This is a genomic window from Pseudomonas sp. GW821-FHT01E10, from assembly GCF_059422365.1.
The window spans coordinates 1-56310 of the sequence record NZ_JBWKWT010000011.1; the positions used below are offsets into that span (position 1 = coordinate 1).

Here is a 56310-nt window from a genome sequence, read left to right on the forward strand (position 1 = left end):
TGGTGTCCACTTACAATAGGTGTCCACCATCGCCCTAAGCGTTGGGATCAGAAAGGTGTGTTGGCCGGACGCTTACGGTGAGTAGGGTTATGAACGTCAGAAATGCGCATTTCATTTTAGGCTCCTGGCGACCCAACGATGCCGTGAGCTGCTTAGGGGCGCTAAGTGAGAGCGTAGCAGGAGGCGAATGGTGATGGGCGAGAGGACTTCAAGTAGCGAATCCCGACACTGGGCCGGACTGCTTTCTCATGCGTGCTGGATCAGCTTGATCCGCCGCTGGACTGCGGTAAGCGACTCGCCAGCCTCCTTGACGGCTGATCTTATCTCATTCTTGGAATCCACAATTTTTTTGTGCCCAGTACTTAAGCTCGCTACCGTCCTTAACGTGAACTCTGACCTCGTCTGTGCCGCAAATGTGTTTGCGCTGCTCCATAGGGCTCTCCGTGTCTTGTTCATGATGTGAGGCGATTAAAGGATTTTAGGTATTCGGCGCGAGTACGCGCCGCTTAGCTATCCAGTCGTGCAGATATGCAGAAAAAGCGGCCCATTTGGGGCGCTGGAGTTTTAGCGATTGACTGCTTCTGGCCGATTCTGTTGAAGAAGTCGGCCATGGTTTGCGTATCAGAAAAGTACGCGTCCGAGATTGAAATCTTTACTTTTTGCAGTGGCTTCCGGACTCAGATTTCACGTAGCAGCGTGCAAAAAAGGTGTTTTCACCAGTCAATGATCAGGCAGTTTGGGCAGACCGACTTTTTCAACAGAATCGGTCGTTTACTGCCCTTGGCGACAGGCAACAATCGGCCCAACAGCAGCCAGTCAATGAAGCAGTAGCCTGCGACCGCGATCAATCACAATTCAATGCGGCTGAGACAACTCAAAAGCTTGCTCAAGGAGCACCAAAGCGGACGAGCGCAGCCTCGATAAATCGTCGGAGTTTGGCTGTTCTCTGACGATTGGCCGTGTAGAGCAAATGCATTTGTCGGCTCGGTGCTTCGTAATCAGCTAACAGTCGAACCAACTCACCGCTGCGCAACGCGGGCTCAAGAAAGTCTTCGGGACCAAGGACAATCCCGAACCCGTCCAGCGCTGCCGACAGCAGTGCTTTGCTCTCGTTGACCTGCAATCGACTGACGACTTGTACCCGTTCAACTGCGGAGCCTTTGCAGAATACCCATTCGTGGTCGGCCGGCCGGGACCAATAGGCATACCCCAGACACTCATGGTTCTTCAGATCATCCGGTATTTGTGGCACTCCGCGGTCGGTCAGGTAGCTCGGTGCTGCACAGGCTACCAACCGATAAGGTGCCAACGGCCTGGCGGTCAAACTGGACGCGGTCAGCGGGCCAATTCTGAAAGTCACTTCATAACCCTCCTCCACCAGATCGACGAAGCGATCGGTCAAATGCAAATCGATTTCGACTTCCGGGTGTTGACGCAAAAACTCCGTCACAAAAGGCATGAGGCTATAGGAGCCGAACGTGACGGGAGCGCTGATTTTCAGTTTACCGCGCGGGGTGTCGTTCATGATCTGCGCCAGGGAGTCGGCAGCCTGAGCTTCGCTCAAAATGTGCTTACAGCGTTCGTAGTAAGCGCTGCCCAACTCAGTCAGGCTCTGGCGTCGGGTGGTCCGGTTCAGCAGCCGCGCACCTAGCCTCTGCTCAAGCGTGGCAACATGCTTGGCCACCATCTGCGCCGACAGGCCCAATCGCTCGGCAGCACTGGCATAGGAGCCGGATTCCGCCGCCATCACAAACGCTCCCATGCTCGTCAGACGGTCCATCATTCAACACTCCTGGTAACGAGACTAAGTAGCCGATGATTATTTATCTGCTGTTGGTTGGCAATCATCATGGCTTCTTCTTACTTAACCAGCGGAGCAAGGACATGCGTATCGGCATTATTGGGGCAGGCTTCATCGGACGTGCAGTGGCGCAATTGGTCATCGCCGCGGGACACGAGGCGATGCTCAGCAATTCACGTGGGCCACAGACCATGAGCAGCGTGCGCAGTGGCATTCCTGGCAGTCAGGTCGGCACTATCGAGGACGCAGCACAATTTGGCGAAGTTGTACTCGTGGCAATTCCTCTTGAGCATTACCGAAGCGTGCCAGCCAAGTGGCTAGAGGGCAAAACCGTGCTGGATGCCAATAACTACTACCCGGAGCGCGACGGTCACATTGCCGCTCTCGACCGATTCGAAACCACCACCAGCCGCTTGCTCGCCGAGCACCTGCCCCACTCCAGCGTGGTCAAGGTGTTCAATGCAATCCTCGCCCAGGACCTGGTGCAGGACGCGCGCCCGAAAGCAGCGCCCGACCGACGCGCACTGCCGATCGCGGCGGATGATCCGGCGGCGAAAGCGCTGGTGATCAAGTTACTGGACGAGATTGGATTCGACGCGGTAGATGCGGGCAGTCTTGATGAAAGCTGGCGATTCGAACGGGCTAAACCCGCCTACTGCATACCGCTGGATAAAGAGGGGTTGAAGGTTGCCTTGGCGGCGGCCCATCGGCAGGTCGAATTGCCCGAGGGATCGTGGCGTCGCTGAATAGCCCACAACCTGCTGGATCGAGAGAAGACTCGAAGCTGACTGCGGACAGTGTCAGCTTTAGGTCGACTCCGACCTATGGAGGCCGGCAACAGTCGACCCAATAGGGTTGTCCACAACGCCCCATCAATTGGGCCGCAAGCGGCCGCCCTTAACGATGTGGGTGTACAGTCAAAGACACCAGTTTGAGCACAATGGGGCGAACGACGAGTATGCACAGGAATGCCACTGGCATGGCCAATTTATAGGCGTGCAGCGCATTACTTAGGTAATCATTCTCAATACCGGAATTTGCCGCGGTGATCACGAATGACATCAAGAGCGCCATGATGGTGGCCATATACAGTGCGAAAACATAAGGCGTAGCGCGAACCGAGAGCTTGCGTTGGTTGAAAAATAGAGCTTTAGAGGATGTTTTTGGATTCATATCAGACCTTTTTGATCTTCGATTGGTAGGTGATGAACACCATAGCAAGATCAAAAATTAGCAACTAGACGGCTAGCAGTGGTTGCTTTATAAACAAAATCTTATGAATGACTCTTCTCGCTGGAACAAAGATGAACCTGTTAGGGGCGATTGCTAGCTTTATCAAGGTGGTTGAAGCGGGCTCCATCGTGGGCGCGGCCAAAACCCTGGGCGTCAGTGCGGCAGCCATTAGCCAGACCCTAAATCGCTTGGAAACCCACCTGGGTACGCGCCTTCTCCAGCGCACCACGCGTAGCATGGCGTTAACCGAAAGCGGCATGGTGTACTACGAAAAAGTGAAACGTATAGCGCGTGATCTCGAATCGGCGCAAAGCGCGATCACCAGCGCGCAGACTCAACTCCAAGGGCGACTGTGCATCGCTTCTACCTCCGCTTTCGGGCGGCATGTGTTGGCGCCACTAATCGCCGGCTTCGCTGCACGTTACCCACGCCTGATACTTGAACTCTCAACCACAGATCGCAAAATTAATCATATTCAAGAAGGCATTGATCTGAGCCTGCGGATAAAACCACAACTAGAAGAGGGGATCGTCGCTCGCAAGATCGTTTCAGTCCCTTTTATCATCTGCGCGTCACCCATCTATTTGGAACGAGCCGGCTGGCCACGCGATCCTGAAGAACTCCAGCACCATGCCTGTCTACCGTTTCGCTACCCACTAGACGGACGCTTTCTACGTTGGGGTTTTATCCGGGATGGCCAACGTTACGACGCTACTCTCAATGCGACCGCAATCAGCGACGATGTTGACGCTCTAGCCCAAATGGCCGTCCGTGGCGCGGGAATAACCCGTTTGGCGGAGTTCGTGGCGGCGCCCTTTATCGAAAGTGGCCAACTCGTTCCTCTGTTTGAACATCGCCACGCTTCAACTTATGCCTACGCTGAACCGCTCGATATTTATGTATGCGTCCAGGAACGCGCCGCCATCACACCCAAGGTCAAAGCTTTTATGAATTATTTGACTGAACATCTGGAAATGCGCTGGCCGATGGAAAATACCTTTACGGCGTCCTGATACGGTGCTTTGCCGCCTTTATAAATTCAATGGCCAAACTTTGCATCGGATAACAGTTACGAACTGCTGCTTGCCGGTGACTGCGGCCGATTGCAGCCTGATTCAACGGGCAGCTTCGGGTCGTATGCCGCCCTTCGCAATAAACCGCAATAGCCCAAAAGCAGTCAATTTCGCTCCATTTCGGCTACCCTCACAAAGCGCCACGCAGCAATCACCTTGTGCCAGGCGCCTCGACATTCTTTCGTAAATGCACCGGAGATGTTCCATGCTCAAGCGTACCCTGGCACTGGCCGTCGGCTTGTCCTTGTCTTTTTGCACCCTGCTGGCGCAAGCCGCCGAGACCCTGAAAGTCAGCGCGATTCCTGATGAGGCCCCGACCGAACTGCTGCGCAAGTTCAAGCCGCTTGGCGCCTATCTGGAACAACAATTGGGCATGAAGGTCGAGTTCGTGCCCGTGAGTGACTATCCGGCGGTGGTCGAGGCGCTGGCTACCGATCGCATCGATCTGGCCTGGCTGGGCGGCTTTACGTTCGTGCAGGCACGCCTGAAAACCGGCAATGCCATTCCGTTGGTGCAGCGTGAACAGGACGCCCAATTCACCAGCAAATTCATCACCGCCGACCCAGCCGTCAAGTCCCTCGCCGATCTCAAGGGCAAGACCTTTGCCTTCGGCTCGGTGTCCTCGACTTCCGGCAGTCTCATGCCGCGCTACTTCATGCTCAAGGAGGGCATCAAGCCGGAAACGTACTTTAGCCGCGTGGGGTACTCCGGTGCCCATGACGCCACCGTTGCCTGGGTCCAGGCTGGCAAGGTCGACGCCGGGGTGCTCAACGCCAGCGTGTGGGAAAAACTGGTCGCCGCCGGCAAGGTCGATACCACCAAGGTCAAAGTGTTTTCGACCACCCCTGCGTACTTCGACTACAACTGGACGGTGCGCGGAACCCTCGACCCGGCGCTGGCGGCCAAGATAAAGGCTGCGTTCCTGGCGCTCGATCCGGCGAACCCGAGGGACAAGGAGATTCTGGACCTGCAGGCCGCCAGCCGCTTCATCGAAACCAAGCCTGAGAACTACAAGGGCATCGAGGAAGCCGCACGCGCCGCCGAACTGCTCAAATGACATTGCATCTGACCCAGGTCAGCCTTACCCACGCCAACGGTGTCCAGGCGCTGCGTGGCGTGGATTTGCACATCGGTGCACGCGAACAGGTCGCGATCATCGGCCCGTCCGGCGCGGGTAAGTCGAGCCTGCTCAACCTGTTGGCCACCGCCCTGCGACCGGGCAACGGCGAGCTGCAGGTGCTCGGCGAGCGTGTCTGGCAGCTTTCTGCCCGTCAGCGTCAGCGGCTGCGCGCGCGTATCGGTCTGATTCATCAGGCGCCTCCCCTGCCCCCCCGCCAGCGCGTGGTCACCGCAGTTCTGGCCGGCAAGCTGGGTCAGTGGGGTCTGGGCAAGAGCCTGCTGAACCTGCTGCATCCGCTGGATGTTCCAGGCGCACGCGCGGCATTGGCCAGGCTGGACCTGAGTGACAAGTTGTTCGCGCATTGCCAGCAACTGTCCGGCGGACAGCTACAGCGCGTGGGCATTGCCCGCGTGTTATATCAAGCGCCCGAGGTGTTGCTGGCCGATGAGCCGGTATCGGCCATGGACCCGGTGTTGGCCCAGCACACGCTTTCGGTGCTGTGCCGCCATGCCCGGGAGCAGAACGTCACCCTGGTCGCCAGCCTGCACGCGGTGGAGCTGGCCCTGGCGCACTTTTCGCGCATCATCGGCTTGCGTGATGGACAGATCCTGTTCGACCTTGCGGCCAGCGCCGTCGACCGCGAGCTGCTCGACAAGCTCTACGCCAATGAGCAGTTGCAGTCCTCGCCGATTCCTCCGGCTCCCTTGAGTGTGCAGATCCCCCGATGCTGACGTCTGACACCCGCGATCCGGCCGCCCTGCCCCGTCTGCTGCTCACCCTGCTGGCCCTTGCCTTGCTGTGGCCCGGCATCCGCTTCAGCGAGTTGGACCTCCGTGTGCTGGTGGCGAGTGACAGTCAGAGCGAGATGGGCCGGTTCGTGTCCGCCTTCTGGCCACCGGCCCATGGCGACGAGTTCATCCAGCTGTTGTTGCAAGCCACCCTGCAGACCCTGGCCATCGCCACGGCCGGCATGGCCCTGGCGTTGCTGTTGGCTGTTCCCGCCGGCCTGCTCGCCAGTCGTGCCCTGTCGCTGTCTGCTGCCTCCCGCGCTGGCCACCCGAGCTATTGGGGCCAACTGCTGCGTTGGCCCATACGCGGCTTGCTGATCTTCCTGCGCAGCGTGCCGGAAATCGTCTGGGCCCTGCTGTTCGTGCGCGCCGTCGGCCTCGGTCCGACGGCCGGGGTACTGGCCATTGCCATCACCTACAGCGGCATGTTGGGCAAGGTCTATGCGGAAATTTTCGAGTCGGTCGACCAGCGCCCGGTACACGCGCTACTGCAGTCCGGCAGTGGTCGGCTCGCAGCCTTTTGCTACGGAATCCTGCCCAATGTCGCTGCGGAACTGCTGTCGTACACGGTGTACCGCTGGGAATGCGCAATCCGCGCCTCGGTGGTGATGGGCTTCGTCGGAGCCGGCGGCCTGGGCCAGCAAATGGATTTGTCGTTGCGCATGTTCGCCGGTGGTGAAGTGGCCAGTCTGTTACTGACGTTCCTCGTCCTGGTGCTGCTCGCCGATCAACTCAGCCGCCTGCTGCGCTGGAGGCTGACATGAATCGCCTGTTCAACCTGGCACTGCTCCTGTGCATCGGCGCAGCGGTCATCGCCTCGTTCAACTACCTGGGCATCGACCTCGGCGAGCTCGGCGGCGCCGGCAACCTGAAGCAGATGGGCGCGTATGCGCAGCGTTTTCTCAGCCCGGACCTGAGCCCGGGCCATCTGCAAGCCATCGGCCACGGCGCCCTGGAAACCCTGGCCATGTCGGCCCTTGGCACCCTGCTCGCGGCGGTGTTCGGCCTGTTACTGGCATTGCCCGCAGCCGGGCGCTACGGCTGGCCTTTGCAGAGCGCGTCACGCCTGGTGCTCAACGCCTTGCGCGCGGTGCCGGAACTGGTATGGGCCGCGCTGATGGTCCTGGCCGCCGGGCTCGGCCCCAACGCCGGCACCCTGGCCTTGGCCCTGCACACCACCGGCGTGCTCGGCCGGTTGTTCGCCGAAGCACTGGAAAACACCCCACCAGAACCGGCCGACGCCATCCGTTTGCAGGGCGCCAATACCGTATGGGCGTTCTGTTACGGCACGCTGCCCAACCTGTTGCCACAGCTACTGGCCTACATCCTGTACCGCTGGGAAAACAACATCCGCATGGCCAGCGTGCTCGGCTTCGTCGGCGCCGGTGGTTTGGGGCAAATGCTCTATGTCAGCCTCAGCCTGTTCCAGGAAGCTCAAGCCAGCACGGTTATTCTGGCGATGCTGTTATTGGTCTTGGCCGTCGATACATTGAGTAGCTGGAGCCGTCAGCGTTGGGTCAAGGCTTGAGCCAGGAAAGTCGGCGCCCTTAACCCACACTTTGTTACCGCATACCCCAGCCCGGTGTAAAAACCTGCTTAGGTAACAGCCCCGCGGGCTGCCTCCCCCCAGCGTTCACCTGCCTGCCAAGCCCATCCCAGAGCGCCGTAAGCGCTTTCTCAAACGCCCGATCGGCGAATTGGCCGGGTGATTGCATATGCTTGTCTGTACAAGTACTTGCGTGTGCATAGGACATTTCGCAACGCAGTACACGCGCTCTTGCGGCACAAGCGCTTTCGATGGTCCCTGGGAATAAAATAATGAAAAAAGCATTTCTCACTCTTTCTGCATTGGCTTTGTGTGTGGCTGCCGGTTCTGCGCTGGCCAAGGAGTACAAGGAGTTGCGCTTTGGCGTCGACCCCTCTTATGCGCCGTTCGAATCCAAGGCCGCCGACGGCGGCCTGGTGGGCTTCGACATCGACCTGGGCAACGCGATCTGCGCGGAGCTGAAGGTCAAGTGCAAGTGGGTTGAAAGCGACTTCGACGGCATGATTCCCGGCCTCAAGGCCAACAAGTTCGATGGCGTGATCTCTTCCATGACCGTCACGCCGGCGCGTGAGAAAGTCATCGATTTCTCGAACGAGCTGTTCTCTGGCCCGACCGCGCTGGTATTCAAGAAAGGCGCGGCCATCGGCACCGATCCGGCCTCCCTCAAGGGCAAGAAAATCGGCTACGAGCAAGGCTCCATCCAGGAAGCCTACGCCAAGGCCGTGCTGGACAAGGCCGGGGTAGAGACCCAGGCCTACGCCAACCAGGACCAGGTGTACGCTGACTTGATCTCCGGACGCCTCGATGCCTCGATCCAGGACATGCTGCAAGCCGAACTGGGCTTCCTGAAGTCGCCACCAGGCGCCGACTTCCAAGTCAGCGAGCCGGTCGAAAATCCCCTCCTTCCAGCCAAGACCGCCGTGGGTCTCACCAAAGGCAACGTCGAGCTCCAGGCCTTGCTGAACAAAGCTATCAAGGCACTGCACGACAATGGCACCTATGTGGCCGTCCAGCAGAAGCACTTTGGCGATCTGAATCTCTACAGCGACAAATAATGACCCTGCGCCCATTTCCGGATGGGCTCTTCTTTGATTGACGTAGGGCTGCTCAATGTTAGAAAACCTATTGCAGATTCTTGGGCTGTCAGACTTTAGCCTCAAGGGTTTCGGCCCGCTGTTGCTGCAAGGCTCCTGGATGACGGTCAAATTATCCTTTCTGTGCTTGCTGGTGAGCGTTGGCCTGGGCCTGATCGGCGCCAGCGCCAAGCTTTCGAAATCGGCACTACTGCGTGTCCCTGCGCAGGCCTACACCACGCTGATTCGCGGGGTGCCGGACCTGGTGCTGATGCTGCTGATCTTCTACAGCCTGCAAACCTGGCTGTCCTCGTTTACCGACTTCATGGAATGGGAATACGTCGAGATCAACCCCTTTAGCGCCGGGGTCATTACCCTGGGCTTCATCTACGGGGCTTATTTCACCGAAACCTTCCGTGGCGCCATCCTTGCCGTACCGCGAGGGCAGATGGAAGCGGCTACCGCCTACGGCCTGACCCGCGCCCAGCGCTTCCGCCTGGTGGTCTTCCCGCAAATGATGCGTTTTGCCCTGCCGGGCATCGGTAATAACTGGATGGTGATCCTCAAGGCCACCGCGCTGGTGTCGATCATCGGCCTGGCCGATCTGGTCAAGGTGGCCCAGGACGCGGGCAAGAGCACCTATCAGTTGTTCTTCTTCCTGATTCTGGCCGCCTTGATCTATCTGGTGATCACCACCGTTTCGAACTACGTCTTGCGCCGGATGGAAATCTTCTACGCCGCAGGCACCCGGGAGGCCGTGCGATGATCGAGCTACTGCAGGAATACTGGAAACCTTTCCTGTTCCAGGACGGCAATCACATCACCGGGCTGGCCATGACCCTTTGGCTGCTCAGTGCTTCGATCTTCTTCGGCTTCGTGATGTCGATCCCGCTGTCGATTGCCCGGGTCTCGAGCAATGTCTGGGTGCGCTGGCCGGTGCAGTTCTACACCTACCTGTTTCGCGGTACGCCGCTCTATATTCAGCTGCTGATCTGTTACACCGGCATTTACAGCCTGGCCGCGGTGCGGGCTCAGCCAGTACTGGATGCGTTCTTTCGCGACGCGATGAACTGCACCATCCTCGCCTTCGCCCTGAACACCTGCGCCTACACCACGGAGATCTTCGCCGGGGCGATTCGCAGCATGAACCACGGTGAAGTCGAAGCGGCCAAAGCCTACGGGCTGACCGGCTGGAAGCTGTACACCTACGTGATCATGCCGTCCGCCCTGCGTCGCTCGCTGCCTTACTACAGCAACGAAGTGATTCTGATGCTGCACTCGACCACCGTAGCCTTCACCGCGACCATCCCGGACATCCTGAAAGTCGCGCGGGACGCCAACTCGGCGACCTTCCTGACCTTCCAATCGTTCGGCCTCGCCGCGTTGATCTACCTGGCAGTCACGTTCTCCCTGGTCGGCCTGTTCCGCCTGGCTGAACGCCGTTGGTTGTCTTTCCTCGGCCCGGCTCACTAATTCAGGATGCTTGTTCATGTACAAACTGACCGTTGAAAACCTGCACAAAAGTTACGGCAACCATGAAGTCCTCAAGGGCGTTTCGCTGAACGCCAGGACCGGCGATGTGATCAGCCTGATCGGCGCCAGTGGTTCGGGCAAGAGCACCTTTCTGCGTTGCATCAACTTCCTGGAAACACCCAACGACGGCGCCATGAGTCTGGACAACCAGCCGATTCGAATGGTCCATGACCGCCACGGCATGCGCGTGGCCGATGCCAACGAACTGCAACGCATCCGCACTCGCCTGGCGATGGTATTCCAGCACTTCAACCTGTGGAGCCACATGACGGTGCTGGAAAACATCACCATGGCTCCACGCCGGGTGCTGGGTGTCAGCAAGAAGGACGCAGAGGATCGCGCCCGGCGCTACCTGGACAAGGTCGGTTTGCCGGCACGGGTTGCTGATCAATACCCGGCGTTTCTCTCGGGTGGTCAGCAGCAACGGGTCGCCATTGCCCGTGCCCTGAGCATGGAACCGGAGATCATGCTGTTCGACGAGCCGACGTCAGCCCTGGACCCGGAACTGGTGGGCGAAGTGCTCAAGGTGATCCAGGGGCTGGCCGAAGAAGGCCGCACCATGATCATGGTGACCCACGAAATGAGCTTTGCGCGAAAAGTGTCGAACCAGGTGCTGTTCCTGCACCAGGGGCGGGTCGAAGAGCAAGGTGCGCCCGAGGACGTATTGGGCAACCCCAAGAGCGAGCGCCTGCAGCAATTCCTCAGCGGCAACCTGAAGTAACCGGAGCGCCTTCGAGCGACCGCTGGGTTGCTCGAAGGCGCTGGCTCAACCTGATAATCCATCCCTCCCGCCCTCTACTGAGCAGCTGAACTCATTCTTCCTGCAGCCCTGCCATACTGTTCAGCATGACCCGTGCAACTTTCCGCTTCTACGAGGAGCTCAACGATTTCCTGCCGGCCGAGCGACGGCGGCAGTCCTTTACTTGCGAGTGCGCGCGAGGGGCGACGGTCAAGCACATGATCGAGGCGCTCGGGATACCGCACACCGAGGTCGAGATGGTGCTGCTCAATGGCGAGTCGGTGGGCTTCGAGCGGGTGATCTTCGACGGTGACCGGTTGGCGGTGTATCCCAAGTTCGAAGCGCTGGACATCAGTCCGTTGCTCAAGGTTCGTACGCAACCTTTACGGGTGCTGCGCTTCGTCGCTGATGCGCACCTTGGCGGATTGGCCAGTCTGCTGCGCATGAGCGGCTTCGACACCCTCTACGACAATGGCTTCGACGATGCCGAGATCGCCGAAATCGCCGCGCAGCAAGGACGCATCGTGCTAACCCGCGACCGCGAACTGCTCAAGCGGCGGATCATCAGCCACGGCTGTTACGTGCATGCCCTGAAACCGTCGCTGCAGCTGCGCGAATTGTACGAGCGCCTCGACCTGGCGCGTAGCGCGCGCCCCTTCAGCCTGTGCCTCCATTGCAACCTGCCGCTACACGAGATCAGCCCGGAACTGGCCCGGCCGCAAGTGCCGCCACGCGTTGGCGTCCTCTATTCGCACTTCCTGCGCTGTGACGCCTGCCAACGGATTTACTGGGAGGGTTCGCACTGGCGCGGCATGTGTGCGCTGTTGGCACCTCTACTGGACCGATAGTCGAGCGCATCGGCTCGGTTGCATGGTCAGGGACAACTGGCTTTTGCATCAGATGGATAACGGCCAGAAGCAGTCCTTCGAATGACAGTCAGCGGTGAGAATGAACGGCTTTGCTCGAACGAAAGACCAGGTAACTTGCCACCACCAGCACCCATGCAGCAATACCGCCATACAGCATCACCCAGCCAAACCCATGCGCCAAAGCTGCGTTGGCGACATCGACCGGAATCGTGATCCCTTGGCCAGTCGGCACCAACACGGCAGAGTTGCCGGCCGAAATATTCTCCGCCAGCCATCTCAGTTGCCCATCATCGGGCGAGCCAGACAACTGGTTGCGCAGGGAAGACAGGATACCTTCCACCAAGATGAATCCCATCAGCGCGATATTGATTGCAAGGCTGATCATGCGAGCGCTGATATCGATGCCCGATGCCATGCCGGCACGTTCACTGGGCACCGATCCGGTGGTGGTATTGGTCACAGGTGTATTGGTCAGCCCCAGTCCGATTCCGGCGATCAGACAGCCTGGAAGCATCGTCAGCCAGCTGGCGTGCGCGACACTGCTGCCCCATTTCATCAGCAGGAACCCCAATCCTATGGTGAACAAACCTGCGGGAATCACCACGTCAGGTCGATAGCGCAGCGCCAGCCGTTCACCTAACGGGGGAACAACCAGCGTCGGCAGCGTATAGGCCAGCAGTGCCAGACCGGTGCCGACACTGGCGTAGCCCAGGCTATTTTGAAAGTACAGCGGCAGGTAAATCATGAACGGCCAGAAGCTGAAGTTCATGCCTGCCGACCCTAGCAAGGCACCCGAGAAGCGACGGATGCGCAATACCGAGAAGTCGAACATCGGATCGACATAGCGTCGCTGCGCAACGACAAAGACGATAAAGCTGAGCATTGCCACAACCAGACAAGTGATGGCCGAACCGCTGGAGAAACCCTCCCCCGCGCCCTGGGTGATGAACCAGGAAAGGCCAAACACTGCCAGTGACAGCGAAATAATGCCCAACACATCCAGCCTGCGACGCTGCGGATCACGTGACTCATCGACACCGGCGATCACCAGCACCAGCGCGAGCACGGCAATGGGCGCATGCACCAGAAACACCCATTCCCAACTCGACAACGCCACGATAACGGCGCCGATTATCGGGCCAAACCCCAAACCGATACCGAACACGATTCCCCAGGCACTGAACGCTTTTCCGCGCGCAACTCCCGACTGGAACCGGTGAGACAGCACGGCCACCTGACAGATCAGCATGGCACCACCGGACATACCTTGCAGGAAACGGTTTGCGATCAACACACTGGCGCTTTGTGCCCATCCACAGCCCAGTGAGGTAATGCCGAAAAGCACCAGGCTGATGACAAACACTCGCTTGCGCCCATACCGATCCGCCAATGTGCCGGTGGCCATCAGCACCGTGGTGCAGGCGATGGTGTAGGCATTCATGATCCACTGCATATCTTTGAAATCGCTGTGCAGAACCGATTCAAGAGTCGGCAGGATTGCCGGCACGCTCGAGATTTCCAAGCCGAACATCAGCGACGCCAGGCACACGGCGGCGATGGTGAAAATATCCTTTTGCGAAGAAGAGAACTGCATCGTGATCTTCCAGATCAAGTTGATGGGCACTGGCAAGACCGCTCTGAACGCCGTCAGGAGTAGAGACGCGATAGCCTCGCCAGCGTCACCCGGCACAAGTCCAAGTGACCGGCCGCATTCTGGAAGCAATTAAAAAATGACAGAAATGATTTAATTTCGTAGGTTTTATTAATATTCGTCATGAGTTGACTTAATGGACTTCGACCCAGCTCTGTTGCGTGCTTTTGTCGCGATCAAGGACACCGGTAGTTTCACTCGTGCCGCAGAGCGGCTGCATTTGAGCCAGTCAGCGATCAGTCATCAGATCCGGCGTTTGGAAGAACAGGTCGGTACCACGCTATTGGTACGCACTACCCGACGTTTGACACTGACGGAAGATGGTGAAGATTTTCTGCGCCATGCCGAACAAATCCTCAGAGCACAAGACGCCCTCTCCCGACGTTTCGAAGCGTCGTCGGTATTCGGGGCCGTGCGCTTCGGTGTGCCAGAAAACTTTATCGGCGACGGCCTGCCGCCGTTACTGACTCGGTTCGCCAGACAATTTCCCGCCGTACGCCTGGATGTAACCGTCGGCACCTACCTCGATCTGCGCGCACTGGTTGATGCCGACGGGCTCGATCTGGCCGTGGTCATGGCATTGCCGGGCAGCCAGGCCGGCGGTACCGTGCTGCGCGAAACCCGGTTTGTCTGGGCCGCTGCGCAGAATTTCGAATTTACCGGCGATGCCCCTTTGCCACTGGCGTTTGCCCCAGCACCCTGCTTGCACCGCCAGGTGGCCGTAGATGCGTTGGAGAGTTCCACCGTAGATTGGCGGGTCGCCTTTACCTCTCCAAGTCAACAAGGACTGAGAGCGGCGGTATTGGCGGGACTTGCCGTCACCGCTCTACCGCTGGGCGATCTAGAGCCTGGCATGGTGGTCATTGACGGCCAACATGGCCTGCCACCGCTGCTGGATGCTGATTTCAGACTGATATGGAGTGTCACGGGAAAGACGCCCGCGGCCAATGCATTTGGACAACTGCTGGTGGAGATGTCTGAGTTGCCATCGATCTAGAACAAACTGACTACCATTGGCATTTCAGGTAAGTGCCCTGCTCTTAGAACACTCATTTGCGTAATGAACACCGTCCACAGGACTCGCGAGGAAACACATGATTGATGGTTCCGCCGTTTTGACAGTCTTTTTGGTCTACTTGGCCGGCGTCGTTATCCCCGGGCCAAATTTCGTTGCGGTGGTCCATAAAGCGGTGGCTGCTACGCGGTCAGAAGCTCTGGCTTTGGTCGCGGGCATCGTACTGGTCAACTTGTTCTGGTCCACCTGTGCAATTGCAGGTCTCGGGGTTGTATTTGCTGCGCTCCCTTGGGCTGCGCTTGTTGTAAAGGTTCTGGGCGCCGCCTACCTGATGTGGTTCGGATTCCGACTGCTGATCAACGCAGGGAAGAATGCGCTTGGCCCGCTAAATGATGCCATCGCCGGCAGTTGCCGGCAGTCCTTCATTCAGGGTGTGGTTACCAATATTGGCAACCCCAAGTCCATGGCTTTCTATGCCGCTGTCTTTTCAGCCGCAGCCCCCGCCCACGTTTCACCAGGCACGTTTTTGTCGATGCTGGCAGTTGTCGTGGTGATTTCAATGACCTGGTATGGAATGGTTGCAATCACTCTTTCGCAACCCAAGATTGCGTCCGCGTATCAAGGGAGGAAAAAAGCTATCGATCGACTGTGCGGCGGTTTGATTTTGTCTCTGGGGGTCCGCCAGTTGGTTTAGCAATCCCACGATTGATTCGCACTTCCTGCGCTGCGACGCCCGCCAACGGATTTACTGGGAGGTTCGCACTGGCGCGGCACTGCTGGCACCTCTGCAGGACCGATAGCCGGCTGCGTTGTCAGGGAAAACTGGCTTTTGCATCAGGTAGATAACGGCCAAAAGCAGCCATTCGGCTAGATACTTTCGACCCTTCCGGTTCCTCGTGTCTGCGAGCTAACGCCATTTCTTAGCGTCCGAGTGAGGGCGGCCCATAGAGCTCAGTTTCCCAGTCTTCAAGAGGTGGCGTTACTTTGAAAGATGGGTCGCAGTATGACCTTAAGTAGTCAGTCGCTCTCCTTTGGGCGTAGGTGAAATTGAGCACGCTGCCTTCACTGTCCATCTCTATCACGTTCGCGAATATCGCGAAAACCATCTCAATTGCACTCGGCTCAGAGCCATAAATGTCGAGGTACTCAACGTTTTCAAGCATGTAATGGCTTCCACTTGCCATGAAGTATGCAAACGTTCGGAGTGCTCCACTGAAATCATTACTAAGCTTCTTCATGTACATTTTCTTTTAGTAAAAATTTTGGATTTAACTGCTTCATAATCAAGCATCTGCTTCTTTGCCGTTTTATTGCGGTCGAGACAGGCCGGAACCGGCCAGAAGCTGTCCCTCCTCTGACAAAATCCCCTACCCCGCACTCAATTCCCACAGCACATCCAGCACATGTTGCGTAGGCCGTTCGATGTCTCGACTACGGTGGGCAATACCCAGTTGCCGCCACAATAAGGGCTTTAATGGCCGCATGACGATCCTGGTATCGGGCAATGGCGTGGAGGCTTCATGCGGCAACAACGTCGCACCATAGCCAGCCGCCACCAGGCTTTTGATCGCATCGTTGTAGTTGAGTTGAATACGCGGCGCAGGCTGCGGCCCACCACTGGCGAACCACTCCGCAGTCAAACGCGAAAGACGAGTGGTGTTGTCATTCAGAATCAATGGCTGAGTGGACAGCCAGTCGGGGGTCACAACCTCCGGGGATTCCCAGCGAGCCGGCAGGAAGGCCATGACCGGGTCCCGTCGCCATGGCTCGATCCGCAAGCCCTTCACCGGGGACTGCGGCAGCGCGACCAAACCGATTTCCAACGAGCCCTCGGCAAGCTTCTTCAGAGTTTCCTGCGACGTGAGCACCGCGACCTGCACATCGATAGCGGGATGGCGCTGGCTCAACGTCTCCAAAGCGTGCGGCATCAACTGTGCGATGGCCCCCGTGGAGGCGCCTAGCCGCACACGCCCGGCCAATCCCTGTACCTGACGTTCCACGTCCTCAAGCGCCTGCTCCGCATCCGCCAACAGACGCCGCGCACGTTCCACCAGTGTGTTCCCAATCGCCGAAGGCTGAACGCGCCCACGCGTGCGCGACAACAGCTTGCCGCCCACGCGCGCCTCCAGGTCGGCGATATGCAAACTGACCGTGGGTGGCGCCAAGTGCAGCACGCGGGCCGCCTCGGCAAACGAACCCAGGTCGGCAATCGCCACCAGCGTGCGCAGACGGTCCAGGCTGATTTCGCGCATGAGTGACTCCTCGTTCAGAAAAACTGAATTTCATCGTTTATAAATTCAACTTTTCCTATCTTAGCGCCTCACTGAAGATTGGAACTCCTGATTTCCTATGTCCGAGAGCATTCCATGGCAAGTCCCCTTGTATTCATCGATGGCGACCAAGGCACCACCGGGTTGCAAATCCATCAACGCCTACGCGACCGCAGCGATCTGCGGCTTATCACACTCAGCCCCGACTATCGCAAGGATCCGCAACGTCGCGCCGAAGCCATCAATAACTGCGACATCGCGATTCTGTGCTTGCCCGACCAAGCCGCGCGCGACGCTGTAGCGACCATTGAAAACCCCGCCGTGCGGGTGATCGATGCGAGTTCGGCGCACCGCACCCATCCAGACTGGACCTATGGTTTCGCGGAGATGAATCCGCAGCAGAGCCAACGCATCGCCGCCGCACGACGGGTCAGCAATCCCGGTTGCTATCCAACGGGGGCCATAGGGTTGCTGCGCCCTTTACTGGAGGCCGGATTACTGCCCAAGGATTACCCGATGAACATTCATGCCGTGTCGGGTTATTCCGGGAAAGGACGTGTCGGGGTGGAAGAGCATGAGGGAGAAGACGCAGCACAGGCGTCGGCGTTTCAGGTCTATGGGCTGGGGTTGGCACACAAACATATTCCAGAGATTCAACAACAAAGCGGTCTGACGGAGCGGCCGATGTTTGTGCCGGCCTATGGCGCTTTTCGGCAGGGGATCGTGCTGACCATCCCCTTGCAAACCCGGTTGTTGGCGCCAAGTGTGGGTGCGGTGCAGTTACATGCGTGTCTGATGCAGCACTACGCCGATACGAGCCATGTACAGGTGATGTCGATGCTGGAGGCTAAAGGGCTGACGTCCCTTGATCCTCAGGCACTTAACGGGACTGATGATCTGCGACTGTCTGTGTTTGAGAATGACGAAACGGGCCAGGTTTTGTTGGCTGCGGTGTTTGACAATCTTGGGAAGGGAGCAGCTGGAGCTGCAGTGCAGAATCTGGATTTGATGCTTGCAGGAACATGACTCCGATGACCCGCGCAAATTAGCGTGATGCCCTCGTCCCGAGCCGGGATATAGAGGTCAGGCCAGGTTCGTACCTGAAGCCGTGAACCCATTTAACGGTAATATTCAGACTAAAACACCGACTTCAACTTGTAGAGAAAACATCTTGTTTGGGCATAAAAAATCGAGCAAACAGCTCGGATTGTGACTTGATATTTAATTTGGCATAAATATTGCGCCGATGAACCTTTATCGTTTCCACCGAGAGGGAAAGCTTTCCGGCTATCTCTTTATTAGAGAAGCCACTGAGCAACAATCTGAGCACATCACTTTCGCGCGCTGTTATTTGCGTGCCCAGCTGGGTAATCGTTTCTGGCCATAGAGGTGGCTCAGCGAGATTTTTCTCTACATCAATTTCAAAACACATGCGCTGATGCATTAATGCAGTCACCCATGGCTTGATAATATCAAGCATTGTTATTTGTTCTTGATTAAAACGGACTTTGCTACCAACGGAAATACATAACGTTCTATCGGCGTCGAGCTGAACATTGTACTGAGCCTCATCAACAGAGATATATTGTGCAAAATATTGATGATAATACTCAGTTTCAAGAAAGTATTCCGGCGCAATATCCAGCAAATGAAAGAAACCGCTCTGGGGGTTTTCTCGATTAGCTATATAAAATGGATCCAGCAGGTAAAGCCCCTTCACATAGCGATGAATGAACGCGTCTACCTCTTCAACATCTGCGACTTCAGGAAGACTAACGACTTGCACTTGTTGATTGCTAAAGATCAATACAACCCAATTATCGATTTGCACGTATTCGTTTAATATACGAACAAGCGAACTCCAGAATTCTGGACGGTTCAACTGCATGATCAGCTTCCCAATCGATCGGTGCCAAGCCAGGCTATGAAGGTCGAACGGCATTTTCTACCCCTTTAGGGTTAGGGATTCGTAGGTCAGAGGTAAGTATTCGTAGGTATTTACTATTCGGTAACGCCCGGTATATTCGCTGGCAGGACTTACGATGGCCATGAGGGCACATCGTCTTGATAAGGATGTTGCATGAGAAAATCACGTTTGCGAACCATTTTTTCGGCCTCGCTTCTCTGTGCTGGGATGAGCACATCAGTGGGAGCTGTAGAGCCTGGGGTGCATCTGTACAACTGGTTCGGGCTTCTCGCACCGGAGACCCCAAAGGAGTTTGAGCAGGCAACTGGCACCAGAGTGCATATGGATGCTTTCGACAGCGCCGAAATCATGCAGAGCAAAGTAATGGCTGGGCGCACGGGGTATGACGTGGTTGTGGCCACCTCCAATGTGTTGCCAAGCCTGATCCAGGCGGGAGTACTTCAGCCGCTGGATCGTAATCAACTGAGTAATTTGTCCCATATCGATCCTGATATCTTGTCCCAGGTCGCGGTCAATGATCCTGGTAATCGCTACGCTGTGCCCTATCTATGGGGTACTACCGGCATTGGCTATGACGTTGACAAAGTCAAAGCGGCATTGGGTGATAATGCTCCGGTGAATAGCTGGGATTTGATCTTCAAAGAAGAAAACATCAGTAAGCTCCAGTCGTGTGGTGTGGCAATGCTTGACTCTCCAAGTGAGATCATTTCGATTGCGTTGCATTACCTTGGGCTCCCCAGCAACAGCAGGAACCCGGATGATTACCAGAAAGCTCAAGCCCTACTGTTAAAAATCCGCCCCTACGTCCTCTATTTCGACTCCTCCCGAATTGACGCTGACCTGGCTGACGGCAATATTTGTGCAGTCGTGGGATGGGCTAATGGTGCCCTTGCTGCGCAGGCCATCAACGAGAAGACCAACACTGGACGCAAGATTACCTACAGCCTTCCTCGCGAAGGAGCGCTGGTCTGGTCGGAAAATCTGGTTCTTCTAAAAGACGCGCCCCACCCAAAGGAAGGTATGGCGTTTATTAATTACATGTTGCGACCAGAAGTTATTGCCAAGACCTCAAACCACACTCTCTACCCTAACGCTAACAAAGATGCCGCTGAGTTTGTCGAACAGAAGTTGCGAGACAACCCCTGGATTTATCCAGACAAAAAGACCATTGCCACACTTATCCCACTTGAGCCACTGCCATTGAAGCTGGAGCGAATCCGCACGCGGATCTGGACCAAAGTGAAGAGTGGTGTGTGATCTGACTTGATTTGTCGCCTGTTGCTCTATGCATGTCTTTATTTTATACGCGGACGTGCTTGAGCAGCAGGTTGAGGCTATTTATGTCCGGAAAGTAAGACGCAAACGCCAATATACAAGAGCGCCAAATTAGTGGATTAGTGCCTGTTATAGGCTCTTGCCCTGAGCTGGACTTACCCGGCTTCCTGACATTGACATCTGCGACAGCCCCGATTCAACACTTTATGCAAGAAGAGAACAGTGGATGTTCAGCCCAGCCAATCAGACGTCTTTCAGTTTGACCATCGACGGTTTTGCGCACGATTTTCAAGTACTCGCATTCACCGGAGATGAGGCGATCAGCAGGCCTTACCTCTTCAACGTGGAGCTTGTTAGCGAGCGGTCTGACCTGGATCTCGAAAGCCTCTTCGACGTAGAGGCTTTTCTGACCTTCGACGCGAAGGGCAACGGCGTCCATGGACGGATCTATCACATCGCCCAAAGCGGTAATCATCAGCGTTTGACGCACTACAATCTGGCCCTCGTACCGCACCTGTCCTACTTGCGCCACCGCATCAACCAGAGGATCTATCAACAGTTCTCGGTGCCGAAAATCGTCGCCTTGATACTGGAAGAACACGGGATTGTGGGTGAGGCTTATCGGTTTCATCTGGGGTCGACCTACCCCGAGCGTGACTACTGTACCCAGTACGATGAAACGGATTTGCACTTTATTCAGCGCTTGTGCGAAGAAGAAGGTATCCACTTCCACTTCCAACACAGCGCTCAAGGCCACGTGCTGGTCTTTGGCGATGACCAGGCGGCTTTTCCCAGGATTGGGCAACCCACTGCTTATGGACAAGAGAGCGATAGAGTGGCCAACGAGCCACTGATCAAGCGCTTCAACCTACGTCTGGGGAGAAACGAGCAACAGCCAGGCATGGAAAACGATGACAAGCTGAAGCCTTTCACAAGCCATGAGCACGGCAAGCAGATAAGTCTGCGTGCTATGGAGCGCCGCCATGCGGCTTATCGTCAAGCCGAAGGGCAAGGTGACCAGACCCGGTTAGTCAGTGGCCATGTTCTGGAGATCTCTGGCCACCCGCGCCAGGAATGGAACGACCGATGGTTACTGACTCAGATCATCCACGAAGGCAAGCAACCACAGGTATTGAGCGAGAACGTCGCCAGTGGCAACACAGACAACGAGGATGACTTTCATCAGGGTTACCGCAACCGCTTTATCGTTCTTCCGTGGGACGTGTCCTATCGTCCACCTTTGGCTCACAAGAAACCTCAGGTACCAAGTAACCACACCGCTGTGATCATCGCTCTGGAAGACGAGGAGATCCAGGGTGATAGGCGCCTCGGAAGGGTCAAGGTCAAGTTCCCCTGGGACCGCGAAGGTAGATTTGACGACAAGAGTTGTTGTTGGCTGAGGGGGACCTCCAATTGGAGTTGTGGAATGACGCCCCCCCGAACGGGTATGGAAGTCATGGTTACATTTCTCGAAAGCGACCCCGATCAACCGCTGATCAGCGGTTGCCTGTGCTGCCGCTAACCGCAAACCCTATAAGAGCAGCAACCGTCAGGTTGAAATTTGCCCCTGCAATTACTTAGTCAAGGGCTCAAGCCAGCAGGTCGGCGATCCACCGGGCCTGCCGGGCGACGTCCTGCACCTTCTCCTCGGGCACGGCCTGCCGCGCCTTGGCGAAGCTGCTCAGGGTCCGCTGCTTCTCGCGCAACAGGCGCTGCCACTTGATCAGGAATGCCGAGCTGCGTGCCTGCATCTGCAGCGGACCGAAATACAGCTCCTCGGCGGTGTACATCACCGGCCCGGTGCGCTCGGCGACGATGATTTCGTAGTCGAAGCGGTTTTCCCGCAGCACTTCCTCGCAGAGGATGCAGTAACCATTTTCCATCAGCCATTGGCGCAGTGGCTGCTCGCCGCCGTTGGGTTGAAGGATCAGGCGCTCCTGGCCGCTCAGACGTGCCTTGCCGCAGTCGAGGATGTCGCGGATCGTCTCGCCGCCCATGCCGCAGATGCTGATTGCCGTGATCCCGTCTCCCGGCTCGATTGCCGTCAGGCCATCGGCCAGGCGCACGGTGATCCACTGGTCCAGGTCGTTCTCGCGCACGGTGCGTTCGGCCGAGCGAAATGGCGTCAATGCCACCTCGCCGGCCACCGCCGCCACGATGGCGCCACGGCGCATCAATGCCACAGGCAGGTAGCCGTGATCCGAGCCGATATCGGCCAGGCGCGCACCTGCTGGCACATGTGCCGCCACGCGTTCCAGGCGCATGGACAATGTCTGTTGGTTCAACTGTTGCCCCTTTTCACCACGAACGTCCGGCACCTTTGACCGGATCGGCCCGCGATTCTGGCGAGCAACGCTGTGCATTTCAAATTTATGCGACCAGGATCATGGCTCGACCCGCACCTGCCGCTTGAGTATCGGCCCAAAGCGAGCCCTGGTAATGGATCGCTTTGGGCCGACCTGAGCCCTACTGCCGAGCTGTCCAAACGGCCAGTTCATAGCCATCCGGATCAATGAAGTGGAACCTGCTTCCACCGGGGAACGAAAATATTTCGCGGCTGATAACAGCGCCCAAGGCTTTGAGCCGTTGCTGCGCCTCATCGAGATCATCCGAATACAAAATGATCAAAGGGCCACCAGGTCGAACCGGCTCTCCCGTAGTGAAGCCACCGGTAAGGCGGCCATCACTGAATTCCGTATAGGTCGGGCCGTAGTCGACGAATGTCCAGCCGAACGCACTGCCGTAGAAAGCTTTGCTGCGAGCAATGTCGTCGACATTAAATTCAATATTGTCGATCTGCCGGTCTTTACCACGCACACTCATGGATGCCTCCTTGGCTGATATTAAAGGAACAATGATATTGCAGCTGCCGGCAAGGAGCAGCCCCCCTTCGGCGAAATGCAGACTTTAACGCTGGCACGCGGTTATGATCCGGGATAATCAGGTTCCCTTGGATCCACGCTTATGCCCACCTCGAAAATCCGCCCCTCACCCGCGCCGCTGCTCAAACCAGGAGAGACGGTGGTCTTGTTCGACGGTGTCTGCAAGCTGTGCAATGGTTGGGCGAGGTTCTTGATTCGCCATGACCGCCAGCAGCGCGTGCGGTTGGCGGCGGTTCAGTCACCCGAGGGGCAAGTCCTGCTCGCGTGGGCAGGTTTGCCCGTGGATCAGTTCGACACCATGGCGGTGATCCGCGACCGACACTTCTGGGAGCGTTCGGATGCATTTTTCGAAGTCATCGCCCAGTTGCCCGCTCTCTGGCGCCCAGTGAACCTGTTGCGCATCTTCCCTCGCATGCTTCGAGATTGGGCATACGACCGCATTGCGCTTAATCGTTATCGGCTCTTCGGGAAATACGACACGTGCCTGCTGCCGGATCCTGATCATGAACAACGCTTTTTGAAAGCGCCCCTATGAACGCCCTCACACGTATTAACTGGATCGCCCGTGGGGGGCTGGCGTTCATGTTTGGCTACCACGGTCTGATTCCCAAGTTGCTGTGGCTAAGCCCTGGCGAGCGAACAATGATCCAGTCTCACGGGATCACTCAGGTTGAGCTGTTCGCCAATATTGCCGGGGTCGCAGAAATTGCGCTGGCCTTATGGATACTGATCGCACCGCGCAGTGCCTGGCCTCTTGCCGTCGCCGCGGCGGCGCTGTTTGGCCTGCTGCTGGATGTAGCAATTTTCAATCCATCAATGCTCAAGGAGGCCTTCAATCCAGTCTCGTTGAATGTGGCGGGACTTACCCTGTGCGCAGTGGCCTGGAACACCAAGACTTGAGCCAGCCGATCCTGCTATCCCAATAGCCCAACCAGTTGCACCGGCGTCATCTTCGTCACCATCATCAGCACAATCACAAACATCCCGACAAAACCGACTACCCCCATCCACCACCATTTTTTGTACACGGATCGGTATTCATCATCGAGTCCGCTTCCAGCCTCAACTGCGCACGACGCCATCAGGTACAGCCGCTTCTGCAACACCAGCACCGGCAGCCAAAGCGAACCCACGCAGAAGAAGATAATCAACGAAGTCAGTACCCACTCCGTGGTCATGGGTAGTCCGGAGAGCCTCATCAGCAGGTAGCCCGTGATGATCTGAACAAAGCCTGCCGGCGTGGTAATCCAGGTGTCGAAGCGCACGACCATCCGGGCCACATGCGCGATCACTTGAGGGTTGGCCGTGCGGCTGGCGGCGATCAGATAGAGGTAGGAACCCATGCCGAATCCGAACAGGAAAATCGCGGCAATGATGTGGAGGTACTTCAGGCATAGATAGAGCATGTCAGCGCAGCTCGCCAGAGAACTGCACAGACAGGCTCAAATTGTCCGGATCGTTGATCGCTGCCATGTATTCATCGACGGTAATTTCGCCCACGCAAGCCCTGGCACCGGGATGCGGCACATAGCCCTGGGCCATTTTTGCGGCCAAGGCTACAGATGCGCAGCTTGGGATTTGCGGACCTTTGTCATTGGTGGCCGTCAGTTGCACCGTCATGGCCAGCGGTTTCCCATCAACTCCCTTGCCCTGAACGTCGATGTACATCGCGCTTTTGCCATCGCCGAAACGTTCAAACCGGGTCCCCAGCCGATGCAGTCTGGCGGCCCAAAGGGCATGGTCGCGAACCAGCCCGATCTTCAACGCCTGAGCCAGCAGATAGTTGGCGACACCACCAAGCTTCAAGCCCGCGCCGGCCTTGAAGCTCAGGGTTTGCGCGCCATAGCGGCTGGCGAAAATATCCATGTCCGGCACATCGACATTGGCCAGCACGCGAGTGCCCAGATGCGGCATCTTGCGCAGCGTCAGATCCTGCCAACCCGACACTTCATGCACCTTGCCATTCTTGAGTTGCCTGATCGGTTTACCCGCGTAGGCGAGTACGCCTTCGACGGTCGACAATCCCGGCATCTTCGCCGAAGAGGAAATGCCATGCTCGATCGAGTCGATACGACTGAAGCGATAGCGCTGCTGATCGATGATGGCTGACGATAGCGTCGGCACCGAACTGCAGCCACTGAGGATCGCCACTCCTGCCTGTTTCGCCAAGGCATCGAGTACGCCAACGCCGTTGACGAAGGTTCGGCAGTCAGACAGGTCGCAGTAGTTCACGCCAGCCTCGATGCAGCTCTCGGCGACCGCATAGGATTGCCCCTGAAACGGGCCGCCAGTATGGATGACCAACTGGATGTCCATCGAGCGCAAAACGGATTTGAACTCAGTGCCCATGGCATTGCCGCACCAACTTTCGGCGACAGTGCCCGATTGGCTTTTCAACTCATCGACTTTGCGCTGCAACTTGTGTGGATCGCGGCCCGAGATCACCAGTTCCACATCTGGCATTACCGCCAAATGCCTGCAAACGATGCTACCGAAGTTTCCGTAGCCACCGACCACCATCACCCTGAACACCATTCAACTCTTCCCTAACTGACAGGCTGCTTTCAGCCAATAATGACTGCTTTATGCCTGTAATGTCAGGCGGCTTCGCTACCCTTCATTGAGTCCCTCCCCGCACCGACCGTCGAACTTCAGCCTGTATGGCATAAGCCGGCGCCTCCACAGCATTGAAATCTTGTGTATAGCGCTGGGCAAATCCTTCTACCCCCCATTCCCGAAACTGCTGCACGTGCTTCAGTTCGTGAGCCCAGAGCGCGATGTCCTGTTCTGCGGTTTGAGTGTCCCGGAAGAGGATGATGTCGATCAGCGTCACGGCACCGACGTCGGGGTTTTGCAGCATGGAAGTGGCGGCGCTGAATTGGCCGTTGTCGCTCACTTTGTAGTGCGCGGCATCAAGGACGCTGGGGTCGTACCAGCGCAGCAGTTGCTCCCGGATGTGCGGTGGAATGGGTTGGATCTCGGCGCTGGCTGCTTCAGCGCGGGCTTGGGTCAGCCACAGCGCCAGGGCAGGTGCCGCGACCTGGTAGACGCCATCAGTCACCTGCCCCAGATCTGGCAGGCAGATGCAGCCGTTCAGGCACACTTGTTTCTCGCCAGGTGGGCAGGCGTTAGTCTGGGCTTGTACTACAGGAGTCAGGCCAAGAACAGACAGCGCCACCAGACATGTGATGATGGGCGGCATTGGGCCCTCCAGGGACGGAAGCAGCGCGAACAGCGAATCACAATTGATCGATGACCCGCATAACTTTAGCGCACCCTTGTCGGGTCTCTTCTCGATGATTGCCTGGGGGTAATTGCTGCCCTCACAACGACAGCAACAGTCGATCAGAAGTGATCGGACTGGGTATACGGTGTCTCATGGTGGAAGAGATCGCATTGGCCAACCCAAAACGTACCTTGAGCAAACGCGGCTAGGCGCGTTTACACCGCTATAGTCGATTCTATTGCCGACCGTACTTCCAGGAGCCTTTTCCCAGTGTCTGACATGCCGAGCAACTTCGCCTACACAAAACGCTTCAACGCCGTACTCGCCTACATCGATGCCAATCTTGAAGGTGACTTGTCGGTGAAGACGTTGAGTCATGTGGCGAACTTTTCGGTGTTTCACTTCCATCGACAATTCAGCGCGTTCGCAGGTGTGCCGGTCTCACGTTATGTGCAACTGATGCGGCTACGACGCGCGGCACATCGCCTGGCCTCCCTCGCTGATCACTCGGTACTGGACGCGGCACTCGGTGCCGGCTTTGAAAGCCCCGAGGCATTTTGCAGGGCGTTCAGGCGGGCGTTCGGTATGACCCCGAGTGCGTTCAGGAAGGAACCGAACTGGCAGGTCTGGAATGCGGTATTCGCAATCCCTCATTTTTCCAGGACTATCATCATGCAAGTACGAATCGTGGAATTCCCAGAAGTCAGGGTCGCAGCGCTTGAGCACTGCGGACCACCCGGGCTCGTCAATGAGAGCGTGCGCAAGTTCATCGAGTGGCGCATGCAGAGCGGACAGTCGCCGGTGGCATCGAGTCGCAGCTTTGGCATTCCCTATGGCAACCCCGACACGACACCTGCACAAGCATTCCGCTTCGCCATCTGCGGCGAGATTCACGAGGCTGTGGCGCCGAATGAGTTCGGCGTGCGCGAGATCGTCATTCCTGGCGGTCGCTGCGTCGTGGTGCGACATACGGGGTCACCGGATCACATCGGCGAAACGATCTATCCGATTTACCGCGATTGGCTTCCTGCCAGTGGCGAGGAACTCCGTGACCACCCGCTGTTCTTCAATTACCTGAGCGTCTATCCCGAGACGCCGCAGGATCAATGGCAAACTGACGTGTATGTTCCGCTTCAATAGCGGAGCAAGCAGCTTTCGACCCTGACGGACATTGACGAGTGTCCGCTCAGGGTTGGCATCCACATCAACGACGACAGCTTCTTTGCCCGTAACCCAGGGCCTGTTAACGCTTCGCGACAAAGTCAATGAGGGGAAAGCGCAAACCCGCGAAATCCTCGACTGCAGAAAGCCATCCTGACCGGTCGCTTTCCAGTCCCATTGGCAAGTTTTCAAACCCTGTACTACTGTCATCTCGTGCTGGATGCTCGGGATCGCGGACGTTCGATCTCCCCCAAGGTCATGGAATGAAGACCCCATCGTGAACACACAAGTGTTCCAACCGCTGTGCATACGACGTGTACGACGAGCCCAATGTGGCTCCGGTTCACAGGGAGGTGCTTATGGTGGCTTCAGGTCTAAAGTCTCGGCAGCAAATGCTGAGCATTCGCCATTGTATTGATACGAAACACGCTGCTTCCCTCCCCTGGCATCCCGGCTCCCGATTTCAGCCCGCTAAGTACCAGTAACTGAACATGCGCAGCATGCATTGCCTGAGCATGTGCCTGGCGCTGTTGCCTGCCGGCACGGTTATGGCTGACTCTCTTCCCGGATTATCGGCGTCTTGTACGGAGCAAGCCGTAGATAACCTGCTGGGGCTTCCGCCCATACCAGATGCCTCGTCACCTGAGCATCTGGTGGAAAAAATCCAGCTTGGCAAAACGCTGTTCTTTGACAAGCGTCTGAGTGCTGACGGCTCGATCAGCTGTGCCTCTTGCCATAATCCCGAACGAGGCTTCATCGACGGTTTGCCGCGCGCCCAGGGCATCCATCGCCAGCTTGGAACACGCAACACACCTACCCTCGTCAATGCGGCTATTGCCGGAACTCAGTTCTGGGACGGGCGCCGTGACAGCCTCAAGTCGCAGGCTACGGATCCCCTCTTTAACCCGATCGAACACGCCGTGAATGATGAGGCGCAGTTACTCCATACCATTCGGCAGGACATTCAGTATGTTGCGGCTTTCGAGAAGGTGTATGCGGCCTCCCCTGAGACGTTAATGGCCACGCAAGTTGCACAAGCCATCGCGGCCTACGAACGCACCCTGGTGGCTGGTAACTCTGCATTTGATCGTTATCGCTATGGACACGACAAAACAGCTCATCCAAGCCAGTCGCCCTCTGGTTCTGACGCCCCTGGAAAAACCGATTTGGTGGCGTTTATCTAACCAGTTGACGGCATGGAGCGGTGCCTCCTTGCTGTATGACGCCAACGGCAATATGACCAGTGACGGCAGCAACACTTACACCTGGGATTCGCGCCAGCGCCTGAGCACGCTCACGGGCACCGTATCCGGGAGTTTCAGTTATGACGCGGCCAACAGGCGCAGCCAGAAGACAATTTCCGGCCAGACCACCAGTTATGTCTTCGACGGTGTCAATCTGGTGCAAGAGCTGACCGGTACTGTCACCCCCACGGTACAGGCCAATCTCCTTACGGGCGGTTTGGACGAAGTATTCAGCCGCACCGAGGCCAGCGGCAACACCTACAGCTACTTGACTGATGCGCTGGGTTCAACCCAAGCGCTTACCGACAGCACTGGCGCGTTCACCACGCAATACACCTACGAGCCTTATGGCCAAACCAGCAGCAGCGGCTCCGCCAGCACCAACAGCCAGCAGTACGCCGGGCGGGAAAATGATGGCACGGGCCTCTATTATTATCGGGCACGGTATTACTCTCCAGGCTTTGGACGGTTTATCTCGGGAGATCCGATTGGACTTGCGGGGGGGATTAATACGTATGGTTATGTTGGCGGGAATCCGATTGGCATTACTGATCCATATGGCCTCGCATATCAATTGACGATTTCTGGCGGCGTAGCTTTGATAGTCCCAGGAACAGGGGAAGTCTTAATGTGGTCGTAGGTGTGAATCTCGATTGGATGAACACATCGGTGTACTCACAAGGTCAAGCCAATGGTTGGCTCGGTGCAGGCTATTATGTTGGATGGGGAGTCAGTATCGTTGGTGGAGATGGTGATGCCCCTACTACAGGTTTTGATCACACATCGTACGCGGAAGCCGATATCGGCTGGGGGCCAGCATTCGGTATTAGTGCCTCAGGAAACAGCTGCGGTAACATATCGGGTGTATCTGGAGCAGTCCCATACAAATTTGGACTTGGTAAAGGGCTTGGTGCGTTTGTCGGTCAGTCAGGAACTGCAACAGCAGTATCTCCAACGATCCAGAGTGCTAAAAACTGGTTTAACTCATTCAAACATTGAGATAAGCCCCATAAACATCTACAGTTACGAAAAAATCACATCACTTGAGGTTTTATAAAATGAAGTCTCACGATAAAAATGATTTTCTAAAGGAAATACGTCATCGACGTAATTTGTTTTGGTTGTGGTTGCCAGTCGCGCTCTTGATCCAGCTGGCAGTCATATCAATTATAAAAATTTCTTGGGGGGAACCACCAGCATGGATTTTCACAACACTTAATGCCGGCAGCGCTATAATTGGATTTATACTAATAATCCGAGTTTCAAAAATACGCTGTCCTAGGTGCGGAAATAAGGCACTTCGATTCATCCCGCTAACAACCATGAAATATGTTTGCTGTCAATGGTGCAACTATCCAGAAAATGAATAATTCAACGTGTGTGGCAGGGTATTTTTAGTTAAACATGCCATTGAACATTTTAACGACAGTGACGGGAGCAATACCTACACCTGGGATTCGCGCCAGCGCCTGAGCACGCTCACGGGCACCGTATCCGGGAGTTTCAGTTATGACGCGGCCAACAGGCGCAGCCAGAAGACAATTTCCGGCCAGACCACCAGTTATGTCTTCGACGGTGTCAATCTGGTGCAAGAGCTGACCGGTACTGTCACCCCCACGGTACAGGCCAATCTCCTTACGGGCGGTTTGGACGAAGTATTCAGCCGCACCGAGGCCAGCGGCAACACCTACAGCTACTTGACTGATGCGCTGGGTTCAACCCAAGCGCTTACCGACAGCACTGGCGCGTTCACCACGCAATACACCTATGACCCTTATGGCCAAACCAGCAGCCCCGGCTCCGCCAGTACCAACAGCCAGCAGTACACCGGGCGGGAAAATGATGGCACGGGTGTCTATTATTATCGGGCACGGTATTACTCTCCAGGCTTTGGACGGTTTATCTCGGGAGATCCGATTGGACTTGCGGGGGGGGATTAATACGTATGGTTATGTTGGCGGGAATCCGGTTTCTTACATTGACCCTTTAGGGCTATGGCGTCTTCCAGACTTCCTCGCAGTAAATATAAATATCGCAATTCCAAATCCAATAACGGACACGTATTTTGGCTGATCGGGAACTGCTAGTTTAGATCGATATGGGAACTGGTACGGGAGCGTATTAGGTGCAGAACTTGGAAAGTCTGCTAACATTATAACTGGAAGCATTACTGCAAACTGGATAAACCAGTCATGTAACGCTATAGAAAATCAGCTCAATAACTTCTTGTCGGGAAATGGAGTTAACGCTGCTGCTGGTTTCTGGGGGGGATTTCTGAGACGTGGTCACCAGGTAATGGGTTTGCAACAGGGGTTGGATTGATTTCGCCTCAACTAGGTGCTAGTTACAATTATTCCTCCCAAGAGGCTGGGAAGGCTGGATCAGGATGGTGAGAATGAAAAGCGTCGGATTGTTATTATTGATTATTATACTGTTCTCAGTAGGAGTAATGTGCTTGTTTTCTCTCGAGCAAACCCGAGAAATTGCAATAAAAGTGGCTGACTGGGCATACGCATCAAAAAACCACCCACTCAAGACCCTGGTTAGATCAAACAACTACTTGAACATGCTTAGGATGGTGGGCGCGATAGCCCTCTTTACATCTTTTTTCTTAATATGGGCATGGATAAAAAACTTATAAAAAAAATACACACATATGGAGATCACTCTTGGCATCTGCATGGAAATACCCCACCCCGGCGAGCTTCCAGATCAGAAAGCATGTCCGGCCCGGCCATTGGCTTGCCCGCAATTGGTGCGGTGCTAGCGGGCGAAAGTGAGCCATCAAAGTCAGGGTGTAAAATGACCGACGGAAGCGAACACTTACTTATCGGAAGACTGGCAATCCTGCCATTTGCCTTTGTTCAGTGGGGCGTTTTGCTTTGGTACCTGAGTTCATTGCGGCGATTACGTGACAATTTTCTGAAAAGATTAATAGGAGGAGCCGTATCTATTGCGACCATTTTCGCAGTGACATTCGGACAAATGGAAGCTTACACAATAATCACTTCTATGCCGCACCCAATGACTGACAACTTTTTCTTTATTACATTCTCCATCGAGCACGCCGCGTCCATCTTCTTTATCTTCTACGCTGCAATTAAAAGAACGAGCAAACAAAGGGGACGGATTTATTTTCTTCAATTACCGACCAGAATGGCGCCGTGGGCGCCCAATTTGTGGGGACCGGCAATGGGCCAAATGCTACTCTAAACCAGTACATTGGGCCGGTAATTTTCAGTGCGCTGGGTGTTGCTGGCTATATCAACCTTAATCCTAGTGTAGGAACTGGACCATGAGTCAACTAGAAAAAAGGAGCAAAGTAGGAGTCCGTATTGCATTAACTATTGTCTTGTTATTGACATGCATTGTTTTTTTATTGGCATTGAGCTGTATTCTGGAATTGCACCACAAAAAGCCGTTGGCTACCCCAATTCCGGCCAACTTAAGCTTTATGTATTATTTCCAGCCGCATCAGTTCTTATTAGCGCTTTAATGCTGACCTTCTCAAAAAAACTGCCGAACTGGTTGTTGATTGTTTTTATACCGATTCAATTCATCGCTATTTTTACGGTTTTTATTTTTTTTGGTGGTGGTGTGTAAGGGCGTCGCTTGTCGGGAAATGGAATTAACGCTACCGCTGGCTGCTGGGGGGGGCGTTTCTGATTCGTGGTCACTAGGTAATGGGTCCGCATCAGGGTTTGGATTCGTTTCTCCACAACTAGGTGCTAATTAAAACTACTCCTTCCAGGCTGCAAGGAAGATTGGATCAGAATGGTGGAAATTATGACTATTGGGCTATTGGCTTTTATTATAATACTGTGCTTACTGGGAATAATGTGCTTGTTTTTTTCTGAGAAAACGCAAGGCATTATAATCAAGTTAATTGACCGAGCAGGCGCATCAAAAAAATACCCACTCAAGAGCCTGATCAGATCAAGCAATTATCTGTATATTCTTAGATCAGTTGGCGCATTAGCTCTTTTAATGTCTTTTTTCTTAACATGGGGATTGATAAATAATTTATAAAAATATACACACATATGGAGATCACTCTTGGCATCTGCATGGAAATACCCCACCCCGGCGAGCTTCCAGATCAGAAAGCATGTCCGGCCCGGCCATTGGCTTGCCCGCAATTGGTGCGGTGCTAGCGGGCGAAAGTGAGCCATCAAAGTCAGGGTGTAAAAATGACCGACGGAAGCGAACACTTACTTATCGGAAGACTGGCAATCCTGCCATTTGCCTTTGTTCAGTGGGGCGTTTTGCTTTGGTACCTGAGTTCATTGCGGCGATTACGTGACAATTTTCTGAAAAGATTAATAGGAGGAGCCGTATCTATTGCGACCATTTTCGCAGTGACATTCGGACAAATGGAAGCTTACACAATAATCACTTCTATGCCGCACCCAATGACTGACAACTTCTTCTTTATTGCATTCTCCATCGAGCACGCTGCGTCCATCTTCTTTATCTTCTACACTGTAATTAAAAGACGAAACCACCGAAGGAGAGGGATATACCGATAGCGGCTCACAAGATCAATCTGTAATCAGAGGCAATCTGGCGATACAAAATCTGGGAGGTGAGAGAATGAATGCACTTAAACGCGTCGTGGGAGTACTGGCCTTAGGCTTTTGGTTTTCTTCATTTTTTGCCTGGAAATACTTTGATGCTCACGGACTGAGAACGCCGGATCTTCAAAGTGGAAAAACCTACCCGCTGGATACGCACGGTTCGGTTGTATACCTAACGCCCCATGAGCATTACTTTTTGTACGGTTTGATCATCGCTGGCATAGTGTTTTTCCTGCTCAGCGCTGTTTTTTATTTTGTCGGGAGCAAGCGACCATAGTTTGTTGCCAGTGGACACAATGAAGAAGCACCATGGCTCTAACCAGCAACATTTCACTCTACGACAGTCGATGGCCCACGCTCTTCCTTAGCGCCACGGTTTATGGGGGTCAGTCTCGACATCCGCTCGCAGTGACCACGTAGAGCCTGGATCAATCGGCAGTCAGCATGGCAATGCCGAGCGCCCTCCCTCAGCCCTCCTCGGCAAATGCCTCCTTGATAAATGCCTCCAGCTCTTTCTCTTCAAGCAACTCAATAGAAAAATGCCCGAAGCGTTTCGGTAACCAGAGTATGCGTGTCCCACTTGGCGTCTGGAGGTTATCGCGAGACAGCGGTTTGCCGTTCTCATCTTCCGGCTGGACGCCTGCGTCGATCAATTCGTCGTAGGCTGCCTCGATGTCCGGTGTGGAATAGCAGTGCCGGTAGATGGTGCCTTCGCCGTTGGCGTCCATCAGAGCCTTGAGATTTCCGGTAAACGGTTGCACCAGCATAAGGCGCTCCGTTCCGAACATGACGATCGCATAGCGCACATGCAAACCGTCGCGCTGCCAATCAAGTGTCTTTGAAATTCTGGCGCTGAAGACACGGGCGTAATACTTGCACGCTTCCTCAAGGTCTTTGACGAGAACATCGACGTGGCTGAACTTTAATTTCAATGGCCCCACCTTTTTCAGACATGCGATTTGATACCGAGATCTCTCCTTATGTATCACAGTGTGTCTGATTAGCCTCTCGATACATGATTTTTCACCAGGCCTGCGATTCGACACAGACCAGATACGTCGCTACGTTCAAATGCAAGCAAGGTTTCAAGGGGCTCAGCCAGATCCCCTGGCCAACGACTTGCAACGGAGACATCACATGAAGATGGCACTGCAGAACAAAACCGGCAAAACCCGCCACCGCCTGCTCGGCTCGTCGATCCTCGCGTTTACCCTGTTCAGCGCTCTCGGTGCGGCCCACGCACAAACGACCACCGCGGCGCAGCCAACCTCGGTCAATGCTGGCGCCACTCATGCAACACCCTCCCCGTTCGGCCCGCTCAAGCATGTCAACGCCGGCCTGCTGGACGTGGCATACGCCGAAACAGGCCCGGCTAATGGGCCAGTGGTGATTCTTCTGCACGGCTGGCCGTACGACATTCACAGCTATGACGAGGTCGCCCCGTTGCTTGCCGCGAAGGGCTATCGAGTGCTGATGCCGTATGCGCGTGGCTATGGCGATACGCATTTTCTGTCCGATAAAACCGTTCGCAATGGCCAACCGGCTGCGCTGGCCAGTGACGTCATCGACTTCATGGATGCGCTGAAGATCAAACAAGCCGTGCTCGGTGGTTACGATTGGGGCGCACGCTCGGCCGACATCGTCTCGGCGCTGTGGCCAGAACGGGTCAAGGCGCTGGTCTCGGTCAGCGGGTATCTGATCGGCAATCAGGCGGCCGGCAAGAACCCGCTGCCACCCAAGGCTGAATTGCAGTGGTGGTATCAGTTTTACTTCGCCACCGATCGCGGTCGCGCCGGGTACGAGAAAAACACCCACGACTTCGCCAAGTTGATATGGCAACTGGCTTCGCCGAAATGGGCGTTCGACGACGCCACTTTCGACCGCAGCGCCAAGGCGCTGGACAACCCCGACCATGTCGACATCACCGTATTCAACTACCGCTGGCGCCTGGGCCTGGTCCAGGGCGAGAGCCGATACGAAGCGCTGGAGCAGAAACTGGCCACGGCGCCTTCCATCAGCGTGCCGACCATCACCCTTGAAGGCGATGCCAACGGTGCGCCGCACCCGGCCCCCGAGGATTACGCCAAGCGCTTCACCGGCAAATACGAGTTCCGGCTGATCAGCGGCGGCATCGGCCACAACCTGCCGCAGGAAGATCCGCAGGCGTTCGCCAAGGCTGTGATTGATGCGGATCACCTTTGAGGTGATCTGACATCCATGCACTTGCCCCGCTGAACACCTTCACAACAACGGCTCGTTTATTTAACGAGCCGTTTTAACCAAGGCAGGCGCAACACCGTCTAATCTAAATAGAACACGACCACAAACACGCCTCCAGCCTCTTGATACAGGGGAAACGGGATGATCGGCAAAACAGCACGCCAATGCTCGTCATGGATCCTCCCTTCCCTGCTCGCCATCAACCTGGCGCTGACCGCGGGCTGTGCGGGCAAAACTTCCACGGCCCGCTACTCGGCCTCAAGTGCAGACTCAAGCACAGGCTCAAGTTGCTATGCAAAAGCGCTACCCACTGCTGGCGAGGGCGGCCTGGCCTGGGGCTCCACCCTGGACAAGGCTCGTCAAAAGTCCATGGATAACTGCATACGCTATGCCGGCCAATCCGGTGGCACGCCGACGACCTGTCATGTGGTGATGGCGGAGTGCAAAAACTGATAGCAAGGTGTATCGGTGACGCAGCAGATCCAGCCGTTGCTCAAGGAGATCGAAGCGAAACTGCCGTCACTTATGCTGCAACTGCAGAACTTCTCTCGCATGTGGATGGTGGTGCTGACCGCGCCGCCGGGCTTGATCGGTGATGTGATGGGTAGCATTGCGATCTTGATCGACCGCTCTGCTACCCATCGAACGCCTGCGTTCAGTATGCAAAACTGAACACTCATCCTCTTCTCAATAGTGTCAGGCGGCACCAGGGACATTTGTTCCCATGCCCGCCGGCAGGAACGGTCGAATTTCATCGATTTCCGCAGCGCTGAGGCGCAACTCCAAGGCTGCAATCAGCCCGTCTACTTGTGCGCGATGGCGGGCTCCGACAATGGCGCCCGTCACGACCGGTTTGCGAAGTACCCAGGCGATGGCGACCGCCGCAGCGCTCACCCCGTGCCTTTCTCCAATACGTGCCATGACGTCAACCAATGCCAGGTTCGCACTCAAACGGGGCTCCTGGAAATCAGCACTTCGAGCCTTGCGCCAATCGTCTTCGGGCAGTTGCGAGATGCGTTCGCGCGTCATGCTGCCGGAAAGCAGCCCTGATTGAAGCGTGGAATAGGCAAGGACACCCATCCCGGCCTGCTCGCAGAATGGCAAAACGTCCTGCTCAATGTCCCGCATCAAGGCCGAGTACGGCGGCTGGAGCGAAACGATCTCCGTCACCGCCTGCGCCCGCTTGAGTTGAGCGACATCGAAATTCGATACACCGATCGCGCGAATCTTTCCTTGATCGCGCGCGGCAGCCAAAGCCGAAAGCGCCATTTCAATGCCTTCACTGCTGGCATCAGCAGGAAAAGCAGGCCAGTGGATCTGATAAAGATCGATGGTCTCGACTTGAAGCCGGCGCAAGCTTGCGTCGATCTCGGCGAGCAAGGATTGAGGGGCCAGCGAATGCGAAATCTTCTTCGTGACCGGGTCCCAGACCAAACTGCCTTTGGTGAACACCAAAGGACGCCGTGACGCCGGCACCCGCCGCAGCAATTGCCCCACCAATTGCTCTGCATGGCCCAAGCCATAAACCGCAGCGGTGTCAATCCAGTTCACGCCGCGTTCGACGGCATATTCAAGTGCGCCCAGGCTGTCCTTGTCATCCTGCGCTCCCCAACTGTACTCCCAGCCGGTGCCGGCGATTGCCCAGGTTCCCAGGCCAATCGGTGAAATCAGAAAATCCGATGATCCAAGACGATTGTTTTGCATAGCCACCTCTCCACGAATGATGGAGGAAGTATCCGGCAGAGGTCTCATGACGATAAGATAGGTAATCGTATTTGAACTACTGAACAAAACTCATGAGTCATCACCCCGATCTCTCTGAACTCGACGCCTTTGCCGCCGTCGCTCGCCATCGCAGCTTTCGCAAGGCCGCCGACGAACGTGGCGTTTCGGCTTCCGCGTTGAGTCACGCAATGCGAGCGCTGGAAGCACGTTTGGGCATCAGACTGCTGAACCGAACCACTCGTAGCGTGACCCCGACCGAGGCCGGCCAGCAGCTATTGGCGACGCTGGTCCCGAGCCTGCACCAGGTTAACGATGCATTGGCGCAATTGACCTCGATGCAGGAAGTGCCCACTGGCAAACTTCGCCTCAACGTGGCGCGTCCGGCGGCTCGCATCGTGTTTGCGAAAGTGCTGGCGCCCTTCGTGGCCAGGTATCCACGTATTCAGTTGGACCTGATCACCGATGATGGATTGACCGATATCGTCAATGAGGGATTTGACGCTGGAGTCCGCTTTGGTGAAAGCCTGGCCGGTGACATGATCGCAGTCCCTGTCGGCGCACCTCAATCGTTCGTGACCGTAGCCGCGGATGCTTATCTGGCCGCGAAGGGAACCGCGCACGTCCCCCGCGACTTGCTCGACCATGCGTGCATTGCCAGGCGTTTTCCCAGTGGCAAACTTTACGCCTGGGAGTATCAAGCCGACGGTCAACCGATACGGTTATCCGTCACCGGCCCGCTGATTCTGGAAGACGATGCGCTGATGATCCAGGCAGCGAAAGACGGCGCTGGTATTGCCTATGTCTACGAGGAGCTGGTGCGCGACGATCTCCGGAACGGGCATCTCAGAGAAATACTCCAGGAGTGGAAAGCACCGCCCAGCCGGTTCTTTCTTTACTACTCAAGCCGGCGGCATGTGCCACCCGCCTTGAAAGCGCTCATCGAATTTATCAGCGCTCGCGAGGCTGCGTAGCCGTCGTAAAATCGGCACTTGAATCCCACGATTTTTTCAACAAACGGAGTCACCTACATGGAAGTCATCAATCAGTTGCAGCCCGCAGAGTGTGCAGGCATGGAAGATATCCGACGCGAAATCGACGCCCTGGACCAGGCCGTTATCAAGCTGTTGGGCAAGCGTTTTCACTACGTGCTGGCCGCCTCGAAGTTCAAGACCTCGGTGACTTCGGTGCGCGCTCCGGAGCGTTTCAAGGCCATGCTGGTAACTCGACGCGAATGGGCCGAAGCCGAGGGCCTGAGCCCGGATGCCATCGAGAAGATGTACAGCGACCTGGTGAACCACTTCATTGCCGAAGAGATGAAACACTGGGCGGCTCATCAATCCGAAACCTGACGCTAGTGTCCTGACTGTCCGCCAAGGTCTATTTTGGTCAGCTATGCAGGCTGCGATAGGCCTGGAGCGGACTTGCGCTCGACTCGCAGAAAACGCTGATGGCAAAGGAACTGCTATCGGCTGATTCTGTTGAAACACAGGCCAAGTACACTGGCGAACACTTTCTTAAAATATCATCCCCTATTAATGCGTTATTTACCCTTTCACAAAAACTTATTACCCTACTGCATCGCGACAATATTCAGGCGTCATTTAAGTGACCGCCACAACCACCATTCTTCAGAGAAACAGCCCCTTAACAGCGCCGACGCGACCGTTACAACCCATGAATAATTCATACGCACTGACGAACGGAGTAAAAATATAAAATAGCTATAGAAATCAATAATATAAAACTTCAACAACACTTAAATAAAAACCTCATGAAATCATTAAAAACCATAAGTGACCAACCACAAATATAAAAGTTTCAAACTTTATAATTAAATAAAAACCCACACATAACGCTTTAAAATATTCACCTTTGATGCTAATAATCCGGCAGCTTCCGGGTTTCCAGGCGACGTCCCCTCTCACATGAAGTGAACATCAGCGCTCACGCTGACTATCCCGGCCTTTACTAAACTCAAATAACGCTAGCGTGGCTCAAGTTTCAATATAACTTGGGGCAGCTTTTGTGTTGCGCACTAGAACTGCGCGAGGAAGGCATCATCGTCCGCCATCATTCAAGGCTTAAAGTCCTTTCGATCTTCGGTACCCGTCCTGAAGCCATCAAGATGGCGCCTTTAGTCAAAGCCCTCGCTGCGGAACCTGGCATTCATTCGCAGATATGCATCACCGGCCAACATCAAAGCATGCTTAAACAGGTGCTGGATCTGTTCAACCTCAAGGCCGATTACACCCTCGATGTGATGACGCCGCACCAGACGCTTAATTCGCTGACCGCGGCGCTTTACGAGGCGATTGATCCGGTGCTGGAAGTGGCCCAGCCGGACCGGGTGCTGGTACATGGCGACACCACTTCGGCCATGGTGGCCGCGATGGCTGCATTCCATCGACGCATTCCGGTCGGCCATGTGGAAGCTGGCCTGCGCACCGGTGACATCTACAGCCCGTGGCCGGAAGAAATGAATCGTCGCTGCATCGACCTGGGTGCGGACATGCTGTTTGCGCCGACCCACGAGTCGCAAAAAAACCTGCTCGACGAGCGTTTGCAGGGGCGCTCTTTCGTGACCGGCAACACGGTGATCGACGCTTTGCAGATGACCGCGCAGCGCATCGAACAGGACGCTGACCTGCGTGCAGGCCTGGATGAGCAATTCTCGTTCCTGCAACCCGGCCGCAAGGTATTGCTGGTCACCGGGCATCGTCGGGAAAACTTCGGCGAAGGCTTCCTCGACATCTGCAAGGCCCTGAGCCATTTGGCCCGGCGTGCCGACATCCAGATCGTCTATCCGGTGCACTTGAACCCCAATGTCATGGGCCCGGTCACCGAGCAGTTGGGCGACCTGCCCAATGTGCACCTGATCAAGCCACTGGACTACCTGGCTTTCGTGCGCCTGATGCAACGGGCACACGTGATCCTCACCGACTCCGGTGGCGTGCAGGAAGAAGCCCCCTCACTGGGTAAACCCGTGCTGGTCATGCGTGACGTTACCGAGCGCCCCGAAGCGGTCGCGGCGGGCACTGTGCGCCTGGTCGGGACCTCGCCGGACTCGATCATCGCGGGTGTCAACGCGTTGTTCGATGACGAGTTGCTATGGCGCCGATGCTCCCAGGCGGCCAACCCATACGGCGATGGCTGCGCCAGTGCGCGCATCGTCGACGCGCTGATGGGTCGTCCGGTCGATGAGTTCGTCGTCGCTCGGCAGTCATTGCCCAAGTTCCTGCATTACCCGACAGCGGTGCCTGTGCCCGAGGAAAATTACCCGGCTTTCACCTCTCTCTAAACCGAACCGCTCCTCCCCTTATCAGCTCGAGATCTACCTGAATGAAGTCTTCCGTTGCCATCCATACGGGGGCGCTCAGCGCCCTTGCCTGTGGCGTGAGCCTGCTCGCGCTCATGCCGACCTTCGCCTTGGCCGCGGACAGCCCGCTCACCCAGGCGATCAACCGACTCAACGCCGACACTCGGCAGGAGCGTGAGATCCGCTTGAGCGATCTGGGGATCGACGCCCCCATCATCCTGGGTTCCACCGATGCCCGGCGCGAATTGTATTTACCCGTGCCGGCGGGCGTACCACTGACCGATGCCACGCTGAATTTCGACGCCAGCTACCTCAACGGTGAAGGCGGCCGCAACACCTTGCTGCTGTCGCTGGACGGTTATCCGGTGCGCGCCGAAGGGCTCAGCGAAGCTCAAGGTGACGCCAGCGCCACGCTGGGCGTGGACAAGACCGCGCGTGACAGCGGTTCGGTGCGCCTGGGTATTGCCTGGTCGTCGATCGTGTCCCGCGTGTTGTGCGAAGACGAACGCGCCATCGGCAACGTATTGCGTATCGAACCGGACACCCGCCTCAACTACAGCTACGACGCCAGCCAGTTACAGGACGTTGGTGCAGCCTGGACGGCACTGCCCGGCAAACCGGGGATCATGGTCGCGCCGGGCACCCTAACCGCCGAAAGCTACGACGCCGCCTGGCGTCTGGGCGTGGCACTGGAACGGATCGGCAAGCACAGCCACATCCTGCCCTATCCTGCCCTACAGGACAGCGTTGACCTGACCGGCCTGCGTATCCCGGCCGAGCTGCAAACTATTCCAGCGTTCGCCAGCCTCAACGGCAAAGGCCCGCACGTCCTGGGGAACCCGGCGCAAATCGGCGCGCTGCTGATGTTGGGGCAAACCCCGAACGTCCAGGCGGATCTGGCCATCAACGACCCGCAACTGCTCAAGGCCGTCAATGAGTCTCTGGATGCGCTGCAAAGTCAGATTCAAGGTCTCGACGCCACCGCAGCCAGCGCCTTCGCGCAATGGCGTGTACGGCATATCAATGCAGGCCTGGCCGCCACCGGCACGGACAATGTGCGACTGGCATTGCTGGGGACACGCCCGGTGCTGACGATTGCGCCGCAAGCGACCGGCAAGGCCTTGGCCTTGTTCAGCTCGGCCTGGAACACACTGGCACGCAGCCGCCAATTGACCGTCAGCGAAGCACAGTTGCCATTGAGCGCCGACGGCCGTGTGGCCTTGTCGCGCCTGGGCGGCAAACCCGGTGCGATCGACGTGCTGGCCAAATCCGACTGGAGCACCTCGTTCCCTCTGGGCAGCGTGGCTTACGACGGACGTCTGCCGGTGAAGGCGGTGATCGATGTGTCCGCCGCACCCGGCGCCTCGGACACCGCGCCGGTGGCCTCGCTGTTTCTCAACGATTATCTGATTGGCGCACAACAGCTCGTGGCCAACGGAGAAAAGCAACGCATTGAAGCGCGGATCCCACGTTACGCCGTGGGCTCGACCAACGTGCTGCGTGTGTCGTTCCAGCGCCAGCCGGTCAGTGATCGCTGCCTCGAAACGCCACAAGCCTTCCCGGTCTCGGTGCTGCCGACCAGCCATATCGTGTTGGAAAAGACTGCGCTGGATGATGACTTCTCCGGCATGGCTGCACGCTTTGCCGTGAACGCGCAGATCCTCGTGCCGCAGGCCTACCTCGAACACCCGGCAAGCAGTTTGCCGCAGGTGATTTCGGTGGCTGACGCCGCCGGTGTTTCGCCGCTGCGTGCGCAATTGAATATCAGCGCAGACCCGAAAGTCTCAGTCACGCCAGACAAAGCCTTCCTGGCCTTCGAGTTGCCGATCAAGGACAGCAAAGAGTCGGTGCAGGTCGACGAGCAGGGCCGCCTGCGTATCAATCACAAGGATCAGGTGTTGCTCGACGTGCATCCCCTCAACCACCTGGCCTCGTTGCAAGCCGTGGAAAGCGGCGGCCAGCACGGTCTGGTTTATCGCACACTGGGCACCGACGCCCCCCGCTTCGCCAGGCAGGTTCTGCTGAGTCGCGGCGACGTCGCCATCCTCGGTGACAACGGCACGCTGACCACCTTCGACACCCAGGACCCCAGTGGCAGCCAATTGATCGACCACGAAGAACCCAAGGGGCTGGACGCCTGGCGCACACCGTCGCTGTTGTGGCTGATTCCCGGTGGCATCCTGTTGGTCCTCATCCTGTTGCTGGCCGGCCGTAACGCCCGTCGCAATCGCCAGTAACGGTAACCCTCGATGACGTCGCTTTATTGGCCCTATTGGCTGGCCCACTACTACAGTTTCCTGGAGACCTCGACCATCGTGGTCGCGGTGCTGATTCTGATTTCCAGCCTGGACGATCTGTTCATTGACCTGTGGTACTGGTCTCGTCGCCTGTTTCGCAAATTCACCGTGGGTCGCAAGTACCGGCCGCTGACCGCGGAGCAACTGATGGCCCGGGATGAACAACCGCTGGCAATCATGGTTCCGGCCTGGCTGGAATACGACGTCATCGCGCCGATGATCGAGAACATGGTGTCGACCCTGGACTACCAGAACTATGTGGTCTTTGTCGGCACCTACATCAACGACCAACGCACCATCGATGAAGTGGAGCGCATGCGTCGGCGCTACAAGCAGCTGCATCGCGTGGAAGTCCCGCATGCCGGACCGACCTGCAAGGCCGACTGCCTGAACTGGGTGATCCAGGCGATTTTCCTGCATGAGAAAACCCACGGCATGACCTTCGCCGGCGTCGTGCTGCACGACAGCGAAGACGTGCTGCACCCGCTGGAATTGCGCCTGTTCAACTACTTGCTGCCGCGCAAGGACATGATCCAGTTGCCCGTGGTTTCGCTGGAGCGCAACTGGTACGAATGGGTGGCCGGCACCTACATGGACGAATTCGCCGAATGGCATGGCAAGGATCTGGTGGTGCGAGAAAGCATGACCGATACCGTGCCATCTGCCGGGGTCGGCACCTGTTTTTCACATCGTGCCTTGCAAGTGTTGGCCGGGGAAACCCAGAACCAGCCATTCAACACCGACAGCCTCACCGAGGACTACGACGTCGGCGCACGCCTGGCCAAGGTCGGTATGAATGCGATCTTCGTGCGCTTCCCGGTGCAGTTTCGCGTGCTGCGCAAATCATGGTTTCGCAAGCCTTACGAATCGACCCTGAGGATGCCGTTGTGCGTGCGCGAATTCTTTCCCGACACCTTCCGCACCGCGTTCCGCCAGAAGGCCCGCTGGACATTGGGCATCGGGCTGCAAGGCTGGGAACAAATGGGCTGGAGCGGCTCGCTGGCCAACCGTTATCTACTGTTTCGTGACCGCAAAGGCGTAGTGACGGCGTTCGTCAGCATCATCGCCTACGTGATTCTGGTGCAGTTGCTGGGCCTGATTGTTTTGCGCCAGAGCGGACTGTGGGACGTGAGTTTCCCGACGCCGTTTGAAACCAACGGTTTTATCCAGTACCTGCTGCTGGCCAACGGTCTCGCGCTGGCCTGGCGCATCGCGCATCGCTGCTATTTCACCACCGTGCTATACGGCTGGCAGCATGGTTTGCTGTCGATCCCGCGCATGGTGGTGGGCAACTTCGTCAACTTCATGGCCGCGTCACGGGCCTGGCGCATGTTCCTGGTTGGCAAGGCGCTGAACCGCAAACTGGTGTGGGACAAGACCATGCACGACTTCCCGTCCACCGACCTGGTCGCTGCCGCACCGCGCAAACTGGGCAGCGTGTTGCTGTCCTGGCAGGCGATCAACGAAACCGACCTGCAAAATGCTCTCGTCGAACAGAAAACCCGGCACATGCCATTGGGGCGGATTTTGCTCAGCAACGGCTGGCTGGACGACGAAACGCTCGCGGAAGCCATCGCCTTTCAGAACGACTTGCCGCGGGTGTTCGATGTGGCCGCCAAGGCGCGGGATTCGAACCAGACGCTGGACGATGAATTCGCCCTGCGCTGGCGCGTGGTGCCGCTTGGCTTGAATGCCGACGGCCGTGCGCAAGTCGCCGTGGCCAGCCCACTGCCGGCCGAAGGCCTGCAACAGGTCAGCGACGAACTGGGCAGCGAACCGGTGCAGCTGATTGCCCGGGAGAGCGAAATCGTCGCGCAATTGCGTCAACTGAACGTGCGCGAAGGCCAATCCGTGCCGGATGCCCGAGCGCCATTGCTGGGCGACCTGTTGATCGAAATGGGCCTGCTTGATCGCGATGTGTTCAGCCGCGCGATGTTGCAGTACCGCCCGCAGCATCACGGCCGCATTGGCGACTATCTGGTCGACAGCGGCGTGCTGCCTCGCGCCACCATCGAAAAAGCCGTGGCACGTCAGCACAGCCACTACCCTGCGGAGCTTCCTGCATGAATCGCCCCTTACTGACCCTCATGGCCACGGGGCTGAGCCTGATACCTGCGTTTGCTCATGCCCAGACGCTGCCATTGCCATTGACCGGTCCGGCCTATGTAACCGCCAACGAGGCGTACAGCGCTTACGAGCGCAAAGACTATGACCTGGCCATCGCCAAGGCTCGCGAAGCGCTACGTCAGCGCGCCGATATCCAGCGTTTGAACACGCTGATTGTGCTGGCTCAGCGCGACAAGGACCTGCGCGATCATCCCAGGCGCTACCCGCAATCACGTCAGACTCCGGGCTTCGGTGCTGCTGCCCAGGCCTTCAAGGCCTATGACCGCGATGACTTCGGCGCTGCTGCCCAGGCCGCACGCAAGGCCATCGCTCAGGCGCCTAAACGCATGGACTATCGACTGCTGCTGATCGAGTCCTTGCAGCGCCAACCGCATCTGCAGGAAGCGGATCAAGCCACCACCCAGGCGCTTGCGATGTTCCCGGACGACGACGCATTGCTGACGCGTCGCGCAGCGATTCGTCGTCAACTGGCGGTGCCGCTGGCGGTTCAGGGCTATCGCGCCCTGCAGCAAGGCCATGTGCCGCTGGCTGTGGACCAGGCCAGAAAAGCCGTCGCCTGGGCCCCGGAAATCGGCGCCAACCAGCAACTGCTCATCAGCGCCCTGCTCGCCGCCAACGATTACCCTGGGGCCGAGCAAGCCGCGTCCGCTGCATTGGCACAGGATGACGGGGAAATCGCACCGTGGATTCTGCGCAGCTACGCCCTTGATCGGCAGGGTAAGACTCAAGCCGCTCAAACTGACCTGAAGCAGGCCCTGGCCATCGATGGCCTGCCGCAAGCGCAAGTCCGCAACATTCGCTTCTTCGCCGCCGACGCCGCACTGGCCCATGGCGAGCCTCAGCAGGCGCTCGATGATTTGCAGCCACTGGTCGACGATGAAGGTGGCGAAATAGCCCGCCGACGCAGCGCCGCACGAGTGGCGCTGCGGCAGAAAAACAATCGGGATCTGAACACTGCCGCTCACGTCCCTGCTCCAGCCCTGAACTGTCAGGAAACGGCCTTCGGCCTGGTGTGTGATATCTGGCCTGGCAACCAACGCGACGACGGAACCGACCTCGCCGCCCAGGCCTATGCGGCCCTGGCCCGCAAGGATTTCGAAACGGCGGTTGCCCAGGCGAACCAAGCCGTCGGCCGCGCGCCGCACAACCCGGCGTATCGACGCCTATTGGTCGGAGCCCTGACCGACCAGAAGCATGTGCCCGAAGCCATCGCGGCGGCCAGCGATGGTCTCAAGGCCAATGGCGATGACGCCCGGCTGCTGAGCCAGCGCGGCTTCTTGCGTCAACAATCGGGGGACGATACCGGGGCACGCCAGGATTTTACCCAGGCCTTGGCCCTGGGCAGCTTGCCGGCTTACGAAGAGGCCAGTCTGTATGCCGCCATCGGCCAGAGAAGAACTGCGCGCGAACGGCTGCAACAGGCGCGGGACACCGGCGAACTGGAAGCGATGAGCGACCTGCAGATCGCCTACTTGTCGGTCCAGGCCGGCGACGATGACCGCGCCCGTGAATCGTTTCGCAAGGCCGATGCTGGCAGCCGACTCTCACCGACGGCAACGCAGGATGCCGCCTACAACGCCATGCGGGTCAATGACGATGAGCAAGCCGTCACCTATTTCAAGCGAGTCATCGACGCAAAAAATGCCGGTGAACTCGACATGTCCCCGCAGCAGCTCTTCGACACCCGTCGCGCGGTGGCCGATGTGTCGCGTACCTGGGGCTTGATCAGCACTACCAGTTATCGCGGCAACAGTTCCAGCAGCGGTCTGAGTTCAGCGCCGAGCAGCGGCAGTAACAGCAACGACAGCCTGCAAAACAGCACCGAACTGTCCTGGCGCCCGTTGGGCTATCGCAATGCACGTTTTGTCGAACTCTACGGCCGCGTCACCGACACGCTATGGAGCAAGAACAGCGATTCGGCTAGCGGTATCGATGCCCTGCAAGGCGCTGTTGGTGTGCGGGTCAAGCCGTTCACGGCGCTGAACGTGATGGCCGCCGTTGAGCGCACGTTCCCCTTGGGGTCGTCAGACGTCAACGGTGACTGGCTGGTGCGCCTGGGCTATAGCTCAAGTATCGGGACCGATTTGCGGGTCGATACCTCCAGCTGGTGGACCTCGCAGTTGTTCGCTGAAGGCGGTCATTACATCAATGACTCGCGTGACTATTTCAACAGCGAATGGCAGGTCGGCCGCAGTTACGCCATCGGCGGCGCAGGTTCACACTGGGTGAGCTTCCCCCATGTCGTGGCCGCATTCGACTATGACTCAAAGATGAACAGCGAGACCGATACCGACGGCAGCACGAGCTCATCATCCGGCAAGGCCGCAGGCATCGGCGTCGGCAACAACGTCCGGTACTGGTTCCGCGAAGATGCCTACAACGCCCCACGCTCCTACGTGGATTTTTCTCTGCAGTACCGCGTGAAGGTGCTGGGCGATGACCGCGCTCAAGGCGTGTTCGCTCGCCTGACGTATTCCTATTGAGGACTGGTATGAACGTTCGAGTTTATTTGTGCCTGGGGTTTAACCTGCCCTCGACGTGGGCATATCCCCCGCCCCTGAAAAAGGCAGCCCTGTGAAAATCTTTGGCTACACCGCCAGTCGCGCGACCGTTGTCGCCCTGTTGCTTATCGCTACCCTCGGCGCAGGTTCCGGCATGCTCTACGTGACACACACCAAGGCTCTTGACCCGGGGATTGTCGGCATCGTCTGGCAGCCGGACAACAAGACCGTCGGCATCAACGGCCACTGGGAAAAACTCGGCGCCCATGAGCTGCTGGTGCAATGGACCGTCGTCGACGATCAGGCATTCGTTCCCGGTACCGGCCTGCCCACCGTGCCGGTGTTGCCTGACTGGACCCGTATCGCCAAGGCGCCCTGGGCGCAGGATGTCATTCTCGGGCTGGCCGGTTACTTCAGCGAGAACCGCTCACGGGACAACATCGAGCAACTGGCCGCTGTCTCGGAACGCATCGCCAAATTGCCTACGCCGCTACACGTCACCGGTTGGTATTTCCCGGCCGAAGTCGACCCCAGCTGGACCCGCGCCAAAGAATTGCCCGCCCTGCTGGCCAAGCTGCCGCGACCGTTATGGATCAGTGTTTACGACGGCGCCAACATCGGCCCCGCCGCCACCGCCGATTGGCTCAAGCAATGGCTGCCGGATGACATCGGCGTGTTCTTCCAGGATGGCGTCGGCGTCTACGCCCGCACCGCACCGGTGGCCCGAACCTACGCCGACGCCATGCGCCAGCGTCTGGGCAAGGACCGTGTGCGAATCATCGTCGAAGCCTTTCGCCCCAACTTCGGCGGCGGATTCCGCTCCGCGACCGCGGCCGAACTCAAACCGCAACTCGCGGCCTATGACGGTTATCCGCTCTACCTGTTCGACGGACCGCACTACGTGACGCCTGAGTTGCTGGAGCAACTGGTGCGGTGAATCGCAAAGCAGCCATTTATAACGTCGTGGCTAACCGACGCCTAAAAGATATGAAGCCGACTGAAGCCCCCCCGGTTGAGCCGCAGCGAAGCAGGTAGTTTGGAATCGTAATCAAGTAGGTGCCGAATTAGTCCCTGCATTCGGGATCGCCGACTCCCGAGATCGAACCGCATACAATGCCGAAAAGATATCGCGGATATATTTCGGGCGCTCGGAGGCGGGAATTACCGGAAGAAAATCCAGCATGTCGATAATTGATTCATAGGCAAAACGCATTTCACGGTGATAACGCCAACGGGCACCGAATCCGAGGGCTCGCTCCATTGCGACGAACAACCCGGCGAGCGCAGAACACAAAGGTGCCACCCAAGTAAAGTTTGTAGCAGGTAACAGCGTCGCCAGCGTCGTCAACAGCAGCACCAGGATAGTGCCGCCGTTAAACATGATCGGATCGGCCAAGACATCATGCAACTTGGCCGCGTCTGTCAATCGCACCTTCAACTGTTGAATCATTTCCGGGGGCAAGTCCGTTACACCGCTTACATCGGGCGCGACGGGCGCTTCAAAATTGGCGTCATCTGGCATACGAAACTCTCCTGAAGGAAGAGATCAATCCGCCCAACGGCAAACTTCTAGGCATGAGGAATTCAACTAACGAGCGAGTATAGATCATGGCATGCCGAATGCGATTCCTGGATACCGACAGGCTATGCCCCCCGCCCGGTCCTGTGGCGAGGCAAAATTGGCCGACCCGTCACTGCGGGTTGAAGTGATAGTCTGCGCCTTCCCGGGATTGAATCGAGCAATTATTCAAGTAGTGCTACCAGCAAGGAGAGCGACCTTATGAAGCCCGTCAGAATTCGTACCCTGCAAAGCACTGATGCCGAGGCGTTGCTGGCGTTCGAGCTGGACAATCGCGAATGGTTCGAGCGCCACATTGACGCGCGCGGTTCTGCCTTTTACTCGATGCAGGGCGTCACCGACCACATTGACGCTTATTTAGCTGATTTTGCCGCCGGAACCTGGCACCCATTCGTCATCGAAGATGACGCTGGAAATATAGTGGGTCGAGCCAACCTCAAAGGCATCGACATGACCGAGCGGTCGGCAGAAGTCGGCTACCGGATTGCCCAAAACGCTTGCGGACAGGGACTGGCAACGCTGGCGGTGAGGCATCTGATCCAGCAGGCGCAGTTGCATTGGAACCTTAAACAACTGGTGGCCACCGTATACGCTGAAAATATCGGATCGGCAAAAGTACTCGAACGGTGCGGCTTCTTGATCGAACATGTGTATCGAGAAGGTGCAGAGCACGAATGTCGGTTTGGTCTTTCGATTTAGCTGAGTGAGTCTCCATCGGCTCCGGATCTTCTCATGCTGATTGTCTGCGCCAAGTGCCGGGTGACGTGCCGAACTGGCGTTTGAATGCGCGACTGAACGCGGCTTCGGACTCATAGCCAACTGCAAAGCCAATTTGCGCCACATTGCCGCGACCTTCGCGCAGGTGTTGAGCCGCCACGTGCATACGCCAGAGCGTCAGGTATTGCATCGGTGGCTGTCCGACCAATGCCGTGAATCGCTCCGCGAATACCGAGCGCGACATGCCCACTTCAAGCGCCAGGGCTTCTGCAGTCCAGCCCTCGGTTGGACGAGCATGGAGTAGCGCCAGTGCGCGCCCGATATGCGGGTCTCGCAACCCCGCCAGCCACCCGCGCCGCTCAGCGGGGAGACTTGCGACATACTGGCTGACGGCTTCGACGAATAGCAATTCGGATAGCTTGGCGATAACCGTTGTCGAGCCGACGCGTCCCGCCGCGATTTCACTCACAGCAAAACGGAATGAGCTTTCGATCCAGGTGCCCGAAGCCGTCGCGCGCAGGTCCAGTTTCAATAAGGATGGCAGCGACGAAAGCAACGGACTGAAGGGTGTTTCAGAGCCGAGGAATCCGCACAATAACTGCGTGGCCTCGCCGCCCCCGCCATACTTGATTCGTGAAATGCCGCCGACTTCCGGCGGCTGAATAACGTCCCTCGCCGGCATGGGCGCAATGCTCAGGTCACTGCCAAAGGAATGGGCGTCATTGCGAGGAAGCAGAACGAGTTCACCTGCCCCCACGTCGAGGGCGGCACCACCGTCTATTCGTATTTGCATGTGCCCCGCGGCGACAAAATGCGACGCAATGATATGTCGAGGGGCCGCCAGGAACGGTTTGCAATCATCCGCCGAGATTCTGCCGTTGATGCACCAGGGCGCAGTGAGCTCCGCCTCGAGGAAGACCCCTCCAGACAGCCTGATCACACGCAAGACATCAGAAAGCGCATCCAACACTTGCCCGTCCTCTTTTCCGGACTCCGGAGCAGGTATTCAGGCGCATCGGTCATTCACCACCTGAACTGCGATGCCTAGATTAGCACCAACGCGGACTCAGAGATCGATGGTCATTGGCTCCGACGTCAACCGTAATTGCCCCATTCCAACTCGACCAAGGCAGCAGGAGATCTATATGAACACCATCGCTACCCTACCCGGCTCAGAGTCAGGCAACGCCGCCCGCTATGCTCAAATGGTCAGATCATCGAAAAAAACCGAATGGCAGATCGATCGCGATTTGCTACAAGACCGGAGTTTCGACTTCTCGCGCAAATTCTTGCCCGATGGACTCTCGCAGATCGACCGCCTGACCTTTCTCACCGAGGCCGAGGCGCGCCTGCTCAGTCAGATTCAGGGCCGGACCTATGCGTACATCTTTGGCCTGGTCGAGCGGTTTATCAGTGCCAAAATGCTCGATCAAGGTCGAGCCCATGTATTTGACGATCAGCTCGCACTCGAAGCGCTGGTGCGCTTTTCCAACGACGAGATCAAGCACCAGGAATTATTCCGGCGCATGGAGACGATGATTGGTTCGCGATTGCCAGCGGGATATCGTCAAGTTGCCGATCCAAACGATGTAGCGCGTGCGGTACTTGCAGCCAGCACTTGGTCGGTGCTGGCGCTGACCTGTCATATCGAGCTGTTTGTTCAGGCGCACTACACACAGAGCATCGCACCGCGCGAGGAGTTGTGCCCTCTATTCAAGGATGTCTTCAAATTTCACTGGAAGGATGAAAGCCGGCACGTCGTACTCGATGAACTGGAGTGGAAGGCGGAGCATGCGAAACTGTCGCCAGCCGAGTGTGACCAGGCAGTGAACGATCTGATTGCGCTGGTGGCGGCCGTCGATGCAATCCTGCAGGCACAATCGGCATCCGATGCCGACTACTTTATTCAAAGTGTCTCGCGATCGTTCAGTGTCGATGAGACAGCGCAGATCCATGTCTGCGTGCTGAGCGCCTATCGCTGGCAATACATTATCTCGGGCGTGCAGCATCCACACTTTGGCCGGCTGCTGACGCGCATGACAACGCCAGCACAGATGTCCAGGGTTCAGACCGCACTGGCCCCCATCATGAGCCATTGATCGACAGCGCGCGACCGACCGTTTGTCGGCCGCGCGGTTGTGGCATGACCTGCTGAAAATGATTGATTGAGGATGGCAGCCATGACGATACCGATGTGGATGTTGCTTGGATTTGCGACCTGGACTTTGCTGCTCTTGATGGCAACCGTCGGGGTGTATCGCTGGGTCGGAATCCTCTTCTCGCATGTTCCGATTGCCTCTTTCCGAAGCGATCAGCTCGAAGGCGAGGATTGGTATCGTCGCGGGACAAGAGCACACGCCAACTGCGTGGAAAACCTGCCTGTCTTTGGCGCCATCGTGTTGGTGATTTCGGCCCTTGGTGTCGACAGCCCAGCAGTGAACTACTTGTCCATATGCGTCCTGATTGCTCGCGTGTGCCAGTCTCTGGTTCACGTATCCCATGTGCAAACCGATACGTTCGTAACGGTTCGGTTTACCTTCTTCTGCGTTCAGTTGGCCTGTTTTCTCGCACTCATTGTCATCGCTGCCTGTTACGGCGCATGAATACGCAAATAGAGGAATGAACCCGGGCCAAGGCAACAAACGGTGGCCGCAACGGTCCAACGCGCGGTTGAACACCAGGTGCGAGCTACCAGAAGCATCACCTGCCGACCGCCACTACCTCTGGGAGAACCAATTGTCAGCTGTCTTTTTACGTCAAGCTTTCCGGCTATCGGCACTGCTCTTTTCCGTTGGCACTTCGTTTTCTGTTTACGCCTGCCCAGCAGGGCAGTACGAAGCCTGCGTGGTCACTTGTTTTTGTGCTCCAGGCTCCAAAGAGGAAATGGGGCCGATCTTTGAAAGCATGAACAAAATGGCTTCCACTGGATTACAGAGTTGGATTGTGCAATCGCGCAACACCGCGGCAAATGGCGATATTCAGACAATCCCGCTGAATATCCGAGCCCAACTCGAACCCTACTATGACATTCAAGTGCTTGATTCGGTCCGCTACAAGGTAGGCGATGATGAGGAGCTGAACGCCGCAAACACCATGTTGCAGAATCCCGATGTCACTGCGGTCACCCTGATAGACATCATCGTCTTTCGCAGTGCCGATGATGCTCTTAACAATGTCGCGCTGTGGGCCCATGAATTGAAGCACGTGCAGCAGTACCAGCAATGGGGAGTTCGGGAGTTTTCCACTCGCTATACCCGTGATTACACAGCCGTCGAGGCGCCTGCTTACGAGATTCAAGCCAAGGTAGCCAGAGCGCTAAGGGCCAGCGTGGCCCAGTCAGAACCTCCTCGACATCCTTGAGTTCAAAGGGCCAGGCAATCCTGCCGTCTGCTGCTCTCCATCACAGACCCCGAGAGTCTCGACGCTGGACCAAAAACAGCCGGTGGGCGAAGCGATAGTTAATGAGTAGCTATGCTTAGTCTGTTGTGCAAACTGATTGTGCAGACGGGTATTGCAGACACCCGTGTCGATCGCCGCCCCACTGGTCCTCCATAGGCAGCCGCGAAACATGACGTCCTTGGTCTCATCGATCATCGAGTTACTCACGGCGCACCCGCATATCGTGTATCTGGCCGTGTTTCTCCTGGCACTTTCCGAGTCAATCCCGATCATCGGTGTCGTCGTTCCCGGCACCGCCGTGATTCTTGCGCTCAGCACCCTGGTGCCGAGCGGCGTGTTATTGCTCTGGCCGTTGCTGATCGCCGCCACGTCAGGCGCCATTGCGGGGGATGGTCTTTCGTTCTGGCTCGGGCACCGATACCGCCGCGAGATTCTTGGCCTCTGGCCACTGAACCGGCATCCTGAGCTGATTCAGCGCAGCGAAGCCTTTTTCAACCGTCATCGCGATAAAAGTATCTTTTTCGCGCGCTTCACACCGGGCGTCCGCGCCTTCGTTCCGCTCCTCGCCGGCACGCTGGGAATGGCGGTCAGTCGGTTCTATGCCGTCAATGTCGTGTCGGCGCTCGCCTGGGCTCCGTCGCATATCCTGCCCGGTGTGCTCGTCGGCGCGACGTTCAGCATTCTCGGTGCAGCTGCAAAGCCGCTCGCGATCTTGCTGACCGTTCTAGTCGCGGTGGGCTGGGCGGTCCTGCATATCGTGCGCTGGGCACTGCATCGCGGCATCCCCTACTTCATCGTCGCAGTGCAGCGGTTGCGGGGCTGGACCGGCGCCCACGACACCTGGCTGAGCCGCAGTCTCACTCACTTTCTCGATCCTTCACGGCCCGAAGCACGGGCTCTCGCACTGTCGACGGTCCTGCTCGTCGGTGCCGCGTGGCTTTTCTTCGGTGTCCTTGAGGACATCATCAACGGTGACCCGTTGCTGCTTGCAGATAGCGCGATATACCGCGCGCTCCAGGATCTTCGCACTGCACCGGGCGATGCGGTGATGATCGCCATCACGGAACTCGGCGACACCAAGGTCGTGCTGGCGGTCACGATTGTTGTCTTGCTGTGGCTCATGTGGAAACGCGCCTGGCGTACGGCTGCCTATTGGCTGATTGCAATCGCCGGCGCTTCGGGGCTCACCATAGTCATCAAGGTAGCGCTGTATCGAGCTCTCCCTGCGGAACCTCTCTATTCCGGGTGGAGTGCCTTTTCCTTCCCCAGCGGCCACAGCACGATCAATGTCGTGCTATACGGTTTTCTCGCCTTCCTTATCGCGCGTGATACCCGCCCGGCACGGCGCCTCGTGGTCGCTCCTGGCGCAGCCACCCTGATATTTCTGATTGCATTCTCGCACCTCTACCTCGGGGCACATTGGCTTTCCGACGTGCTCGGGGGGCTGGCATTCGGATCCGCTTGGCTGGCGCTACTCAGCCTCTTCTACCTGCGGCGGCAGGCCGAGCACATTGGCTCAGCGGGGCTGCTCGCCCTCGGATGTGTGACACTTCTGCTCGCCGGCGGCTTCAATATCTATCGTAACCATACGACGGACAGCAGTCGTTATGCCGTCAAGGTGGGAACGTTGACCTTAGCTGCCACCGATTGGTGGACGTCGGATTGGCAGCAACTGCCGGTGCGGCGTATCGACCTCACTGGCGAGACGAATGAGCCACTGACGTTTCAGTGGGCCGGTGGTCTGCCGGAGTTGCAAGATGTCCTGCAGCGCAACGGATGGCGCACCTCAGCGGCATGGACACTGTTGAATTCCCTGAACTGGTTTACCGTCCAGGCTGACCCTGCCGATCTTCCGGTCATCCCTCTTTTCGCCAGTGGTCGCCTTCCCAGTCTGACGCTCATTCGAACGTATAACGATGATGGATCTGCCGGTTCGCGCCTGGTGCTTCGATTGTGGATCGTCGATATCGAGCTCACAAACGGGCGAACTATGCCGCTGTGGATTGGCTCGGTTGTCGAGGAGCGTTTCTATCATCCCCTGGCCCTCGTCACGCTAACGTCAACACAACCCGATGCGAATACACCGCGCAGAATGCTAGCGGCCGTTCTGGACGATGGGCGGCTCGTTTCCCGGACCGAAGGAATGGCGGATGCGTATTGGGATGGGCAGGTCCTGTTAGCTCGCACGGTGAAAAACAAAAATGAATGACCGTTCAGGGGCGTTTGCCGCCCTACTTCTGAAGGAGCGCTTCCCCATGGCCTGAATCAGGAATAAAGTAGCAAGACCTACATAAATCGTAGAAAACGCTACATGAAAAATTGGCTAGCTTTGATATTAGGTCTGCCGACTGCCAATGCCACCGAACGCATGCGTGCCTGGCGCGCACTAAAAGCCTCCGGAGCGGCGGTCTTACGCGATGGCGCCTACCTTTTACCGGATACCGCTGCCTGTCGAGAAGCGCTAACGTCTGTCGAGCGCGACATCCTGGCCATCAATGGCACCGCCTACGTCCTGCCTGTCGTTGATCCTGACGGTGAACGCTTTATTGAGCTGTTCGACCGTAGCGATGATTACAGCAAGCTAGGCGCCGAGATCGAAGCATGCCGGGCACAGCTCAATGCCGAGAATGCGCTGGTCACCACCAAGCAAATTCGCAAACTGCGTAAAGCCTACGATCAGCTGACCAGCATCGATTACTTTTCAGGCAAGCCGAAGCAGCAGGTCGACTTGGCGTTGCAGGAGCTTGAGACAGCGGTCAGCAGAGCGCTGTCTGCGGATGAGCCGCATAGCCACGACCAGCCAATCACGGCGCTGAGCCTTGGCGATTATCAATGTCGTGTCTGGGCAACGCGTAAACGCCCATGGATCGACCGCCTGGCTTGCGCCTGGTTGATTCGACGCTTCATTGATCCGCAGGCTCAGATCCTTTGGCTGAACACTCCACAGGAGTGCCCAGCCGATGCATTGGGTTTCGACTTCGATGACGCAACTTTCAGTCATGTCGGCAATCGCGTGACCTTTGAAACCCTGCAAGCCAGCTTTGAACTTCAAGAGCCGGGCCTGAGCCGCATCGCTGCACTGGTGCATTACCTCGATATCGGTGGCATTCAGCCGGTGGAGGCTGCCGGCATCGAACGGGTGCTGGCAGGGCTACGCGAAACCATTGCCCATGACGACCACTTGTTGGCTGCTGCCAGCGCCATCTTTGACGGCCTGCTCGCCGAGTTCGTGAAAGAGGAACATCCCAATGATTAAGGCTTCCCCATCAGCTGTTGAAGAGGATCTGTCGAGGCCTGAACCGATCAGTTTGCGTGAGGCGTTCTGGTTCTGGCTGAAGTTGGGATTCATTAGCTTTGGCGGGCCCGCAGGACAGATCTCGATCATGCACCAGGAGTTGGTAGAGCGGCGGCGTTGGATTTCCGAGC

At 57.0% G+C, this 56310-nt stretch carries 58 protein-coding genes and 1 pseudogene (1 of these 59 only partly in view); 44 read left to right on the forward strand and 15 right to left on the reverse strand.

Annotation, left to right across the window (positions count from 1 at the left end; translation table 11 throughout):
- Window positions 1-886 precede the first annotated feature (886 nt).
- Window positions 887-1783, reverse strand: a complete 897-nt coding sequence (locus AC07V0_RS19245) for a LysR family transcriptional regulator (protein WP_173861168.1) — start codon at window positions 1781-1783, stop codon at window positions 887-889.
- A 101-nt stretch (window positions 1784-1884) separates the two neighbouring features.
- On the opposite strand from AC07V0_RS19245, the gene AC07V0_RS19250 reads away from it, so the two are divergent.
- On the forward strand, window positions 1885-2547 hold the full coding sequence (locus AC07V0_RS19250) for an NADPH-dependent F420 reductase (protein WP_086945143.1): 663 nt from the start codon (window positions 1885-1887) through the stop codon (window positions 2545-2547).
- A gap of 151 nt (window positions 2548-2698) precedes the next feature.
- Here AC07V0_RS19250 and AC07V0_RS19255 read toward each other — a convergent pair whose 3' ends face one another.
- Window positions 2699-2974, reverse strand: coding sequence for a DUF2798 domain-containing protein (locus tag AC07V0_RS19255; protein ID WP_018925645.1), 276 nt, complete (start codon window positions 2972-2974; stop codon window positions 2699-2701).
- A gap of 131 nt (window positions 2975-3105) precedes the next feature.
- Here AC07V0_RS19255 and AC07V0_RS19260 point away from each other — a divergent pair, with 131 nt between their 5' ends.
- The 10 genes from AC07V0_RS19260 to AC07V0_RS19305 all read left to right on the forward strand — a co-directional run bounded on the left by AC07V0_RS19260 (window position 3106) and on the right by AC07V0_RS19305 (window position 11754).
- A complete protein-coding gene (locus tag AC07V0_RS19260) occupies window positions 3106-4047 on the forward strand; it encodes a LysR family transcriptional regulator (RefSeq protein WP_018925644.1) in 942 nt (313 codons plus the stop codon).
- 265 nt (window positions 4048-4312) lie between these two features.
- On the forward strand, window positions 4313-5164 hold the full coding sequence (locus AC07V0_RS19265) for a putative selenate ABC transporter substrate-binding protein (RefSeq protein ID WP_018925643.1): 852 nt from the start codon (window positions 4313-4315) through the stop codon (window positions 5162-5164).
- A complete protein-coding gene (locus AC07V0_RS19270) occupies window positions 5161-5958 on the forward strand; it encodes a phosphonate ABC transporter ATP-binding protein (protein ID WP_019648578.1) in 798 nt (265 codons plus the stop codon). The genes AC07V0_RS19265 and AC07V0_RS19270 overlap by 4 nt, the downstream gene beginning before the upstream one ends.
- A complete protein-coding gene (gene phnE / locus AC07V0_RS19275; RefSeq protein ID WP_018925641.1) occupies window positions 5952-6779 on the forward strand; it encodes a phosphonate ABC transporter, permease protein PhnE in 828 nt (275 codons plus the stop codon). The genes AC07V0_RS19270 and phnE (AC07V0_RS19275) overlap by 7 nt, the downstream gene beginning before the upstream one ends.
- Complete coding sequence (phnE, locus tag AC07V0_RS19280) at window positions 6776-7543, forward strand: phosphonate ABC transporter, permease protein PhnE (protein WP_086944918.1); 768 nt, start codon at window positions 6776-6778, stop codon at window positions 7541-7543. Before phnE (AC07V0_RS19275) ends, phnE (AC07V0_RS19280) begins: the two co-directional genes overlap by 4 nt.
- Before the next feature lie 290 nt (window positions 7544-7833).
- A complete protein-coding gene (locus AC07V0_RS19285) occupies window positions 7834-8616 on the forward strand; it encodes a transporter substrate-binding domain-containing protein (RefSeq protein ID WP_086944919.1) in 783 nt (260 codons plus the stop codon).
- A 55-nt stretch (window positions 8617-8671) separates the two neighbouring features.
- Window positions 8672-9400 carry an ABC transporter permease gene (locus AC07V0_RS19290; protein WP_018925638.1) on the forward strand — a complete coding sequence of 243 codons (729 nt, stop codon included), beginning with the start codon at window positions 8672-8674 and terminating at the stop codon, window positions 9398-9400.
- Window positions 9397-10107 (forward strand): ABC transporter permease, encoded by a 711-nt coding sequence (locus AC07V0_RS19295; RefSeq protein ID WP_064618600.1) that lies wholly within the window; start codon window positions 9397-9399, stop codon window positions 10105-10107. Before AC07V0_RS19290 ends, AC07V0_RS19295 begins: the two co-directional genes overlap by 4 nt.
- Before the next feature lie 16 nt (window positions 10108-10123).
- Window positions 10124-10888, forward strand: a complete 765-nt coding sequence (locus tag AC07V0_RS19300) for an ABC transporter ATP-binding protein (protein ID WP_018925636.1) — start codon at window positions 10124-10126, stop codon at window positions 10886-10888.
- A 125-nt stretch (window positions 10889-11013) separates the two neighbouring features.
- Window positions 11014-11754, forward strand: a complete 741-nt coding sequence (locus AC07V0_RS19305) for a Mut7-C RNAse domain-containing protein (protein ID WP_018925635.1) — start codon at window positions 11014-11016, stop codon at window positions 11752-11754.
- An 88-nt stretch (window positions 11755-11842) separates the two neighbouring features.
- Here AC07V0_RS19305 and AC07V0_RS19310 read toward each other — a convergent pair whose 3' ends face one another.
- The gene (locus tag AC07V0_RS19310) at window positions 11843-13369 is read right to left on the reverse strand and encodes an MFS transporter (protein WP_086944920.1); all 1527 of its coding nucleotides are present in this window, start codon (window positions 13367-13369) and stop codon (window positions 11843-11845) included.
- Between the two features lie 193 nt (window positions 13370-13562).
- On the opposite strand from AC07V0_RS19310, the gene AC07V0_RS19315 reads away from it, so the two are divergent.
- The 3 genes and pseudogenes from AC07V0_RS19315 to AC07V0_RS19325 form a co-directional block, all read left to right on the forward strand.
- Entirely contained in the window at window positions 13563-14423 is an 861-nt protein-coding gene (locus tag AC07V0_RS19315; protein WP_086944921.1) for a LysR family transcriptional regulator, read from the forward strand.
- 97 nt (window positions 14424-14520) lie between these two features.
- Window positions 14521-15135: a LysE family translocator gene (locus AC07V0_RS19320; protein WP_086944922.1), complete on the forward strand. Its 615-nt coding sequence runs from the start codon at window positions 14521-14523 to the stop codon at window positions 15133-15135.
- Between the two features lie 16 nt (window positions 15136-15151).
- A pseudogene (locus AC07V0_RS19325) lies at window positions 15152-15241 on the forward strand (Mut7-C RNAse domain-containing protein); the annotation flags it as partial.
- Window positions 15242-15361: 120 nt separating this feature from the next.
- Here the strand turns inward: AC07V0_RS19325 and AC07V0_RS19330 are convergent.
- Both AC07V0_RS19330 and AC07V0_RS19335 read right to left on the reverse strand, forming a co-directional pair.
- Window positions 15362-15679 carry a DUF7677 family protein gene (locus AC07V0_RS19330; RefSeq protein WP_086944923.1) on the reverse strand — a complete coding sequence of 106 codons (318 nt, stop codon included), beginning with the start codon at window positions 15677-15679 and terminating at the stop codon, window positions 15362-15364.
- Between the two features lie 129 nt (window positions 15680-15808).
- Entirely contained in the window at window positions 15809-16693 is an 885-nt protein-coding gene (locus AC07V0_RS19335; protein ID WP_064618643.1) for a LysR family transcriptional regulator, read from the reverse strand.
- A 114-nt stretch (window positions 16694-16807) separates the two neighbouring features.
- Between AC07V0_RS19335 and argC the strand changes: the two genes are divergently transcribed.
- Window positions 16808-17737 carry an N-acetyl-gamma-glutamyl-phosphate reductase gene (gene argC / locus AC07V0_RS19340; protein ID WP_086944924.1) on the forward strand — a complete coding sequence of 310 codons (930 nt, stop codon included), beginning with the start codon at window positions 16808-16810 and terminating at the stop codon, window positions 17735-17737.
- A gap of 124 nt (window positions 17738-17861) precedes the next feature.
- Here argC and AC07V0_RS19345 read toward each other — a convergent pair whose 3' ends face one another.
- On the reverse strand, window positions 17862-18653 hold the full coding sequence (locus tag AC07V0_RS19345) for a helix-turn-helix transcriptional regulator (protein WP_018925632.1): 792 nt from the start codon (window positions 18651-18653) through the stop codon (window positions 17862-17864).
- Between the two features lie 138 nt (window positions 18654-18791).
- Between AC07V0_RS19345 and AC07V0_RS19350 the strand changes: the two genes are divergently transcribed.
- Window positions 18792-19895 (forward strand): polyamine ABC transporter substrate-binding protein, encoded by a 1104-nt coding sequence (locus AC07V0_RS19350; RefSeq protein ID WP_018925631.1) that lies wholly within the window; start codon window positions 18792-18794, stop codon window positions 19893-19895.
- A 244-nt stretch (window positions 19896-20139) separates the two neighbouring features.
- Entirely contained in the window at window positions 20140-21435 is a 1296-nt protein-coding gene (tssI, locus tag AC07V0_RS19355) for a type VI secretion system tip protein TssI/VgrG (protein WP_086944925.1), read from the forward strand.
- 67 nt (window positions 21436-21502) lie between these two features.
- Here tssI and AC07V0_RS19360 read toward each other — a convergent pair whose 3' ends face one another.
- Both AC07V0_RS19360 and AC07V0_RS19365 read right to left on the reverse strand, forming a co-directional pair.
- A complete protein-coding gene (locus AC07V0_RS19360) occupies window positions 21503-22198 on the reverse strand; it encodes a tRNA (adenine(22)-N(1))-methyltransferase (protein WP_026286374.1) in 696 nt (231 codons plus the stop codon).
- 181 nt (window positions 22199-22379) lie between these two features.
- Entirely contained in the window at window positions 22380-22736 is a 357-nt protein-coding gene (locus AC07V0_RS19365; protein WP_064618653.1) for a VOC family protein, read from the reverse strand.
- 141 nt (window positions 22737-22877) lie between these two features.
- On the opposite strand from AC07V0_RS19365, the gene AC07V0_RS19370 reads away from it, so the two are divergent.
- Both AC07V0_RS19370 and AC07V0_RS19375 read left to right on the forward strand, forming a co-directional pair.
- Window positions 22878-23330, forward strand: a complete 453-nt coding sequence (locus tag AC07V0_RS19370; RefSeq protein WP_064618657.1) for a thiol-disulfide oxidoreductase DCC family protein — start codon at window positions 22878-22880, stop codon at window positions 23328-23330.
- Complete coding sequence (locus tag AC07V0_RS19375) at window positions 23327-23695, forward strand: DoxX-like family protein (protein ID WP_086944927.1); 369 nt, start codon at window positions 23327-23329, stop codon at window positions 23693-23695. Before AC07V0_RS19370 ends, AC07V0_RS19375 begins: the two co-directional genes overlap by 4 nt.
- Before the next feature lie 14 nt (window positions 23696-23709).
- Here AC07V0_RS19375 and AC07V0_RS19380 read toward each other — a convergent pair whose 3' ends face one another.
- The 3 genes from AC07V0_RS19380 to AC07V0_RS19390 form a co-directional block, all read right to left on the reverse strand.
- Window positions 23710-24201 carry a DUF2269 family protein gene (locus AC07V0_RS19380; protein ID WP_018925626.1) on the reverse strand — a complete coding sequence of 164 codons (492 nt, stop codon included), beginning with the start codon at window positions 24199-24201 and terminating at the stop codon, window positions 23710-23712.
- Between the two features lies 1 nt (window position 24202).
- On the reverse strand, window positions 24203-25330 hold the full coding sequence (locus AC07V0_RS19385; RefSeq protein ID WP_086944928.1) for a saccharopine dehydrogenase family protein: 1128 nt from the start codon (window positions 25328-25330) through the stop codon (window positions 24203-24205).
- A gap of 82 nt (window positions 25331-25412) precedes the next feature.
- Window positions 25413-25997 carry an eCIS core domain-containing protein gene (locus AC07V0_RS19390; RefSeq protein ID WP_086944929.1) on the reverse strand — a complete coding sequence of 195 codons (585 nt, stop codon included), beginning with the start codon at window positions 25995-25997 and terminating at the stop codon, window positions 25413-25415.
- 294 nt (window positions 25998-26291) lie between these two features.
- Here AC07V0_RS19390 and AC07V0_RS19395 point away from each other — a divergent pair, with 294 nt between their 5' ends.
- From AC07V0_RS19395 to AC07V0_RS19430, 8 genes are all read left to right on the forward strand, one after another.
- A complete protein-coding gene (locus tag AC07V0_RS19395; RefSeq protein WP_026286372.1) occupies window positions 26292-27161 on the forward strand; it encodes an AraC family transcriptional regulator in 870 nt (289 codons plus the stop codon).
- Between the two features lie 512 nt (window positions 27162-27673).
- Window positions 27674-28366, forward strand: a complete 693-nt coding sequence (locus AC07V0_RS19400; RefSeq protein ID WP_086944930.1) for a cytochrome-c peroxidase — start codon at window positions 27674-27676, stop codon at window positions 28364-28366.
- A complete protein-coding gene (locus AC07V0_RS19405; RefSeq protein WP_086944931.1) occupies window positions 28281-29066 on the forward strand; it encodes an RHS repeat-associated core domain-containing protein in 786 nt (261 codons plus the stop codon). Before AC07V0_RS19400 ends, AC07V0_RS19405 begins: the two co-directional genes overlap by 86 nt.
- Before the next feature lie 2 nt (window positions 29067-29068).
- Entirely contained in the window at window positions 29069-29425 is a 357-nt protein-coding gene (locus tag AC07V0_RS19410) for a hypothetical protein (RefSeq protein WP_140393624.1), read from the forward strand.
- A gap of 377 nt (window positions 29426-29802) precedes the next feature.
- On the forward strand, window positions 29803-30366 hold the full coding sequence (locus AC07V0_RS19415; protein WP_310398347.1) for an RHS repeat-associated core domain-containing protein: 564 nt from the start codon (window positions 29803-29805) through the stop codon (window positions 30364-30366).
- Window positions 30367-31147: 781 nt separating this feature from the next.
- A complete protein-coding gene (locus tag AC07V0_RS19420) occupies window positions 31148-31639 on the forward strand; it encodes a hypothetical protein (RefSeq protein WP_086944935.1) in 492 nt (163 codons plus the stop codon).
- A 150-nt stretch (window positions 31640-31789) separates the two neighbouring features.
- Entirely contained in the window at window positions 31790-32029 is a 240-nt protein-coding gene (locus AC07V0_RS19425; protein WP_086944936.1) for a hypothetical protein, read from the forward strand.
- Between the two features lie 990 nt (window positions 32030-33019).
- Complete coding sequence (locus AC07V0_RS19430; RefSeq protein ID WP_064618677.1) at window positions 33020-33280, forward strand: hypothetical protein; 261 nt, start codon at window positions 33020-33022, stop codon at window positions 33278-33280.
- 190 nt (window positions 33281-33470) lie between these two features.
- Here AC07V0_RS19430 and AC07V0_RS19435 read toward each other — a convergent pair whose 3' ends face one another.
- A complete protein-coding gene (locus tag AC07V0_RS19435) occupies window positions 33471-33935 on the reverse strand; it encodes a VOC family protein (protein WP_086945144.1) in 465 nt (154 codons plus the stop codon).
- A gap of 205 nt (window positions 33936-34140) precedes the next feature.
- Between AC07V0_RS19435 and AC07V0_RS19440 the strand changes: the two genes are divergently transcribed.
- From AC07V0_RS19440 to AC07V0_RS19450, 3 genes are all read left to right on the forward strand, one after another.
- Window positions 34141-35205 carry an alpha/beta fold hydrolase gene (locus AC07V0_RS19440; RefSeq protein ID WP_086944940.1) on the forward strand — a complete coding sequence of 355 codons (1065 nt, stop codon included), beginning with the start codon at window positions 34141-34143 and terminating at the stop codon, window positions 35203-35205.
- A 159-nt stretch (window positions 35206-35364) separates the two neighbouring features.
- Window positions 35365-35676, forward strand: coding sequence for a hypothetical protein (locus tag AC07V0_RS19445; RefSeq protein WP_086944941.1), 312 nt, complete (start codon window positions 35365-35367; stop codon window positions 35674-35676).
- A 15-nt stretch (window positions 35677-35691) separates the two neighbouring features.
- Window positions 35692-35895: a hypothetical protein gene (locus tag AC07V0_RS19450; protein WP_086944942.1), complete on the forward strand. Its 204-nt coding sequence runs from the start codon at window positions 35692-35694 to the stop codon at window positions 35893-35895.
- A 24-nt stretch (window positions 35896-35919) separates the two neighbouring features.
- Here AC07V0_RS19450 and AC07V0_RS19455 read toward each other — a convergent pair whose 3' ends face one another.
- Window positions 35920-36927 carry an aldo/keto reductase gene (locus tag AC07V0_RS19455; RefSeq protein WP_086944943.1) on the reverse strand — a complete coding sequence of 336 codons (1008 nt, stop codon included), beginning with the start codon at window positions 36925-36927 and terminating at the stop codon, window positions 35920-35922.
- A 92-nt stretch (window positions 36928-37019) separates the two neighbouring features.
- On the opposite strand from AC07V0_RS19455, the gene AC07V0_RS19460 reads away from it, so the two are divergent.
- The 7 genes from AC07V0_RS19460 (at window position 37020) to AC07V0_RS19490 (ending at window position 48126) form a co-directional block, all read left to right on the forward strand.
- Window positions 37020-37919: a LysR family transcriptional regulator gene (locus AC07V0_RS19460; protein ID WP_086944944.1), complete on the forward strand. Its 900-nt coding sequence runs from the start codon at window positions 37020-37022 to the stop codon at window positions 37917-37919.
- A gap of 57 nt (window positions 37920-37976) precedes the next feature.
- Window positions 37977-38297 carry an isochorismate lyase gene (locus AC07V0_RS19465; protein WP_086944945.1) on the forward strand — a complete coding sequence of 107 codons (321 nt, stop codon included), beginning with the start codon at window positions 37977-37979 and terminating at the stop codon, window positions 38295-38297.
- Window positions 38298-39007: 710 nt separating this feature from the next.
- A complete protein-coding gene (gene wecB, locus AC07V0_RS19470; protein ID WP_256580792.1) occupies window positions 39008-40246 on the forward strand; it encodes a non-hydrolyzing UDP-N-acetylglucosamine 2-epimerase in 1239 nt (412 codons plus the stop codon).
- Window positions 40247-40287: 41 nt separating this feature from the next.
- Window positions 40288-42501 carry a hypothetical protein gene (locus tag AC07V0_RS19475; protein WP_086944946.1) on the forward strand — a complete coding sequence of 738 codons (2214 nt, stop codon included), beginning with the start codon at window positions 40288-40290 and terminating at the stop codon, window positions 42499-42501.
- Between the two features lie 12 nt (window positions 42502-42513).
- On the forward strand, window positions 42514-44628 hold the full coding sequence (locus AC07V0_RS19480; RefSeq protein WP_086944947.1) for a glycosyl transferase family protein: 2115 nt from the start codon (window positions 42514-42516) through the stop codon (window positions 44626-44628).
- Window positions 44625-47171 (forward strand): NfrA family protein, encoded by a 2547-nt coding sequence (locus AC07V0_RS19485; protein ID WP_086944948.1) that lies wholly within the window; start codon window positions 44625-44627, stop codon window positions 47169-47171. Before AC07V0_RS19480 ends, AC07V0_RS19485 begins: the two co-directional genes overlap by 4 nt.
- A gap of 172 nt (window positions 47172-47343) precedes the next feature.
- Window positions 47344-48126, forward strand: coding sequence for an alpha-amylase family protein (locus AC07V0_RS19490; RefSeq protein WP_225609300.1), 783 nt, complete (start codon window positions 47344-47346; stop codon window positions 48124-48126).
- Between the two features lie 111 nt (window positions 48127-48237).
- On the opposite strand, the gene AC07V0_RS19495 is transcribed toward AC07V0_RS19490, so the two are convergent.
- Window positions 48238-48711: a hypothetical protein gene (locus AC07V0_RS19495; RefSeq protein ID WP_064618699.1), complete on the reverse strand. Its 474-nt coding sequence runs from the start codon at window positions 48709-48711 to the stop codon at window positions 48238-48240.
- A gap of 258 nt (window positions 48712-48969) precedes the next feature.
- Between AC07V0_RS19495 and AC07V0_RS19500 the strand changes: the two genes are divergently transcribed.
- Window positions 48970-49467 (forward strand): GNAT family N-acetyltransferase, encoded by a 498-nt coding sequence (locus AC07V0_RS19500; RefSeq protein ID WP_086944950.1) that lies wholly within the window; start codon window positions 48970-48972, stop codon window positions 49465-49467.
- A 31-nt stretch (window positions 49468-49498) separates the two neighbouring features.
- Here AC07V0_RS19500 and AC07V0_RS19505 read toward each other — a convergent pair whose 3' ends face one another.
- A complete protein-coding gene (locus tag AC07V0_RS19505; protein ID WP_086944951.1) occupies window positions 49499-50455 on the reverse strand; it encodes an AraC family transcriptional regulator in 957 nt (318 codons plus the stop codon).
- A gap of 175 nt (window positions 50456-50630) precedes the next feature.
- Between AC07V0_RS19505 and AC07V0_RS19510 the strand changes: the two genes are divergently transcribed.
- The 6 genes from AC07V0_RS19510 to chrA all read left to right on the forward strand — a co-directional run.
- Entirely contained in the window at window positions 50631-51584 is a 954-nt protein-coding gene (locus AC07V0_RS19510; RefSeq protein WP_086944952.1) for a diiron oxygenase, read from the forward strand.
- Window positions 51585-51665: 81 nt separating this feature from the next.
- Window positions 51666-52088 (forward strand): MAPEG family protein, encoded by a 423-nt coding sequence (locus AC07V0_RS19515; RefSeq protein ID WP_086945146.1) that lies wholly within the window; start codon window positions 51666-51668, stop codon window positions 52086-52088.
- A 133-nt stretch (window positions 52089-52221) separates the two neighbouring features.
- The gene (locus tag AC07V0_RS19520) at window positions 52222-52845 is read left to right on the forward strand and encodes an eCIS core domain-containing protein (protein ID WP_225609295.1); all 624 of its coding nucleotides are present in this window, start codon (window positions 52222-52224) and stop codon (window positions 52843-52845) included.
- Window positions 52846-53053: 208 nt separating this feature from the next.
- Window positions 53054-55093, forward strand: a complete 2040-nt coding sequence (locus AC07V0_RS19525) for a bifunctional DedA family/phosphatase PAP2 family protein (RefSeq protein ID WP_086944953.1) — start codon at window positions 53054-53056, stop codon at window positions 55091-55093.
- Between the two features lie 102 nt (window positions 55094-55195).
- Window positions 55196-56140: a chromate resistance protein ChrB domain-containing protein gene (locus AC07V0_RS19530; RefSeq protein ID WP_026286370.1), complete on the forward strand. Its 945-nt coding sequence runs from the start codon at window positions 55196-55198 to the stop codon at window positions 56138-56140.
- Window positions 56133-56310, forward strand: the start of a protein-coding gene (gene chrA, locus AC07V0_RS19535) for a chromate efflux transporter (RefSeq protein WP_018925604.1). 1181 nt of this gene lie beyond the right edge of the window; only the first 178 of its 1359 coding nucleotides appear in the window; its start codon is at window positions 56133-56135; its stop codon lies beyond the right edge, outside the window. Before AC07V0_RS19530 ends, chrA begins: the two co-directional genes overlap by 8 nt.

Bases quoted from the DNA above. Each gene is read 5' to 3' on its own strand.
- AC07V0_RS19315 (WP_086944921.1), top strand. From the start codon at position 13,563: ATGGACTTCGACCCAGCTCTGTTGCGTGCTTTTGTCGCGATCAAGGAC.
- AC07V0_RS19390 (WP_086944929.1), bottom strand. From the start codon at position 25,997: ATGCCGCCCATCATCACATGTCTGGTGGCGCTGTCTGTTCTTGGCCTG.
- AC07V0_RS19335 (WP_064618643.1), bottom strand. From the start codon at position 16,693: ATGCGCGAAATCAGCCTGGACCGTCTGCGCACGCTGGTGGCGATTGCC.
- AC07V0_RS19255 (WP_018925645.1), bottom strand. From the start codon at position 2,974: ATGAATCCAAAAACATCCTCTAAAGCTCTATTTTTCAACCAACGCAAG.
- AC07V0_RS19295 (WP_064618600.1), top strand. From the start codon at position 9,397: ATGATCGAGCTACTGCAGGAATACTGGAAACCTTTCCTGTTCCAGGAC.
- AC07V0_RS19290 (WP_018925638.1), top strand. From the start codon at position 8,672: ATGTTAGAAAACCTATTGCAGATTCTTGGGCTGTCAGACTTTAGCCTC.
- tssI (WP_086944925.1), top strand. From the start codon at position 20,140: ATGTTCAGCCCAGCCAATCAGACGTCTTTCAGTTTGACCATCGACGGT.
- AC07V0_RS19460 (WP_086944944.1), top strand. From the start codon at position 37,020: ATGAGTCATCACCCCGATCTCTCTGAACTCGACGCCTTTGCCGCCGTC.
- AC07V0_RS19515 (WP_086945146.1), top strand. From the start codon at position 51,666: ATGACGATACCGATGTGGATGTTGCTTGGATTTGCGACCTGGACTTTG.
- AC07V0_RS19300 (WP_018925636.1), top strand. From the start codon at position 10,124: ATGTACAAACTGACCGTTGAAAACCTGCACAAAAGTTACGGCAACCAT.
- AC07V0_RS19455 (WP_086944943.1), bottom strand. From the start codon at position 36,927: ATGCAAAACAATCGTCTTGGATCATCGGATTTTCTGATTTCACCGATT.
- phnE (WP_086944918.1), top strand. From the start codon at position 6,776: ATGAATCGCCTGTTCAACCTGGCACTGCTCCTGTGCATCGGCGCAGCG.
- AC07V0_RS19265 (WP_018925643.1), top strand. From the start codon at position 4,313: ATGCTCAAGCGTACCCTGGCACTGGCCGTCGGCTTGTCCTTGTCTTTT.
- AC07V0_RS19475 (WP_086944946.1), top strand. From the start codon at position 40,288: ATGAAGTCTTCCGTTGCCATCCATACGGGGGCGCTCAGCGCCCTTGCC.
- AC07V0_RS19430 (WP_064618677.1), top strand. From the start codon at position 33,020: ATGAATGCACTTAAACGCGTCGTGGGAGTACTGGCCTTAGGCTTTTGG.
- AC07V0_RS19250 (WP_086945143.1), top strand. From the start codon at position 1,885: ATGCGTATCGGCATTATTGGGGCAGGCTTCATCGGACGTGCAGTGGCG.
- AC07V0_RS19370 (WP_064618657.1), top strand. From the start codon at position 22,878: ATGCCCACCTCGAAAATCCGCCCCTCACCCGCGCCGCTGCTCAAACCA.
- AC07V0_RS19380 (WP_018925626.1), bottom strand. From the start codon at position 24,201: ATGCTCTATCTATGCCTGAAGTACCTCCACATCATTGCCGCGATTTTC.
- AC07V0_RS19330 (WP_086944923.1), bottom strand. From the start codon at position 15,679: ATGAAGAAGCTTAGTAATGATTTCAGTGGAGCACTCCGAACGTTTGCA.
- AC07V0_RS19270 (WP_019648578.1), top strand. From the start codon at position 5,161: ATGACATTGCATCTGACCCAGGTCAGCCTTACCCACGCCAACGGTGTC.
- AC07V0_RS19365 (WP_064618653.1), bottom strand. From the start codon at position 22,736: ATGAGTGTGCGTGGTAAAGACCGGCAGATCGACAATATTGAATTTAAT.
- AC07V0_RS19465 (WP_086944945.1), top strand. From the start codon at position 37,977: ATGGAAGTCATCAATCAGTTGCAGCCCGCAGAGTGTGCAGGCATGGAA.
- AC07V0_RS19385 (WP_086944928.1), bottom strand. From the start codon at position 25,330: ATGGTGTTCAGGGTGATGGTGGTCGGTGGCTACGGAAACTTCGGTAGC.
- AC07V0_RS19525 (WP_086944953.1), top strand. From the start codon at position 53,054: ATGACGTCCTTGGTCTCATCGATCATCGAGTTACTCACGGCGCACCCG.
- phnE (WP_018925641.1), top strand. From the start codon at position 5,952: ATGCTGACGTCTGACACCCGCGATCCGGCCGCCCTGCCCCGTCTGCTG.
- AC07V0_RS19285 (WP_086944919.1), top strand. From the start codon at position 7,834: ATGAAAAAAGCATTTCTCACTCTTTCTGCATTGGCTTTGTGTGTGGCT.
- AC07V0_RS19490 (WP_225609300.1), top strand. From the start codon at position 47,344: ATGCTCTACGTGACACACACCAAGGCTCTTGACCCGGGGATTGTCGGC.
- AC07V0_RS19425 (WP_086944936.1), top strand. From the start codon at position 31,790: ATGCATTGTTTTTTTATTGGCATTGAGCTGTATTCTGGAATTGCACCA.
- AC07V0_RS19320 (WP_086944922.1), top strand. From the start codon at position 14,521: ATGATTGATGGTTCCGCCGTTTTGACAGTCTTTTTGGTCTACTTGGCC.
- AC07V0_RS19375 (WP_086944927.1), top strand. From the start codon at position 23,327: ATGAACGCCCTCACACGTATTAACTGGATCGCCCGTGGGGGGCTGGCG.
- AC07V0_RS19260 (WP_018925644.1), top strand. From the start codon at position 3,106: ATGAACCTGTTAGGGGCGATTGCTAGCTTTATCAAGGTGGTTGAAGCG.
- AC07V0_RS19440 (WP_086944940.1), top strand. From the start codon at position 34,141: ATGAAGATGGCACTGCAGAACAAAACCGGCAAAACCCGCCACCGCCTG.
- AC07V0_RS19350 (WP_018925631.1), top strand. From the start codon at position 18,792: ATGAGAAAATCACGTTTGCGAACCATTTTTTCGGCCTCGCTTCTCTGT.
- AC07V0_RS19445 (WP_086944941.1), top strand. From the start codon at position 35,365: ATGATCGGCAAAACAGCACGCCAATGCTCGTCATGGATCCTCCCTTCC.
- AC07V0_RS19345 (WP_018925632.1), bottom strand. From the start codon at position 18,653: ATGCCGTTCGACCTTCATAGCCTGGCTTGGCACCGATCGATTGGGAAG.
- AC07V0_RS19500 (WP_086944950.1), top strand. From the start codon at position 48,970: ATGAAGCCCGTCAGAATTCGTACCCTGCAAAGCACTGATGCCGAGGCG.
- AC07V0_RS19405 (WP_086944931.1), top strand. From the start codon at position 28,281: ATGGACACGACAAAACAGCTCATCCAAGCCAGTCGCCCTCTGGTTCTG.
- AC07V0_RS19480 (WP_086944947.1), top strand. From the start codon at position 42,514: ATGACGTCGCTTTATTGGCCCTATTGGCTGGCCCACTACTACAGTTTC.
- argC (WP_086944924.1), top strand. From the start codon at position 16,808: ATGGCAAGTCCCCTTGTATTCATCGATGGCGACCAAGGCACCACCGGG.
- AC07V0_RS19305 (WP_018925635.1), top strand. From the start codon at position 11,014: ATGACCCGTGCAACTTTCCGCTTCTACGAGGAGCTCAACGATTTCCTG.
- AC07V0_RS19530 (WP_026286370.1), top strand. From the start codon at position 55,196: ATGAAAAATTGGCTAGCTTTGATATTAGGTCTGCCGACTGCCAATGCC.
- AC07V0_RS19420 (WP_086944935.1), top strand. From the start codon at position 31,148: ATGTCCGGCCCGGCCATTGGCTTGCCCGCAATTGGTGCGGTGCTAGCG.
- AC07V0_RS19510 (WP_086944952.1), top strand. From the start codon at position 50,631: ATGAACACCATCGCTACCCTACCCGGCTCAGAGTCAGGCAACGCCGCC.
- AC07V0_RS19245 (WP_173861168.1), bottom strand. From the start codon at position 1,783: ATGATGGACCGTCTGACGAGCATGGGAGCGTTTGTGATGGCGGCGGAA.
- AC07V0_RS19400 (WP_086944930.1), top strand. From the start codon at position 27,674: ATGCGCAGCATGCATTGCCTGAGCATGTGCCTGGCGCTGTTGCCTGCC.
- AC07V0_RS19495 (WP_064618699.1), bottom strand. From the start codon at position 48,711: ATGCCAGATGACGCCAATTTTGAAGCGCCCGTCGCGCCCGATGTAAGC.
- AC07V0_RS19485 (WP_086944948.1), top strand. From the start codon at position 44,625: ATGAATCGCCCCTTACTGACCCTCATGGCCACGGGGCTGAGCCTGATA.
- AC07V0_RS19310 (WP_086944920.1), bottom strand. From the start codon at position 13,369: ATGCAGTTCTCTTCTTCGCAAAAGGATATTTTCACCATCGCCGCCGTG.